44 protein-coding genes (1 of these 44 only partly in view) are annotated in these 50,233 nt (G+C 57.0%); 30 read left to right on the forward strand and 14 right to left on the reverse strand.

Annotated features, from left to right (window positions below; translation table 11 throughout):
- The 7 genes from vat to IEW66_RS08315 all read left to right on the forward strand — a co-directional run.
- A protein-coding gene (vat, locus tag IEW66_RS08285; protein WP_188681762.1) for a VCP-like ATPase crosses the window boundary here: on the forward strand, positions 1-1,748 show its 3' portion. It extends 496 nt beyond the left edge of the window; the window shows 1,748 of its 2,244 coding nt (coding positions 497-2,244); its start codon lies beyond the left edge, outside the window; the stop codon is at positions 1,746-1,748.
- Between the two features lie 85 nt (positions 1,749-1,833).
- Positions 1,834-2,106, forward strand: a complete 273-nt coding sequence (locus IEW66_RS08290) for a PRC-barrel domain-containing protein (protein WP_188681763.1) — start codon at positions 1,834-1,836, stop codon at positions 2,104-2,106.
- A gap of 392 nt (positions 2,107-2,498) precedes the next feature.
- A complete protein-coding gene (locus tag IEW66_RS08295) occupies positions 2,499-3,818 on the forward strand; it encodes an NAD(P)/FAD-dependent oxidoreductase (protein WP_188681764.1) in 1,320 nt (439 codons plus the stop codon).
- A 112-nt stretch (positions 3,819-3,930) separates the two neighbouring features.
- Positions 3,931-4,956: a zinc-binding dehydrogenase gene (locus IEW66_RS08300; RefSeq protein ID WP_188681765.1), complete on the forward strand. Its 1,026-nt coding sequence runs from the start codon at positions 3,931-3,933 to the stop codon at positions 4,954-4,956.
- A 153-nt stretch (positions 4,957-5,109) separates the two neighbouring features.
- Complete coding sequence (locus IEW66_RS08305) at positions 5,110-6,462, forward strand: MFS transporter (RefSeq protein ID WP_188681766.1); 1,353 nt, start codon at positions 5,110-5,112, stop codon at positions 6,460-6,462.
- Between the two features lie 161 nt (positions 6,463-6,623).
- Positions 6,624-6,803, forward strand: a complete 180-nt coding sequence (locus IEW66_RS08310) for a hypothetical protein (protein WP_188681812.1) — start codon at positions 6,624-6,626, stop codon at positions 6,801-6,803.
- A 46-nt stretch (positions 6,804-6,849) separates the two neighbouring features.
- A complete protein-coding gene (locus IEW66_RS08315; protein WP_188681767.1) occupies positions 6,850-7,767 on the forward strand; it encodes a hypothetical protein in 918 nt (305 codons plus the stop codon).
- Here IEW66_RS08315 and IEW66_RS08320 read toward each other — a convergent pair.
- From IEW66_RS08320 to IEW66_RS08330, 3 genes are read right to left on the reverse strand one after another with little or no spacing between them, the layout of a single operon-like run.
- On the reverse strand, positions 7,764-8,255 hold the full coding sequence (locus tag IEW66_RS08320) for a winged helix-turn-helix transcriptional regulator (RefSeq protein ID WP_188681768.1): 492 nt from the start codon (positions 8,253-8,255) through the stop codon (positions 7,764-7,766). The genes IEW66_RS08315 and IEW66_RS08320 overlap by 4 nt on opposite strands.
- A gap of 3 nt (positions 8,256-8,258) precedes the next feature.
- Positions 8,259-8,525, reverse strand: a complete 267-nt coding sequence (locus IEW66_RS08325) for a hypothetical protein (protein WP_162509727.1) — start codon at positions 8,523-8,525, stop codon at positions 8,259-8,261.
- Positions 8,526-8,562: 37 nt separating this feature from the next.
- The gene (locus IEW66_RS08330) at positions 8,563-13,689 is read right to left on the reverse strand and encodes an ATP-dependent helicase (protein ID WP_188681769.1); all 5,127 of its coding nucleotides are present in this window, start codon (positions 13,687-13,689) and stop codon (positions 8,563-8,565) included.
- A 158-nt stretch (positions 13,690-13,847) separates the two neighbouring features.
- Between IEW66_RS08330 and IEW66_RS08335 the strand changes: the two genes are divergently transcribed.
- From IEW66_RS08335 to IEW66_RS08360, 6 genes are all read left to right on the forward strand, one after another.
- On the forward strand, positions 13,848-14,141 hold the full coding sequence (locus IEW66_RS08335; protein ID WP_188681770.1) for an MTH1187 family thiamine-binding protein: 294 nt from the start codon (positions 13,848-13,850) through the stop codon (positions 14,139-14,141).
- A gap of 272 nt (positions 14,142-14,413) precedes the next feature.
- Entirely contained in the window at positions 14,414-15,880 is a 1,467-nt protein-coding gene (locus IEW66_RS08340; RefSeq protein WP_229657581.1) for an APC family permease, read from the forward strand.
- Positions 15,881-15,918: 38 nt separating this feature from the next.
- Positions 15,919-16,389 (forward strand): PadR family transcriptional regulator, encoded by a 471-nt coding sequence (locus IEW66_RS08345; protein ID WP_188681772.1) that lies wholly within the window; start codon positions 15,919-15,921, stop codon positions 16,387-16,389.
- A complete protein-coding gene (locus tag IEW66_RS08350; RefSeq protein WP_188681773.1) occupies positions 16,367-17,356 on the forward strand; it encodes an ATP-binding cassette domain-containing protein in 990 nt (329 codons plus the stop codon). The genes IEW66_RS08345 and IEW66_RS08350 overlap by 23 nt, the downstream gene beginning before the upstream one ends.
- Positions 17,353-18,165 carry an ABC transporter permease gene (locus IEW66_RS08355; protein ID WP_188681774.1) on the forward strand — a complete coding sequence of 271 codons (813 nt, stop codon included), beginning with the start codon at positions 17,353-17,355 and terminating at the stop codon, positions 18,163-18,165. Before IEW66_RS08350 ends, IEW66_RS08355 begins: the two co-directional genes overlap by 4 nt.
- A gap of 1 nt (position 18,166) precedes the next feature.
- Positions 18,167-19,318 (forward strand): radical SAM protein, encoded by a 1,152-nt coding sequence (locus IEW66_RS08360; protein WP_188681775.1) that lies wholly within the window; start codon positions 18,167-18,169, stop codon positions 19,316-19,318.
- Between the two features lie 3 nt (positions 19,319-19,321).
- Here IEW66_RS08360 and pyrH read toward each other — a convergent pair whose 3' ends face one another.
- Positions 19,322-19,996 carry a UMP kinase gene (gene pyrH / locus IEW66_RS08365; RefSeq protein ID WP_188681776.1) on the reverse strand — a complete coding sequence of 225 codons (675 nt, stop codon included), beginning with the start codon at positions 19,994-19,996 and terminating at the stop codon, positions 19,322-19,324.
- Positions 19,997-20,045: 49 nt separating this feature from the next.
- Here pyrH and prf1 point away from each other — a divergent pair, with 49 nt between their 5' ends.
- The 7 genes from prf1 to IEW66_RS08400 all read left to right on the forward strand — a co-directional run bounded on the left by prf1 (position 20,046) and on the right by IEW66_RS08400 (position 28,797).
- Positions 20,046-21,305, forward strand: a complete 1,260-nt coding sequence (prf1, locus tag IEW66_RS08370) for a peptide chain release factor aRF-1 (RefSeq protein WP_188681777.1) — start codon at positions 20,046-20,048, stop codon at positions 21,303-21,305.
- 36 nt (positions 21,306-21,341) lie between these two features.
- Positions 21,342-22,571: an MFS transporter gene (locus IEW66_RS08375; RefSeq protein WP_188681778.1), complete on the forward strand. Its 1,230-nt coding sequence runs from the start codon at positions 21,342-21,344 to the stop codon at positions 22,569-22,571.
- Positions 22,572-22,665: 94 nt separating this feature from the next.
- Positions 22,666-24,228, forward strand: a complete 1,563-nt coding sequence (locus IEW66_RS08380) for a tRNA uridine(34) 5-carboxymethylaminomethyl modification radical SAM/GNAT enzyme Elp3 (protein WP_188681779.1) — start codon at positions 22,666-22,668, stop codon at positions 24,226-24,228.
- Positions 24,229-24,305: 77 nt separating this feature from the next.
- On the forward strand, positions 24,306-24,395 hold the full coding sequence (locus IEW66_RS08385; RefSeq protein ID WP_075057480.1) for a potassium-transporting ATPase subunit F: 90 nt from the start codon (positions 24,306-24,308) through the stop codon (positions 24,393-24,395).
- Between the two features lie 12 nt (positions 24,396-24,407).
- Entirely contained in the window at positions 24,408-26,162 is a 1,755-nt protein-coding gene (locus tag IEW66_RS08390; protein ID WP_188681780.1) for a potassium-transporting ATPase subunit KdpA, read from the forward strand.
- Complete coding sequence (gene kdpB, locus IEW66_RS08395; protein WP_229657582.1) at positions 26,141-28,141, forward strand: potassium-transporting ATPase subunit KdpB; 2,001 nt, start codon at positions 26,141-26,143, stop codon at positions 28,139-28,141. The genes IEW66_RS08390 and kdpB overlap by 22 nt, the downstream gene beginning before the upstream one ends.
- Positions 28,138-28,797 (forward strand): potassium-transporting ATPase subunit C, encoded by a 660-nt coding sequence (locus IEW66_RS08400; protein WP_229657583.1) that lies wholly within the window; start codon positions 28,138-28,140, stop codon positions 28,795-28,797. Before kdpB ends, IEW66_RS08400 begins: the two co-directional genes overlap by 4 nt.
- Here IEW66_RS08400 and IEW66_RS08405 read toward each other — a convergent pair.
- Positions 28,787-29,605 carry a universal stress protein gene (locus tag IEW66_RS08405; RefSeq protein WP_188681782.1) on the reverse strand — a complete coding sequence of 273 codons (819 nt, stop codon included), beginning with the start codon at positions 29,603-29,605 and terminating at the stop codon, positions 28,787-28,789. The genes IEW66_RS08400 and IEW66_RS08405 overlap by 11 nt on opposite strands.
- A 224-nt stretch (positions 29,606-29,829) precedes the next feature.
- Here IEW66_RS08405 and IEW66_RS08410 point away from each other — a divergent pair, with 224 nt between their 5' ends.
- The 5 genes from IEW66_RS08410 to IEW66_RS08430 all read left to right on the forward strand — a co-directional run bounded on the left by IEW66_RS08410 (position 29,830) and on the right by IEW66_RS08430 (position 34,990).
- Entirely contained in the window at positions 29,830-30,318 is a 489-nt protein-coding gene (locus IEW66_RS08410; RefSeq protein WP_162509732.1) for a hypothetical protein, read from the forward strand.
- 61 nt (positions 30,319-30,379) lie between these two features.
- Positions 30,380-31,285 carry a dihydroorotate dehydrogenase gene (locus IEW66_RS08415; RefSeq protein ID WP_188681783.1) on the forward strand — a complete coding sequence of 302 codons (906 nt, stop codon included), beginning with the start codon at positions 30,380-30,382 and terminating at the stop codon, positions 31,283-31,285.
- Entirely contained in the window at positions 31,282-32,037 is a 756-nt protein-coding gene (locus IEW66_RS08420; RefSeq protein ID WP_188681784.1) for a dihydroorotate dehydrogenase electron transfer subunit, read from the forward strand. Before IEW66_RS08415 ends, IEW66_RS08420 begins: the two co-directional genes overlap by 4 nt.
- A gap of 188 nt (positions 32,038-32,225) precedes the next feature.
- A complete protein-coding gene (locus tag IEW66_RS08425) occupies positions 32,226-34,751 on the forward strand; it encodes a tetratricopeptide repeat protein (protein ID WP_188681785.1) in 2,526 nt (841 codons plus the stop codon).
- Complete coding sequence (locus IEW66_RS08430) at positions 34,751-34,990, forward strand: hypothetical protein (RefSeq protein WP_188681786.1); 240 nt, start codon at positions 34,751-34,753, stop codon at positions 34,988-34,990. Before IEW66_RS08425 ends, IEW66_RS08430 begins: the two co-directional genes overlap by 1 nt.
- On the opposite strand, the gene IEW66_RS08435 is transcribed toward IEW66_RS08430, so the two are convergent.
- On the reverse strand, positions 34,978-35,991 hold the full coding sequence (locus IEW66_RS08435; protein WP_188681787.1) for an ATP-binding protein: 1,014 nt from the start codon (positions 35,989-35,991) through the stop codon (positions 34,978-34,980). The two genes, IEW66_RS08430 and IEW66_RS08435, sit on opposite strands and share 13 nt — an antisense overlap.
- Before the next feature lie 107 nt (positions 35,992-36,098).
- Entirely contained in the window at positions 36,099-36,545 is a 447-nt protein-coding gene (locus IEW66_RS08440) for a hypothetical protein (protein WP_194446418.1), read from the reverse strand.
- A 487-nt stretch (positions 36,546-37,032) separates the two neighbouring features.
- Here IEW66_RS08440 and IEW66_RS08445 point away from each other — a divergent pair, with 487 nt between their 5' ends.
- Positions 37,033-37,650, forward strand: coding sequence for a Snf7 family protein (locus IEW66_RS08445; RefSeq protein ID WP_188681789.1), 618 nt, complete (start codon positions 37,033-37,035; stop codon positions 37,648-37,650).
- 121 nt (positions 37,651-37,771) lie between these two features.
- Here the strand turns inward: IEW66_RS08445 and IEW66_RS08450 are convergent, their stop codons facing one another.
- Entirely contained in the window at positions 37,772-38,080 is a 309-nt protein-coding gene (locus tag IEW66_RS08450) for a hypothetical protein (RefSeq protein WP_188681790.1), read from the reverse strand.
- 176 nt (positions 38,081-38,256) lie between these two features.
- Positions 38,257-39,138 (reverse strand): NAD-dependent epimerase/dehydratase family protein, encoded by an 882-nt coding sequence (locus IEW66_RS08455; RefSeq protein ID WP_188681791.1) that lies wholly within the window; start codon positions 39,136-39,138, stop codon positions 38,257-38,259.
- Positions 39,139-39,236: 98 nt separating this feature from the next.
- Here IEW66_RS08455 and IEW66_RS08460 point away from each other — a divergent pair, with 98 nt between their 5' ends.
- Positions 39,237-39,989 carry a glycosyltransferase gene (locus IEW66_RS08460; protein ID WP_188681792.1) on the forward strand — a complete coding sequence of 251 codons (753 nt, stop codon included), beginning with the start codon at positions 39,237-39,239 and terminating at the stop codon, positions 39,987-39,989.
- Positions 39,990-39,991: 2 nt separating this feature from the next.
- On the opposite strand, the gene IEW66_RS08465 is transcribed toward IEW66_RS08460, so the two are convergent.
- From IEW66_RS08465 to IEW66_RS08485, 5 genes are all read right to left on the reverse strand, one after another.
- Positions 39,992-40,969, reverse strand: a complete 978-nt coding sequence (locus tag IEW66_RS08465) for a GHMP family kinase ATP-binding protein (protein WP_188681810.1) — start codon at positions 40,967-40,969, stop codon at positions 39,992-39,994.
- Between the two features lie 8 nt (positions 40,970-40,977).
- Entirely contained in the window at positions 40,978-41,901 is a 924-nt protein-coding gene (locus IEW66_RS08470; RefSeq protein WP_229657585.1) for an NAD-dependent epimerase/dehydratase family protein, read from the reverse strand.
- A 32-nt stretch (positions 41,902-41,933) separates the two neighbouring features.
- Positions 41,934-42,494: a D-sedoheptulose-7-phosphate isomerase gene (locus IEW66_RS08475; protein ID WP_188681793.1), complete on the reverse strand. Its 561-nt coding sequence runs from the start codon at positions 42,492-42,494 to the stop codon at positions 41,934-41,936.
- A 31-nt stretch (positions 42,495-42,525) separates the two neighbouring features.
- Positions 42,526-43,581 (reverse strand): glycosyltransferase, encoded by a 1,056-nt coding sequence (locus IEW66_RS08480; RefSeq protein ID WP_188681794.1) that lies wholly within the window; start codon positions 43,579-43,581, stop codon positions 42,526-42,528.
- Between the two features lie 75 nt (positions 43,582-43,656).
- Positions 43,657-44,304 carry a zinc ribbon domain-containing protein gene (locus IEW66_RS08485; protein WP_188681795.1) on the reverse strand — a complete coding sequence of 216 codons (648 nt, stop codon included), beginning with the start codon at positions 44,302-44,304 and terminating at the stop codon, positions 43,657-43,659.
- A 106-nt stretch (positions 44,305-44,410) separates the two neighbouring features.
- On the opposite strand from IEW66_RS08485, the gene IEW66_RS08490 reads away from it, so the two are divergent.
- The 3 genes from IEW66_RS08490 to IEW66_RS08500 all read left to right on the forward strand — a co-directional run bounded on the left by IEW66_RS08490 (position 44,411) and on the right by IEW66_RS08500 (position 50,046).
- On the forward strand, positions 44,411-46,483 hold the full coding sequence (locus IEW66_RS08490; RefSeq protein WP_188681796.1) for a hypothetical protein: 2,073 nt from the start codon (positions 44,411-44,413) through the stop codon (positions 46,481-46,483).
- 75 nt (positions 46,484-46,558) lie between these two features.
- Positions 46,559-48,304: a DUF2079 domain-containing protein gene (locus tag IEW66_RS08495; RefSeq protein ID WP_188681797.1), complete on the forward strand. Its 1,746-nt coding sequence runs from the start codon at positions 46,559-46,561 to the stop codon at positions 48,302-48,304.
- A complete protein-coding gene (locus IEW66_RS08500) occupies positions 48,301-50,046 on the forward strand; it encodes a hypothetical protein (RefSeq protein ID WP_188681798.1) in 1,746 nt (581 codons plus the stop codon). The genes IEW66_RS08495 and IEW66_RS08500 overlap by 4 nt, the downstream gene beginning before the upstream one ends.
- Positions 50,047-50,233: the final 187 nt, after the last annotated feature.

Consider the following 50,233-nt stretch of genomic DNA (forward strand, 5'->3'; position numbering starts at 1 on the left):
AGGAGACAAAGATAGAGATAAGGGAGGAGCCGGCATCTGAGGTCCTGGACGACGTCTCCAGGGTCAGCTACGAGGACATAGGGGGCCTTTCGGAACAGCTGGGCAAGGTAAGGGAGATCATAGAGCTCCCGCTGAAGCACCCGGAGCTCTTCGAGAGGCTGGGTATCAAGCCACCCAAGGGTGTCCTCCTCTACGGCCCGCCTGGAACCGGCAAGACCCTCATAGCCAGGGCCGTGGCAAACGAGTCCGGTGCGAACTTCTTCTCCATAAACGGGCCGGAGATAATGAGCAAGTACTACGGCCAGAGCGAGCAGAAGCTCAGGGAAATATTCATGAAGGCTGAGGAGTCAGAGCCGTCCATCATATTCATCGATGAGATCGATTCCATAGCGCCCAAGAGGGAAGAGGTGCAGGGCGAGGTCGAGAGGAGGGTGGTTGCACAGCTCCTCACCCTGATGGACGGCCTGAAGGAGAGGGGCCACGTCATAGTGATAGGTGCCACGAACAGGATCGATGCTGTTGACCCCGCGCTGAGGAGGCCAGGCAGGTTTGACAGGGAGATAAACATAGGTGTCCCGGACAAGAGGGGCAGGAAGGAGATCCTGGCCATACACACTCGTGGCATGCCAATGGGCATGGACGATGAGAAGAAGAACGAGTTCCTGGACAAGATCGCAGACCTCACGTACGGCTTCGTTGGAGCAGACCTTGCGGCCCTCGCCAGGGAGAGCGCCATGAATGCACTGAGGCGCTACCTGCCCATGATCGACCTGGACAAGCCGATACCAACAGAGATACTGGAGAAGATGCAGGTGACCGAGGAGGACTTCATGGAGGCCCTGAAGACCATCGAGCCGAGCAGCCTGCGTGAGGTCACAGTGGAAGTCCCCAACGTCAGGTGGGACGACATAGGTGACCTGGAGAACGTCAAGCAGGAGCTGAGGGAAGCGGTGGAGCTGCCCCTGCTCAAGCCGGAGGTGTTCCAGAGGCTGGGCATAAGGGCGTCTAAGGGGTTCCTGCTGTACGGGCCGCCAGGCGTTGGAAAGACCCTCCTGGCCAAGGCTGTTGCCACAGAGAGCAACGCCAACTTCATATCGGTCAAGGGGCCAGAGGTGCTGAGCAAGTGGGTCGGCGAGAGCGAGAAGGCGGTAAGGGAGATATTCAAGAAGGCCAAGCAGGTCGCGCCCACCATAATATTCCTGGACGAGATCGACAGCATAGCGCCGAGGAGGGGCACGTACGGGGATTCTGGCGTAACGGAGAGGATCGTGAACCAGCTGCTGACATCTCTTGACGGAATAGAGGTGCTGCAGGGCGTTGTGGTGATAGCGGCGACCAACAGGCCAGACATAATAGACCCGGGCCTGCTGAGGGCCGGTAGGTTCGACAAGCTCATATACATACCGGCACCCAACGCCGAGAGCAGGCTCAAGATACTCCAGGTGCACACGAAGAAGATGCCACTGGCCAAGGACGTCGACCTCAAGTACATAGCGGAGAAGACCGAGGGCTATGTTGGCGCTGACCTCGAGAACCTGTGCCGCGAAGCGGGCATGATGGCCTACAGGCAGAACCCAGACGCCACGGAGATAACGCAGCAGAACTTCATAGACGCCATGAAGGTGATAAGGCCGTCGGTGGACCAGGAGATACTGAAGTTCTACGACCAGCTGTCGGAGAGCATAAACAAGAACGTGATGGATAAGAAGAAAAAGTCGCCTGTGGAGGAGCTGGGCCTGTACCAGTGAGCCCGACTTCACTTTTTCGATCCCTTTTCCCCGACAGAACAATATATCTCTGTGCCAATACTTACGGGAGTGAGGGGATAACGGCTTGAAGAAGTTTGTCTCAGACCTCCTGAAGAAGTCAGTGGCAACATCGGACGGAACGGTTGTGGGGTCGGTTGAGAACCTGAGGATCGACCAGTCAAGCGGTGAGCTGAAGAGCATTGTAGTGCAGCCCACCAGGGGGATGAAACTGCTGGACCCATCCACAGAAGGTGAGTTTGAGAGGGACCCGGATGGGCGTTACCTGATACCTATAGCGCTGATGCGCTCCTTCAGGGACATATGCGTGGTGGATGTCAAGATCCAGCAGAAGCAGTGAAGTGTCCGGCTGCAGCACCTGGGCGGTCTGGGGCAATGGGGAGACCCATTCTCCCTATGCCATTCGGGTGCAATTCATCCGTCATGGAAGGCTGCGGTCAAAGCAGTGTTCACAGGCCCAGGGGTTAATGGGATAAAGGGGCAGCAGGGCAAACAGGTACAATTGGCCGATCATGGGCCTGAAACCCCGGGCATGGGTACCAGAGGCGCCTGGCCTCAGTCAATGGCCAGGTGTGATATATGCCAGCCTGAAGGCCCTGGATCAGCCTGTCGGGTTCCGTGTAAGGCATGCGTACCGAGCGGGTTGGAGGTCTTCTTAGTGTTAAGGCAGCGTCTGCCGTGCAGGGATGGGTGTTGAGCAGCTTTAAAATCGGCACTTGATGTACCATGGCAATGGAGAGGGACTGCGACATCGCCATAATCGGTGCAGGCGTCCTCGGGACATGCCTAGCACACTGGATCTCCTCGCTCTACAGTGCCAGGGTATGCCTCATAGATGCCTCTGGCGATGTCGCATCGCACACAACCTCAAGGAACACGGGCGTCATCCACAGGCCCTTTTACCTGGACCCGGTGAAGAAGGGCACGTTCGCAAGGGCCGCATCACTCTCCTATCCAATGTGGATGAAGTTCGCCAGGGACTTCTCGCTCCCATGGGAACAGGTCGGTACGGTTGAGGTGGCCCTCAGCGACCGTGATCTGGATGTCATATCATCCTATTCGGAGTACGCTGAGTCGAACGGCATGTCCAGGGAGGAGTATGAGGTCCTCGACACCCATGGCCTCCAGGCCATTGAGGGGTCAGTAAAGGCTCTGGGCGCGTTCTTTTCGAAGACAGACACATCTGTTGACTACGGCCTCATGACCAGGGCCATATGCGGCACGCTCTCTGGCGTCTCAACGGTCCTGGGCAGGAGCGTCGTTAGGATCGTTGAGGGTGAAGGGTACAACCTTACCCTGTCTGACGGGAGCACGCTCAGGGCCAGGACAGTATTCAACTGCGCGGGTGCGAACTCCCTGAGGATAGCGCACTCCATGGGCCTAGCGAGGGATTTAAGTGTATTCTTCTTCAGGGGCGACTACTGGCGCCTGCGCCAGGATGCTCTGCCTTCCATAAGGCACAACATATACAGTGTCCCAAGGTTCCTGAAGTTCCCGTTCCTTGACCCGCACTTCATTGTCCGGTACAGTGGCGTCAGGGAACTGGGGCCAAACGCGGCCCTGGTGGCCGGGCCATATGTCTACTCCGGCTTCTCTGAATCTCCGCTGCAGGCATTGTCCTGGCTGTTCGAGAGGCCTGTCCTCACCAGGCTCTCGCTGCTCACGAACTTGGAGTTCCTTGGCATGGTCAGGAGCGAGTGGGAGAGCAGCACCTCCCCGGAGGGCATGGTCAGGCGCCTGTCCTCCTTCATACCGTCACTGAAGGCATCCATGATATCGGGCCCTGGAATTTCCGGGGTGAGGGGCTCTGTGGTGAGCAGGAGCGGTTTCGTGCCTGAGGCTGTAATGATAACAGATGGCTCATCGCTCCACGTCATAAATTACAACTCACCCGGTGCAACGGGTGCACCTGCGTTCTCCGCATACGTCCTGATCCGTGCAGTGTCCCAGGGCCTTCTCCGCGAGCCAGAACGCAACATGTCCAGGCTGGGCTGGGATCTGGACGCAGTGAGGGAGGCCATGCCAGACCGTGGCCAGGGTATGACAGCGTGAGGAACCTTTTAATTTGTTGGCCCCATTCTAATAATGGCACGAAGGGCCAGGGGCATCCTCTTGTCCAGCTTTCGTCCATGCCCTGGTGGCCCTGTGTGGGAGAGGTGAGTGAATGGCGTTCAGGGCCAGGGAGATAGTGCTGCCCGCAGTTGGCAGGGATCTGCAGGTTGCAGAATCGGAGGTTCCGGAGCCCGAGGGGGACCAGGTCGTCATCAGGCAGAGCGTGTCCGGGATATGCTTCAGGGACATACTGACCAGGGATGGCTTCATGCCCAGGGTCAGGACGCCTGGGGTCATAGGCCACGAGATAAGCGGCACAGTTGTGGCGGCTGGCCCCTGTGCGGAATACGTGAAGGAGGGGGATAGGGTTGCCAGCCTTATATACAGGCCGTGCGGGAGGTGCGAGTTCTGCCTGACGGGCAGGGAGAACCTGTGCCCCAACAAGGAGGTCTACGGGGAGACGCTCCGTGGTGGGTACTCCGACCTCGCAATCGTCAGCGAGAAGAGCCTGGTCAAGGTACCAGGCCACATCGGCGAGGACGAGGCCGCCATAGCTGCATGCGTAACTGGTATGGTCTACCACGCACTGAAGGTGGTGGGAAACGTCCAGGACGGTTCCAGGGTACTCATAACCGGTGCTGGAGGGGGTGTTGGCATTCACGCCGTGCAGGTGGCAAAGAGGCTCGGCGCAACCGTCATTGCGGAGACCACTTCGCAGTCAAAGGTCGAAGCGATACACAGGGCGGGTGCGGACCATGTGGTCGTGACCACCGGCAGGTTCGACGGGGAAGTGAAGAAGCTGACAGACGGTGGTGTTGACGTGGCGCTGGAAGCTGTGGGGATCGCTACTTTTGAGAGCTCACTCCGCTCGCTCAGGACCGGCGGCACGGTGGTAGTGGTGGGAAACGTCCAGCCAGAGCCCGTGGGCCTACCACTGGGCCTGATAATACTCAAGGGGAACAGGGTTGAGGGGAGCATCAGCTCCACCAGGAAGGACATGATGGATGTGTTCGAACTCTCCAGGGGAGGCAGGATAAGGGCTGTGGTGGACAGGCACATAGAGCCAGGCGAGATCAACAGGGCCTACGAGGACATCAGGGCCAGGAAGAACACTGGGAGGGTGCTGATAAAGTTCTGAAAAACACCTCCCCGCCTAAGTGCTGCCACGGCCAGCTGCCTAGTTACATGCGTGGCATGTTCAGCCGGCACCATGGCCCGACTGGAAAAGCCTGTGGCCCAGATCCATTTTATCGCAAAAGATATTTATTTCACGTGGGGTTTTAGTGAACTAATGGCGCAGGAAGAAGAGATAAAGATGATCATAGCGAGGGCAAACAGGATCCCTGTCTGGTCACTGCCCTACACCTACCTGGCCATAATAGGCATCGGGTACTTCTTCACCTTCTACGATATATCAGATATAGGCCTGGCAATGCCAGCAATCGACGCGCAGTTCCACATCGGGTCATCGCTGAGCCTCTTTCTGGCACTGTCTGTGGGCCTCATAGGCTATGCAATAGGCTCCTACGTGATAGGCACTGTGGCCGACATCTACGGCAGGTACAGGTCGATGATACTCACCATGGCGCTGACTGCCGTTGGCTCGTTGGGCGATGCCCTATCGTTCAACGTCCCGGAACTGGCTGTGTTCAGGTTCATAACGGGGCTGGGCCTGGGCGCGGACCTGAACCTGGTGTCGAGCTATGTCAGCGAGTTCGCCCCGCCGGGAGTGAGGGGCCGGATCACCGTGTACACGTTCATCGTTGGCATCCTGGGCCAGGCAATAACCCCGTTCATAGGCCTGGTGCTTGTGCCCGTGTACTATAATGGCTGGAGGTACCTCTTTGGCATCGGTGCGGTGATCGCCTTCATAGCCCTTCTCCTCAGGTTCGAGCTCCCAGAATCTCCAAGGTGGCTGGCCGCAAAGGCCAGGGACATCGCAGGTGCGAAGAAAGTACTGGAGATGATGGAATCCACCGCACTCAGGAGGGTCAAGAGCCTCCCGGAACCGAAGCCAGAGGAGGTGACGCTGGAAGAGCAGAAGTTCCCAACGCTGTACGTGTTCAGGAGACCGTACTCCGTCAGGCTTGCGATACTCGTCGTCATGTGGTTCTTCTGGTACATAGGCAACTACGCCTTCCTCGGGGACGCGGAGACGATCCTTGCCTCGGCCGGCTTCCCCGTGGCATCATCCATCCGCTACATCGCTGTGGGTGCGGTGGGCTACCCTGTGGGCGCGGCAATTATGGCATTCACTGCCGACAGGTATGAGAGGAAGTTCGTGATCTTCGCGGACACGGTTGTCTGGTTCATAGGCCTCTTCCTCTTCTCCATCAAGACGGGCCTCTTCATCTACCTTGGCTCATTCCTGGCAGCCCTGGCCCTTGGCATGTACCTGCAGGTGGCCTACACATACACAGCAGAGAGCTACCCGACAAGGGCAAGGACCTCCGGCTTCGCGCTCACGGACGGCATAGGACACGCTGGAGGGGCCTTTGGCGCCATATTCCTGCCCATCCTTGTGGCCTCGTTCTCCTTCGCCTTCGGCTTCAGGTTCATAGCGGTCACTGGCCTCATAGCTGGCATAATAGCACTGCTCGGCCCGCGCTCTTCCAGGAAGACGCTGGAGGCAGTATCGGCCTGACCCCCGGGTAGCCGGGCCCCTGTGCCACGCCCTTCCAGGCGCAGGGGGAGTGGAGGCTCAAGGCCCCGTTGGCAAATTGCTGCGCCAGGGGGTACTGGTTGTGCCTCCACTGCTGGCCTCTGCAGTGCAGCCCCACTGAAAGTTTTTTATTGTCGTAGGGATTGAGCGGCCTGAGGATCCTGATGGAGGAGCTTATCTGCGATATAGAGTTTGACCAGGACGGCGACATGTACTACGCACGCCTCAGGACTGAGATGGGGGGCCTCAGGGAGTACTCCGGCCGCACTTTCGAGGAGGTTCTAAACCAGGTAATGCTTGAGCTTGAGGAGGAGTTCTCCTGAAAGTTTGTACCAAAAGGCTATTTCATTCTAGATCGATTCAGGAGTGTTGAGGTACCGCTTCCTGGTGGCACTGGCCCTGTTCGCCCTCCTCCCATTCGGTGCCAGCCACCACTATGGCTCACCGCACAGCGGCCTCACCGTTGTCATTCCGACCACACCTGGAATAGAGCTGAACCTTGACCGTGAGTTCTTCAACCTTTCGGTGGCCCAGATAGCGTTCGTGAACCAGCAGTCACTCCTGGAGGCGAACATATTCAGTGAGAAATGGCACGTGGTGAGCCTGGGCCCCAACGAAACCGTTTACAGAAGCATGATCCGCCTGGTTCCAGTGAGCGCTCCGGGGCTGGGCAGGGAAAAGCCGTTCGGCATTTACCTCTCAGTGTACATAAACAGGACAACCGTGAAGACGCTCATCGAAAGCGCCGGAAACGGGACGCAGCGCTACTATGTGAACCAGACTTTCTCGATATCCATTGGCGCCACCAGTACCCGGGAAATCGATAGCGGGATGCTCTTCATCAGGCTTGCAATGTATGGCAGTGATGACGGTGCACCAATGAGGTATGCTGAGGCACACGGGTTCCAGAAGGACACCAACATGAGCCTGGATGGCCTCTCTTTCTCTCCCCCGAACTCCACGTCTGGCACGTTCCTATACATGTGGAACTCCACCTACTCTGTCAACGGTGTGAGCATGTACGCTAGGTCACAGATCGTCAGTTACGGTCAGGGCATAGAGCAGACGCTCTACTTCCGTGTGCCACAGGGTCACCTGGAGCTGCACTACGACCCCTTCCTGTCAGTGAGCGGGGTGAACATATTCAACAGCACCCTCCTGAACAACGCTGCGAGGCTTGTTATAGAATACATACTGGAGCACTCCGAGGCACTGGCAAGTGGCCTGGCAACGGGCACTGTCTTCGTTGGTGCCGCCTACGCCCTGTACAGGAGGTCAAGGCGCTAGTCGAAGAGCGAGAGGAAGTTGTCTGCCAGCGTGCCGATGAAGCTCTCCCTGTACCTGGTGATCACCCTGGACACCTCTTCCCTGCTGGACAGCCTGGCGGTGTCCCCGTCCAGAGTGACAACACCGTTTTCCCTGAGCCAGGCCAGTGCGCCCTCGAACCTCTTCCTCCTCAGGCCCGTGAAGGCCCTCAGCACCTCTGTGCTCATGTCCTGTCTGAACAGGGCCTGCACGATCTTCCTGGCGTCAGGGTTCCTGAGCGCGATCAGCACAGTCCTCTCCCTCTGCGTCCCCTCATCCCCAGGGAAGTACCGCCTGTACCTCCCGTCCTGCCTTGAGAATATCCTCCCCTCAACCTCAAGCCTGTAGAGGTGATATTCCAGCTGGCCGACAGCAAGGCCCAGCATGCGCTGTAGCTCCCTGAAGTGTATACCTGGGTTCTTCCTTATGGCCTCCGATATATCCTCTCGGACGCTGCTGTCGGTCCTCAAGCACTACCTCCTAAGGATCGAGAAGTAGAAGAGGAGAAGGATTACAAGTATGAGAGTGGACATTATGTCATCAGAATGGCCCTCCAGAGGGAGGAGCATGAAGGTGGAGAGGAGCAGTACCACTTCGACCACAGCGGTGAGGATGAACACAGCTGACACCAGGGCTGCGGCCCTCAGCCTGCTCCTCCTGTAAGCCCTCATGGAGACGGCTGAGAGGAACACGGAAAGGATGAGTATGAGGCCAGACGCATAGGTGCTGTAGAGGTCCATGATGGGTGTGGATACGCACACTTTAAATTAATATCTCTCACGAGAACGTTGCGGAAATACCGAAGGCGTTCATCTCCTTCCTGAAGACGTCCCTGTACTTCCTGTCCCCGATGACCTTCTCTATCGTGACGCTCTCGCCGCTCTTCTTGACCTTCACGGCCGCAACTGCCTGCCCGTCCATGAATATGAAGTAGAGGTTCAGGGAGCCGAACCTTGCCCTCAGGTACCTGGAGAAGTACCTGGTAATGAAGTCCTTCGGTCCCGATATGAATAGGCCCTCTGGCCTCTTCCTCCTCTCCGTTGATACATACATTACCATACCGAGGTCCCTGACGAACACCCTCCTGGCACTGCCCTCTTCGTGCAGGCGTGACACGGCCCAGACGAAATCGCTGTCGACCTCGTTCCCGGTTGCCTCAGAGTACCTCTGGGCATCGAAGAACCCGTAGTTCTTCAGGAGGTAGCGGAGGAAAATGAGCATGGCCTCCCTCCTCCTGTACTTCTCAGGCACCACGATGTAGCGCCTCTCGTAGTCCTTGGCCAGCACGTCCCTCTGGAACAGCGCCTTTATCCTCACCCTGGGCAGGTGCGGGTGGACAGAGGCACTGACTATCTCCGATTCAGTGGCGCCACTGCTCTCAAGCACGATCCTCACGATCTCCTTCTCGCCTTCGTCCATCTCCCTCTCCCTGAGGGCCCTGTAGAGGGCCACCACACCGAGCGTCCCCAGTGAGACTATGTCAAAGGGGCCGTTGAAGCTGAGCAGGAGGCTCGACTCCTGGTGACTCCTCACGTCTGTGGGCGAGATGCCGCTGTGCACAGCCTCCAGTGCGCTCCTGAAGCCCTCCAGGCGCCCGTTCATCACCGCGAAGGGTATCTCGCCGGAGCGCCTCATGGCCCTGGCCAGGGCCAGTGAGAGCAGGCTGCCCTCATCCATGTCCTCTATGTCCACCTCTCCGTACACCGCTGTGTCGCCCGATGCCCTCAGGCCCAGGCCCTCAGCGACCCCTGCCTCGCCACCGGAGATGCCGCGCACCACGCTGACCCGGAACGTGCCCCCGGAGACGAGGGAAACAAGTAGCCTGCAGAGATCCACGAAATCCTCACCGGGCATTTCCTCGAACTTCTCGATGACCACTGCGTCGGCACTCTCCCTCACCTCCACTTGGTAGGTGTTGCCGCTCGCCGCGATGAACCTGCCATTGCTGTCCCTGTCCGTGTAGAATTTCTCAAGGAAAATGGTCACGGGGTCGCCGGTGCTCACTATGGACCCTCTCCCGCTGTACTCACCTGTGCTGCCGTAGTATACCTCCCCGCCCTGGCTCACGGTCTCCTTTATGCTATTAACGAACCTTGATGCGTAGAACCAGAAGTGCCTCGAGAGCTCCTCCTGGGTGGCGGGCCCGAACATCCTCACGAGCAGTGACATGGCCTCGGACGGGTCACCGTAGCTGTCCAGGCCGTAAAGGGGCCTGAGGCCCCCGTCAGGGAGCCTGCACACCGCAAGGTAGTACTCCAGGTCCTTCACTGCCTCCCTCACCACCTTCTTGGGAAGGCCCGTGACCGCGGATACCTGGCTCTCGTTCCAGGCGCCGTTCTCTATGGCCCTGTACACGCTCCTCAGTTCATCCCCTGCCTCCTCGCGCCTGAGCGTGTGAAGTGCCTTGGCCAGTTCCGGGTGCATGTACACGTATTTGTTCTTCACGAAGCGGCCGTAGACAAGCGACCGGTCTCCGACCATCGACGCCAGCTGGCCGGTAGTCACAGTCACGCCCCTGGCCCTGAGGTCCCATGTTGAGGAGGCGTATCCGTACTTCATGAAGTAGTCGTTCACATCACTTGCCGGCTGGAGCATCTTGAAGACCCTGTCCTTCCTGATGTCCCTCTTCTGCATCCCGGTGAGCCTTTCAAGGTCTTCCCTGAGGATGAACTGGGGAGCGAAGACAGGAGTGACGAAGTCCCTAGTGATCTCGCCGGAGGAGACCATGGCATCCAGCGCCCTCTCTACCTCCTCCTGACCAACGGGTATCCGGATGAGCACCTCCTCGATAGTGAGGGGCCCGTAGGAGTGGAGGACCCTGCGTACGGCGGCCCTGAGGGCCTCTTCCCTATCCATATCCTGCGCCTCCAGGTCATTCCTGATGAAGACCTGCACGCCCCCACGGAGCTTCCTCCTCACCAGGTAGGCTGCCTCCAGCCTGTTCATGGATTCCCTTATGTCCTCCTCGCTGAGGCCCGTGTCCCTCTTCAGCTCTGAGAGCGTAGTGCCGTTGCAGTGTTCCAGCAGGGCCAGGTCCTCCTGCCTGACCCTGGACGCATCCCGGAACAGCGTTCTCAGAATGGGGTAATTGTCTATGTGGCACCACACTGGCATCCTGGCAAAGGCCGAGACTATCCTGTCCTTCTCTATCAGTTCCTCACCTATCGCCTTTGCGTCCGTGTCAGAGTAAGGGTAGGGGGAGTTCTGCCTGTTCCTGAACGGGTCTATGTGGAGGAAATGCCTTGCCATGGCCTCGTAGCTCTCCATGTCCCTGACCCTGGGCACCAGAGAGGCGAAGAATTCTCTCACGGGCCCATCGTCCCTGAAGATGTAACGTATTTCCCCTGGGCCGTAGATCTTGTCCAGTATCCTGTTCTGCAGCTCCCTGAGTACCCTTGACCTGTCCTCCATGAGCACCAGGTCCGATACGCCTGCAAGTATTATGCCATAGGAGAACGGGCTCGTCTCAGCGGTGTAGTCGAGGACCCTGTAATTCCCTCTCTCTATGACCTCACTTATGTACTGCCTGGCCCTGGGCACGTCCATCATGTCTTCCATTATCTCGTGGAACGTCTCCTTGACAACAGGGAAGCCCTCCATCTCTCCTATTGTCCTGAGGACCCTGTCGCTCCTGAGCTGCTGCCTGACCACGCTTATGTCCGTGCCTTTATACCTGCGCAGTACCATGAGAGCCCTCGAGGCACAGTGCCTGAACCTCTGCTTGAAGGTCTCTGTGTTCCTTATGGATGCACGCACTGTGTCATCGAAGCTGGATGAGGTCACCAGGTGGACGAATTCCCTGAGGTCAGGCTTCTCCGAGAGCGTCACCATGAAGCCGTCGTCAGTGACTGTGACCCTGGCGCTGCTCCCGTACCTGTTGGATGCTGCCTGAGCGTATGCCCTCGAGAGGGCATCGTTGACCCTCCTGCCCAGCGGGACATGGAAAATCACGCTGTACAGGTTGTCACGGTCAATGTAGCCCTCAACCAGGAGGTGCCTGTGGGTGGGCACCCCGTACTTCATCTGCCCCTTTATGTATGAGATGAGACTGTCTGCACCCCACTCATCAAGCCTGTAGTCTTCCATTAGCCACTTCCTGACGTCCTCCCCCCTCTGTATCTTTCTCACAGCCTCTTCCCTGAACCTGCCAACCAGGACGCCGAGGTCATAGCTCCTGGGCAGCATCTCCCCCGTCCACGTGGGTACAGTGGGCCTCATGCCCGTGGCGTCCTTCACATAGACCAGGTTCCTCGACGTCCTCAAAAACATGTATGTCCTGGCGCCCAGCACGAAGATGTCGCCCTGCTTCAGCCTCTCCACGAACTTGTCGCTCAGCTGCCCGAGGTGCCTGCCCCTCTCCCCCACGACCTGGTAGTCAGCGTCCTCCGGTATCGTTCCTACGTTCATGAAGAAGATCATCCTGGTGCTCTTCTTCTTCCCGAACGTGCCCTCGCCCTCGTCGAGCCATATCTTGGAGTATATGGTGCTGTCCTCTATCTGGCCCGCAAGGTACCTCAGGACTGACATGTAGTCGTCCCATTCCAGGGTGTGGAAGGAGTAAGAGTTCTTGAGCGTCCTGTATGCCTCCTCTATGCCCCACACCTTCTCCAGTGACATGCCGACAAGTACCTGTGAAAGCACGTCCAGCGGGTTCCTGGGTATGGTGACCCTGTCGATCTCCCTGTCGTACGCGGCCTTTGTGAGCACGGCACACTCCATTAGGTCGTCGAGGTCGAAGACCAGGAACCTGCCTTTGGAGAGCTCGTCTATGCCGTGCCCCGACCTGCCTATCCTCTGGAGCCCCTTGGATACTGACTTGGGGCTCCCGATCTGGACCACAAGGTCAATGTAGCCTATGTCTATGCCGAGCTCCAGGGATGTCGATGTTATCACGCACCTCAGTTCTCCCCTCTTGAGCCTATCCTCCACATCGAGCCTGGTCTCCTTGCCCAGGGAGGAGTGGTGGGCCTCCACGCTCTCTATGCCCCTTGCCTTGAGCTTTATGGCCACATGCTCCGTCCCGCTCCTGGTGTTGGTGAATATCAGCGTTGTCCTGTGCCTGTTTATGAGGTCCGTGAGTATGTCGTACATCCTCTCGTTGGCGACCTCAGAGGACACCTTGGTCAGGTCGTGGACCGGCACGATGGTGCGGAGGTCAAGGTATTTCTTAGTGTCCACGTCCACGATCTCGAAGGGCCTCGGCACTTCGCCGTCGAAGCCACACAGGTACTTCGCTATCTCATCCAGGGGTGCCTGTGTGGCGGACAGGCCTATCCTCACAAAGTCCTCATCGGTCACAGCCCTCAGCCTTTCCAGATTTGCGGAGAGCAGCGATCCCCTCTTCGTTGACGAGACCTCGTGGATCTCGTCCACGATCACGTACCTCACGGTCCTCAGCTTCTCCCTGAACTTGGGGGCCGTGAGGACAAGCGAGAAGGATTCCGGGGTGGTGATCAGGATGTGGGGAGGCTTCCTGAGCATCCTCTGCCTGTCGCTCTGCTTTGTATCCCCAGACCTCACGGAGACCCTGATCTGTGGCAGTTCCATGCCCTCCTCCTTCGATATCTCCATTATCTCCCTGAGGGGCTGGTTCAGGTTCCTGTCGATGTCGTTCGCCAGGGCCTTCAGTGGGCTAATGTATACACAGTACACCGTGTCCCTGAGCGTGCCCTCCCTGGCGAAGCGGAAGAGCTCGTTGATGATCGCCAGGAAACCAGTGAGCGTCTTTCCGGTGCCAGTTGGGCTTGATACCAGGACGTTCTTCCTCTCGTGGATGAGCGGGATTGCCCTCCTCTGCGGCTCGGTAAGCTTCGAGTACTTGCCGTTGAACCACCTGGCTATTATGGGGTCGAGGAATGGCATCTCTTCCTCTATCCTGAATCCATGTTCCCTGGAGTCCTGCATGCGTTTAATCTAGGTTTCAGGACAACACAATATATAACCTTATAGTAACCAGGGAGTGCAAGAACCTGCTTCCTGCCTTCATGGGGCACTGGGAGTCTATGGACTGCAGGCCCATCCATGCGGTGTAACCCGGATATACAAGAAAGCAATTCACACACATGATCGTTGCGGACGTTGCTTTCTACCCAATAGGCAAGGGAGTATCTGCATCGGAGGCAATCAAGAAGGCCATCGAGGCCCTCAGGGGCGCCGGTGTGAGGTGCTACCCGAACAGCATGGCCACCGTGATGGAGGCGGAGAGCCTGGAACAGATTTTCGCCGCTGTGGCCAGGGCGGAGAAGGCACTGGTCGACATGGGCTATCCGCGTGTTGAAACGATCCTGCGCGTCGATGACAGGAGGGATCTGGAGAACAGCGTTGAGAGGAAGCTGAGGGCCCTGGGAGAGGAGTAAACCGCACCAGTGTCAAACGGCCTGAGGGAGCCGAGAAAGTCTCCCATCATGGCCCATTCGAGCCAGAATGCCCGTGATGTCTCTGCGGATCAAGGCAGACACGGAGTGCGTGCCTTGCCGGGCCGCAAAAATGGGCCCACTGCATGCAGAGGTTCTGGTTGTAAACGAGATAATTGCAGACCCAGTTAAAAACATTTATTGGCTGGGGCGCTGAAAAACACCTTAAATACGCATCAGCGATTTCATTAAAAGTGGAAACTCAGCGGAGAGTTTTGAAGCACCTCAGAAGGGACCAGCTCACGCTCAGGCATGCGGTCTCGCAGGCCACTGCCCTGAACGCCCCGGGTGGCACGATCGTTCTATACGTCTCCGGTACCGCGGCCCTCCTCACCTCGACCTTCACTTCATATCCCTCGGGCTCTTACGCGATCCCCCTGATCCTCCTCATTTCCCTCGTGATCTATGGCCTTATGACCTTCTCCATGTATGAGTTCTCCAAGGAGCTGTCAAGCTCCGGTGGTTACTACACCTTCGTGTCCAGGGGGCTGGGCCAGAGGGCTGGGTTCATCACAGCACTGTCATATCTCTCTTACCAGATACTGAGCTTCACTGGCTTCGGTATCCTTGGCTTCATGGGGTTCGTCTATGACGTTTTCCCCTCCTTTGGTATCCAGATCCCCTTCCCCACCTTCCTCTGGATCCCGTTATCCTTGGTCTTCATAGGAGTTGTCTCCTGGCTCATATACAGCGGCATAAGGCCTTCGCTGCAGTTCGTGTCCTACACGATCATAGTGGAGGTGCTCTTCTTCATAGCCACTTCGTTAGCACTCATATATGAGTTCCACGCGAGGCTCAGCCTTGTGCCTTTCACCCCGAAGCCCGTGGGCAACGACACGCTGGCACTGGCGACCATGATGGTCTATGCCATAGGCACCTACGTTGGCATAGGGGGGTCGATACCTATCGCTGAGGAGACCAGGAACCCGAAGAGAAACGTCCCGCTGGCCATACTCATAACGATAGCGGTGCTCGGCATCACCATAATCCTCTCAGCCTACGCGCAGGTCATAAGCTGGGGGGCGCAGAACATGGCCTCCTTCGGGGGCAGCCAGTTCCCATACCCTGTGATATACATCTACCAGCATGACTTCGGCTACATCAGCACAGCCCTGGTTGCGGTCCTCATAATCCTGGTGCTGAACTCCTTCTTCACAGCAACGGTATCCCTGGGCACCAATGCCACCAGGGTCGTGTTCTCGCTCGCAAGGGAGCACGTGTTCCCTGAGAGGCTCTCGTCAATACACGCCGTCACAGGATCGCCCACAAAGGCCATTGTCCTGGTGGCGGTCCTCGCCTCAATCATAACGATAGGCACTGGCCTGGCCTTTGAGGCAACGTCTGGCACCGTGAACGGCCTCCTGAACGCGTCCGTCTTCCTCCTCATCCTTGAGAGCCCGATAACCTACCTCGTCCACATACTCACCAACACATCCCTCTACTCCTTCATGAGGAAGGAGGGAAAGAGGGTCAGCATACTCAGGCACATCGTGATCCCGTCCGTGAGCACCCTGACACTGGTATTTGCTGTCGTCGTTGCTGTGTACCTCGACCTCTCGCCACCGTACATATACGGCATATACGGTGCCATTGCGGTCATACTTGCAATACTCATAACCACACTGGTGGTCTCAACGAAGTCCAGGAGGAAGCTTGAACTGATAGGCGACTTCTCGCTGTAGGTGGTTACCTATTTATTTCATAGATATATCTATGTAACATGGCACTCCAGATGCCCAGGCGCATGACAGGCATCACAGACCTCCTGGTAATGGACCAACTGTCAGATGGGCCCAAGTACCCTTACCAGATAATAAAGGGTATCTTCGAGAAGTTCGGCTCCAGGTACAAGCCCAGCACCGGCGTCATATACCCGTGCCTCAGAAGGCTCCAGGAAAAGGGCTACGTGAGGAAGGACAAGAGGTACTATGCCCTCACGGAACAGGGGAAGAAGGTCATGGAGGAGAACAGGGATGTCCTTGACATGAGAATATCGGGTTACTTCGAGAGCAGGGAGTTCTACAGGGAGTTCAACAACCTGGCCCTGAGGGTTGTCAGGGATGTGTACAACCTGACGCCGGAACAGGTTGTGCGTGGCGGGAACGAGATCCTCGATCTGACCAGGAAGACGCTGGAGACCATACACAGGATAATGGGAAGGGGAAAGGATGGCAATAATCACCACCAGTGATCTGACAAAGGTCTACGGCCGTGACTTCGTGGCAGTGGACCACCTCAATATCGAGATAGAGAAGGGCGAGGTCTTCGGGCTCCTGGGGCCCAACGGTGCCGGCAAGACCACCACAATAAAGATGCTGACCACTGTCCTGAAGCCCAGCGGCGGCACAGCGGTCATTGACGGCCATGACATAATCAGGGACAGCCTCGCAGTGAGGAAGGTGATAGGGGTGGTGCCCCAGGACCTCACGACGGATGAGGACCTGAAGGGCATCGAGAACCTGATGATGGTCTCCAGGTTCTATAACGTGCCCGAGGAGAGGGCCAGGGAGACAATAAAGGAACTCGTCCGCCTCGTGGACCTTGAAGGTGCTATGCAGAGGTACGTGAGGCAGTACTCCGGAGGCATGAGGAAGCGGCTCGAACTGATAGCAGGCCTTGTCCACAGCCCCAAGGTGCTCTTCCTGGACGAGCCAACGCTTGGCCTCGATGTCCAGACGAGGAGCCAGATGTGGAAGCACATAGAGGAGGTGAGGGAGAACCTTGGCGTAACGATAATACTGACGAGCCACTACCTCGAGGAGGTCGACGCGCTCTCCGACAGGGTGGCCATAATAGACCACGGGAAGATAATAGCCTCCGGCACCCCCGCCGAGCTGAAGGCCTCACTGAGGGGGGATGTGATAACGATTACTGTTTCTTCCGAAAACGATGTGGAGAAAATGCTGGAGTACCGGGGAGCAACGGAGGTCAAGGACCTGGGCGGCAACAGGGTGAGGCTTAAGGTCCAGAGCGCGGACAGAGAGATGGCCAGCCTCATGAACTACATAGTCTCCAGCGGCATATCCGTCACGGGCATAAACGTGCAGAAGCCCTCACTTGACCAGGTCTTCCTGGAGTACACTGGGAGGGAGATGAAGGACGAGGAGCCAGGGGACTTCAGGTCCATGATGATGAGGATGCGGAGGCTGAGGAGATGAGCGGTCTTCTTCCACTGACAGGGAGGGAACTGAAGAAGTGGTACAGGAACCCAGTGGCCTTCATAGTGTCACTTGTGCAGCCCTTCTTCTGGATCGCCCTCTTCGGCAGTGCGTTTGACATCGCAAAGCTCTCGTTCCACGGGATCGATGTGGGCTCTGCACTGTTCCAGGGGGCGCCTGACTACATAACCTTCATACTGGGCGGCGTCCTGACCATAACGACGCTCTTCACCGCCATGTTCTCCGGAGTGAACATAATCTGGGACAGGAGGATGGGGCCTCTCTCCAGGTTCCTCTCCGCACCCATAAGGAGGAGCTCGATAGTCTTCTCCAAGATAATCTCGGGCACGGTCAGGGGCCTGGTACAGGTGGCAATCCTGATCATCGCTGCCCTCCTGATCCCGGACGGTCTCGTCCTCAGGCACGGTTTCACGGTGGTAGATGCGCTCATAATAGCGGCCGCTGTGGTTCTCGTTTCCTTCTCGTTCTCGTCCATATTCAGCATAATAGCCGTGAGGATGACCAGGATGGAGACAATATTCGGTATAGTGAACCTCGTTAACCTTCCCCTGATGTTCGCGTCCTACGCACTCTTCCCGCCGGGACTCATGGCAGGATGGCTGAGCAGGGTGGCCCAGTACAACCCGGTCTCATGGTCAGCACTTTCCATCAGGACAGTCCTGCTCAACGGGTCACTGACGGGTGCGCAGCTATCATCAGTGGCGCATTACCTCCTCTACCTCACCGTCCTGGCCATTGTGATGGTGCTGCTCACAATATTCGTATCGGAGAGAGGGATAAGGGAGTGACATGGCTATACTGAGGGCTAACAACGGCATGGTCATGATGTCTGACCAGAAGACTGGAAACGTCACCATAGACATGAGCGGGAGGATGCTCTACGCGACCCTGGGCAGCAGGTCTTTCAAGCGCTACCTTGATGGCTCTGTCGTGGAGATGAAATGGGACAACGATGTCAGGGTCGTCGCAAGGCTGTCAGAGGAAGAATCAGCAGGTCTCATGGAGAACTGCATATCTGTGGCAGAGGAGTGCCTGCCACAGTCCGAGGGCGCAACCAGCGAGGCCATCAGGAAGTTCATATCCAGCGGCAGGGCGTCCCTGAAATCAGACGCTGAGGCTGTCTCCAACCTGTATTCGGGCGAGATACCGGTGCTACCTCCGGAGAGGTCGTTCTCTCTCTATGTGCAGCTGTCCACAGGCTGCAGGTGGAACAGGTGCTCGCTGTGCCAGGCGTATTCAGCCTCGGAAGTCAGGTACAGGACACTGGACGAGTTCAGGGCACATGTGGAAAAGGTCAAGGGTTTCTTCGGTCCAGGTCTTTCTGCCAGGTCATCTGTGCTCCTCGGGGACCCCTCTGCGCTGAATGCTGAACAGAAGGTGCTGCTCTCCGCCCTCGACACTGTCAGGGAGACGTTCAACCTGCCCATATATTCTTTCATAGACCTGTTCACCATCCCGAAGAGCAAGAGCGTCATGCACTACCAGGACATGAAGAGGCATGGCCTCGAGAAGGTCTATTTCCTCCTGGAGACCGGCAGCAACAGGGTGGTGAAGGCTTTCAGGAACCTCACCAACGTAACCGATGCCATAAACATAGTGAACAACCTTAAGACCGCAGGCCTCAACGTCGGCCTCATAGTCCTGGCTGGCACGGGTGGAAAGACGCTCAGCAGGGAACACGTGGAGGCCACTGCAGGCATAGTTGGGCAGATGCAGCTTGGAGAAGGGGATAGCCTCTTCATATGCCCGGTGAGGGAGGACGAGGACAGTATCTACGCGGGTGAGATGGACAAGAGGGGCCTTGTGAAGATGAGCCTGGAGGAGAAGTACAGGGAGGCGGACGAGCTCCTGAAGAGGATAAGGGAGGAGTACGAGAGCACAAACGGCAGGCCGCTCTCAGTCAAGGCGGCAAAGTACGACCTGCTGGAGAGCGTATTCTAGTGCTCACCCTATGACTGTTCCACCGTGCTCTTCGCCACTGGATGCCTTCACGTATGCACCGAGGTCCCTGCCATCGATCACGTGCACCCTGATCGATGACCTCCTTGCAATCGTCAGTGCAGTTATGTCCATAAAAACGTGCTGCCCTGCCCCGGAGGCCTCGCGCATGGCCAGTTCGATGGCCTCTTCATATGTGAGGCTCCTGAGCTTCCTTGCACCCCTGTCCTTCCTGGGGTCGGCAGTGTAGACCCCATCAACTGATGTCGCGTTTATCATCACCCTGGAGCCGATCCTCTCCGCCAGCAGGGCGGAAACTGTGTCCGTGGTGTGGCCCGGTTCCGTGCCGCCCATGACCACGTACCTCTCCTGCCTGAGCAGCTTCGCGGCATCGTTGATGTTCTCCGGTATTTCCGTTGGTGCTCCGTCCAGGAGGGACGCTATTGCAAGCGCGTTCATCCTGGTGGCGTGGATACCTATCTCATCAAGGACGTTCTCGTTCACACCGGCAGGCCTTAGGGCGCCTATGTACTCTCTAGCCAGTGCACCTCCGCCCACCACAATGCCCACCCTGTCCACAGGCAGGTCACGGAGCACGGAGGAGAGGTCCCTGATGAACTGCACGTCGAGGGAAGGCCTGGAAACAATTGAGCCGCCAAGCGATATGACGACGCACTTCATGCAACCTGTGGATCAAGGTTAAATACGATTATAAACTTTCTTTGAAGTAATGGCTTCAGACGACGTTCAGCTGCGAAGGTACGAGTTCAAGAAGGCCCTGCAGGAGCTGTCCGAACTGCGAGGCCGTGGGACCGAACTGATATCCCTCTACATCCCCCCGGACAAGCAGATATCGGATGTTGTCCAGTACCTGAGGGAAGAATACTCAACATCATCTAACATAAAGTCAAAGTCCACCAGGAAGAACGTGCTCTCAGCCATCGAATCGATAATGTCAAGGCTGAAATACTTCAAGCAGCCACCCGAGACCGGCCTGGTGTTCTTTGTTGGGCATGTGGCAACCAGGGGCGACCAGACGGAGATGTACACGAAGATAATAGAGCCGCCCGAGCCCATACAGACTTTCATCTACAAGTGCGATTCCCAGTTCCACCTGGAGCCCCTGATGTCCCAGCTGGAGGCCAAGGAGATGTACGGCCTCATAGTCATAGACAGGAAGGAGGCCACGGTGGGTTTCCTCAAGGGGACAAACATCGTTGTGGTCTCCAACGAGCAGTCCCTTGTCCCCAGCAAGCACCACCAGGGCGGCCAGTCATCGCGACGTTACGAGAGGCTCATCGAGATAGCGGCGCATGAGTTCTTCAAGAAGGTGGGGGACATAGCGAACAACGCCTTCATGCCTGTGATAAAGGACCTGAAGGCCGTCTTCATAGGCGGCCCGGGCGCCACAAAGGAGTACTTCTTCGAGAGGGACTACCTGAGGAACGAGATAAAGCAGAAGGTCAAGGACCTCTTCGACATAGGCTACACAGACGAGACCGGGCTCAGGGAACTGGTGGCCAAGGCCTCGGAATCGATCAAGGACATGCAGATCTCCAGGGAGAGGGACCTCGTGAACAGGTTCCTGCAGGAGATAAAGAAGCCTGACGGCGGCCTGGCAGTCTACGGCGAGGCGGCGGTGAGGCAGGCACTGGAGGCCAAGGCGCTGGACACTGTCCTGCTCTCCGAGGGACTTAACAAGAGGAAGTACGTCTACAAGTGCCCCGCTTGCGGTTCAGAGAAGGAGTTCGTGAAGAGGCCGGACGAGGTGCCGACATGTGCCGCTGACGGTTCTGTGATGTCGCTGGAGAGGGAGGACGACCTGGTGGAGATCATATACAACCTTGCGGATGCGTCCGGTGCCAGGGTGGAGATGATATCCGCAGACAGTGAGGAGGGCACCCTCCTCCTCAGGGCATTCGGCGGGATCGCCGGTATACTCCGCTACATACCAAAGGAGAGCCAGATGCAGTCCGTGCAGGGCCAGTGAGCGGCACAGATTTATGGAGATATTCAATACGAAGGTATGTCTGACCCTGGAAGGCGGGCACTTGCATATACGTCACTAGCGCACTTCGTTAACGACGGGAACTTCTTCCTCTTCCCCGTGCTCATAGCCTATTACGAGTCGATACCCGGGACAAAGGTTGTGGCCCTTGGCTCCGTGGCAATCATATACAACGTCCTCTCAGGCTTCCTGAGCACGCCCCTCGGCAGGTACGCGGACAGGCACGACAGGGATTCGCTCCTCATATTCACCGGCCTCCTTCTTAACGCCGTTTCTGTCCTCATATTCATGCTTCCATTCGTCTACCACTCGCTGCTCTTCCCACTCATCATAACTGGCTCTGTGGTGCTCGGTGTGGCCCAGTCTTTCTACCACCCGCTCGGTGCCTCTGTCCTCTCACATGTGTATGATAAGCCACGGGCTTCAAAGGCCATGGGCACAAACCAGGCCTTCGGGAGCCTTGGCAGGGCTGTCACGCCATACCTGATCTCCTCTCTGATCCTGATAGGCGGCGAGGTGCTGGGCCTGGGCATCTTCGCGGTCTACATGTTCGCCGCATCCTTCGTGACGCTTGCTGGTCTGCACTTCTTCAGCAGGTCAAGGTTCGCCGTAGCCCAGGGTAAGCCGGGTGTGGAGCAGCAGCCCACCGTTGAACCGTTCAGCAGGTACTCTGGTTTCGTGTATTTCCTCACGGCGGTGGTGTTCATACGCTCCATGTTCATGCTTGCGGTGAACACCTACGTGCCCACTTACATGAGCGATATCTACCACAGCAAGTACCTGATGAGCTCCGTGCTGAGCGCGGGCCTCATAGTCTCTGTGGCGGGCGGCCCCATCTTCGGCCGCGTGACCGCCAGCAGGGGAGGCAGAACAACCATACTCGTGACTTCAGGCATTTCGGCCCTGGCGTTCCTCGCATTCATGCTCACCAGGGACATATACATCACAGGCGTTGCATACGCGGTGTTCGCCATGACCGCCTTCACCGGGTTCCCTGTGCTCATGGGCTATGTGAACGAGGTCGTGCCCAGGAGGTTCTCCACCACATCAAACGGCCTCGTGTGGGGCCTGGGGAACACCGTGGGCGGTGCGGCCGGCATAGGCGTCATGTCGCTCCTCCTCCTCTACCTGCCACTGGGCAGGGTGCTCTACATAATGATAGCCTTCGCTGCAGTATCCTTCGCCCTCACGCCTCTCCTACCGTCCAAAAAGAAGGTCTCCGCGGCCTCCGCCTCTGGTGCCAGGTGATACCGGCACCTGGCATTCCGTGAGAAGGGGCGCCGGTAATCGAAGGCGAGGAGACCACAAGGCATATCTCCAGGGCGGCACTGCGGTATATGCCATGCTCGGCGGTGGTGAGGCCGACTTCTTCCAGGAAATCCTCGCAATGATAAGATCCGGCTCCATAAGGGACAAGGAGGCGCTACACAGGGCCAAGGTGCAGCTTGCAAGGAAGTACGGGCTAGGCTATATACCCGGGGACGTGGAGATACTGCACTCCTCTGACCTGGGTGAGGGGGAGCGCGAACTCCTGAGGATAAAGAGGACCAGGACGATATCTGGCGTCTCAGTTGTTGCTGTCATGACATCACCGGAACGCTGCCCCCATGGCCGCTGCATATACTGCCCGGGCGGGGTCGAGAACAACTCACCGCAGGCATACACGGGCTATGAGCCCGCGGCCCTGAGGGGCCGCACCTACGCCTACGACCCTTACGAGCAGACGTTCAACAGGCTAAGGCAGCTTGAGACCATAGGCCACGACACCAGCAAGGTGGACCTTATAGTGATGGGGGGGACGTTCACGGCCAGGCCTGAGGCTTACCAGAGGGAGTTCGTGAGGGGCTGCCTCGACGCCATGAACAGGCAGCCCTCCTCTGGCCTGGAGGAGAGCATGCTGGTTAACGAGGACTCGGACAGGAGGTGCATTGGCCTCACGGTTGAAACGAAGCCTGACTGGTTCTTCGAGAGGGAGATAGACCTCTCCCTCTCATACGGCACAACGAAGGTAGAACTGGGTGTGCAGATCATAAACGAGAGGGTGCTCAGGCTTAACGGGAGGGGCCACGGCGTCGGTGAGATTGTCAGGGCCACGCAGCTTGCCAGGGACGCTGGCCTTAAGATCGTATACCACGTGATGCCCGGCATGTACGGTGCCACCGAGGAAGACGACATGGAGAGCTTCAGGCTCATGATGGAGGACCCAAGGTTCATGCCTGACATGCTGAAGATCTACCCGACACTCGTGGTCAGGGGTACCCCGCTCTACGGCCTGTGGAGGAGCGGGAGGTACACTCCACCGGACACAGAGAGGGCCGTGAGGTTCCTCCAGTTTGTCCTCACGAACATAAAGCCCTGGGTCAGGATACAGAGGATCCAGAGGGACATACCCGTCAAGTTCATCTCCGCTGGGGTGAAGAGGAGTGACATAAGGAACCTGGCGGAGAGGATGCTGGCGGAGAACGGGATGTCAACAATGGAGATCAGGTCGAGGGAAGTGGGTAAGAGGGGAACGGACCTGGAGGACTGCAGGCTCGTCAGGAGGGATTACATGGCCGCAGGTGGGAGGGAGGTCTTCCTCTCATACGAGACGGGAAGCGGGGACATCGTAGGGTTCCTCCGCCTGAGGCTGCCTTCCGATATGGCCCACAGGAAGGAGGTAATAGGCTCATCAATCGTCAGGGAGATAAAGGTCTTCGGTGAAGTGGTGCCGGTTGGCTCACGTCCGGAGGCAGAATGGCAGCACAGGGGCTTCGGCAAGGCTCTCATGGCGGAGGCTGAGAGGGTCAGTAGGGAGGAGTTCGGTGTCGGGAGGATCCTGGTAATCAGCGGCATAGGCGTGAGGAACTATTTCAGAAACATGGGCTACGAGAGGCTGGGCCCGTACATGGCCAAGTCGCTGTGAGGCAAGCAAGGGAAACTATTATACTTTAGGGCCAATGAAAAACGTTTAAATACCGAGCGCCAATAAACATCGCGCACATGTTTGCAGCCTTCGCGGTGCTTGCTGCGGTTGTCCTGGGCATGGCCGTTTACCTGATATACACCATAGTGAGGGCAGAACGCTTCTGAAGGGGATCTCTGATGTCTTTCTGGACACAGCTCTTTCTCGAGAACAGGTTGTTGTCGGGCTCCCTTATTATCCTCATATATTTATTAATCGTATCGGTTTCAGCCTACCTGTTCTCCGGCCACATAGCCAAGGTCTACAGGGAGGAGAGGACAGTACTCCATGGGTATTCCAGCAGGGCCATAGCGCTGTTTGAGAGGATGCTGGGCCCAGTGGTCAGGAGGGAGATGAGGCTGAGGGAGTACCTGGAGGCAGTCCTGCTTGTCTCTGCATTTGCAGGCACTGTGTGTTTCCTCCTGCTGGTCTTCCAGCGGGACCTGCCATTTTCCTATGCGAACAACCACATGACCGTCTCACTGGCCTTCAACACGGTCACCAGCTTCCTGACAAACACGGACCTTCAGCACTACTCCAACCCATTTGACCTGACCTATTTCAGCACGACGTTCGTGATAATTGGCCTCATGTTCTTCTCGCCCACGCTGGGCTTCGCTGTCTCAATGGCATTCATCAGGGGCATACTGACGGACAAGGGGCACCTGGGGAACTTCTACCACGACTTCCTCGTGGCCTTCTTCGAGGTGGTGCTGCCGGCCACACTTGTTGTGACTGCGCTTCTCATAGCGCTGGGCGTGCCAGAGACGGTGCACACTTACCTCCTTGTGACACCGTTCTTCTCAAAGGGCGCTGTGAAGGTGCCCCTGGGCCCTGTTGCCTCGCTGGAGGCCATAAAGAACATAGGCACGAACGGCGGTGGCTTCTACGGAGCGAATGCCGGGTACCCGTTCGAGGACCCCGACTGGGCCACGAACATAGTGGAATACGTGTCATTTAACCTGATACCTATGGCCTCTATCCTCTCACTTGGGAGGGTGTTCGAGAGCAGGAAGTTCGGCCTCATCCTCTACTCCGTCATAATGGCCTTCTACCTCTTCAGCGCTTACCTCTCCTTCTTCGGCGAGTACTTCGGGGTGCCACAGATAACCTCGCTGGGGACGCTCTTCACAGGCAACATGCTGGGCAAGGAGACCGCAATAGGGCTGTCGCAGAGCACGATCTTCCAGGTGGGTGCCACCATGACATCCACAGGCGCGGCGAACGGCTCGATAATATCATACACGCCCGCCGGGGTGCTGGGCATCCTGATACCTCTGCTCCTCAACGACCCCCTTGGCGGCGTCGGGACGTCCGTCCTAAATATATTCACTTACGTGATCTTCACCATGTTCATATCATCCCTGATGGTGGGCAAGCTCCCGGAACTCCTCACACTCAAGATAGGCTCCAAGGAGATCCGATATTCAACGCTCTCCCTCGTCACACACCCGCTCCTGGTCATAGTGCCTTTCGGTATCACCCTCATGCTGCCTGGCGTAATGTCGACGTTCGTGAACTCCAGGCCTGACCAGATCACGCAGCTGCTCTACGAGTTCGCCACATCGGCTGCGAACAATGGCTCCGAGATGGGCGGCTTCGCAACGAACAGCCCTTACTTCAACTACCTGGATGGGGTGATAATGCTCCTTGGCCGCTACCTCCTGATAGGCTTCCAGCTGGTCATAGCATACTCGTTCTCAACGCAGAAGGCCAAGGTGCAGGGGGAGAGGGCCATAGACCCGGGCACGAAGCTCTTCGGCTTCCTCCTCTTCTCGGTGATGCTACTAATCGGCCTGCTATCCTTCTTCCCAATGCTGGTCCTTGGCCCGATACTCTCATGGGCTAAACTCTTCAATTTCGAGGTGCTGAAGTGGTCTCTCTTAAGGATATGAAGGATGTTGCCCTGATAACGCTCAGGGACTTCGACCCCAGGTATGAGGTCAGGAACCCAGTGATGTTCCTAACGGAGGCCTCCTTCGTTGTTGCGCTTGTCGCAACTCTGAGGCCAGCAATCTTCGACCTGCCCGTTACAGGCGCGTATCCCCACTTCTACGTTGCCGTGACCGTGCTGCTCTTCCTGACACTCCTGTTCAGCAATATAAGCGAGGCCATGTCAGAGGGCAAGAGCAGGAAGATAGCGGAATCACTGAGGCGCCTGAAGAAGGAGGTCACGGCACACAAGGTCAGCGGTGACGTCACGGTCGATGTGAAGTCAACTGAACTGAGGAAGGACGATGTGGTGGTGGTGAACAAGGACGAGGTGATACCAACAGACGGAGAGATCGTGAAGGGCTCCGGCTACGTGAACGAGGCAAACATAACTGGCGAGTCCAGGCCTGTCCTGAAGGTACTCGGTGACACAGTGACTGGCTCGACAGTACTCGTCACGGACAAAATATGGGTGCGCGTGACCGCCAACCCTGGAGAGACCTTCCTAGACAGGATGATCGAGCTGGTGAGCAGTGCAACGAGGGAGAAGACGCCTAACGAGATAGCCCTCTCCTCAATCCTGTCCGGCCTCACACTGGTCTTCCTGGTGGTCGTGAGCGCAATATTTGCCGAGGCCAGGTTCGTGGGCATAGAGAGCAACATCATGATCCTGATCGTCCTCCTCATCGCCCTGATACCGACAACGATAGGGGCCCTGCTGCCGGCCATAGGCATAGCGGCCATCAACAAGGTATCGGAGTACAACATAATCGCGAAGAGCGGCAGGGCGGTGGAGAACGCGGGCGACATCGATACGATAATACTGGACAAGACGGGCACAGTGACAATAGGCGAGAGGGAGGCGGTGAGGTTCTTCCCGAACAACGGCGTTGACTACAGTGAGTTCGTGAGGGCCTGCCTCATGTGTTCCCTGCAGGACCAGACGAAGGAGGGCATGTCCATAGTCAGGCTGGCGCGGAGGGAGGGTGTGGACGTTAGGCCAGAGGAACTCCAGGGATACGAGTTCCAGCCCTTCTCAGCGGAGACGAGGTTCAGCGGCATTTCCAGGGACGGCGACTACATCGTGAAGGGTGCGCTGAAGACACTGAAGAAGAACTATGGCCTGGAGGACACGTTCATAGAGGCGCTCTGCAAGGAGATATCCATGAGGGGAGGCACGGCGCTGCCCGTGGTGAGGAACGGCAGGTTCCTGGGCGTCATCGAACTTAACGACGTGCTCAAGCCAGGCATAAAGGAGAGGCTGGACAGCCTGAAGAGGATGAACATAAAGACGATAATGTGCACGGGCGACGACGAGATAACAGCGCAGTACATCGCAAGGGAGAGCGGCATAGACGAGTATGTGGCCAACAGCACCCCCATGGACAAGTACCAGGTGGTGCTGTCTGAGAAGTCAAAGGAGCGCATGGTGGCCATGGTCGGGGACGGCACGAACGATGCCCCTGCCCTGGCCAAGGCAGACGTGGGGCTGGCCATGAACAACGGCACGCAGGCGGCCAAGGACGCGGCGAACATGATAGACCTGGACAACGACCCCACTAAGCTGATGGACGTCATATTCCTAGGGAAGCAGATCCTCATAACAAGGGGCTCGCTGACAACGTTCAGCATCGCAAACGATGTCTCGAAGTACTTCGTGATCATACCCGCCATGTTCTACATGTTCCCGCAGCTGGGCTTCATCAACATACTGGGCCTCACAGACCCGCTGGTGGCAATTACCGCGGCTCTCATATTCAACACAGTGATCATCGTGGCCCTGATCCCACTGGCGCTCAGGGGAGTCAGGTTCCGGCCGTCATCGCTGAACGAGCTGCTGAGGAGGAACACACTGATCTATGGCATAGGTGGCGTGATAACGCCCTTCGTAGCGATAAAGATCATATACGTGCTCATGGTGCTGGGGGGTGTCCACTGGTGAAGCCCTCTGAGTACGCAAGGGTGTTCGCCTTTGTGGTGGCCTTCCTCTTCATCTTCGGCTTTGTTGTGCCTACTGCCATATCCCTCCTCACACAGCAGGTCGAGCCCTTCCAGGCAGAGGGGTACCCGGTGGAGATAGACGGGCACGTGTACGGCAGTTACCTTCTGGCGGAGGCCTTTAACTCCTCTATCTTCTTCCATCCCAGGCCTTCTGCCATAGGCTACAACCTATCACAGTCTGGCAGTTACCCGTACTCTCCCGGGAACCCGGAGCTGACGAACCTGACCATAAAGTATATAGAGGAGTTCCTTGAGGAGAACCCGGGCGTGAACGTGTCGCAGATACCGTACGCCATGGTATCCTATTCGGCCTCTGGCCTTGACCCGGATATACCGGTGCAGGGTGCGTACCTCCAGATCCCCAGGGTCTCCACCAACCTATCCCTCCTCCTATCCAACACATCGCTGCACATGTCGAGGCGGGAGGCCTCTGCATACCTGTACGGCCTTGTCAACTCCTCAGTGCAGCAGAACTTCCCCCTCTTCGGGACATACTATGTCAACGTGGTCTGGCTGAACGTGCAGATAATAAAGCTGCTGATGGACGCAGGCATTGTGGGCCCTGCGTCCCTGTCCTCCGGTAGATTCACCTCTTGATCAGTATGGTGTCAACCTGGCTCTCCTTGACAACAGACTTAAGCTCGGCCTTGACCCTTATCCTGCCGTACCTGTCCGGCCTGACACCGAGGACAACACAGTCTGAGCCTGTGTCCTCGATCATCCTGTGCACCTCGTTCCTCAGGTTCGTCTCCAGGCCGCCCCTTGTCACCGACACTTCGGGCCCGAACCTCTCGTACACCTGCTCCATATGCTCGAACAGTGACTGGAAGCCGTGTGTCCTCTTCTTGTCAAACCTCCTCATGTCCGCCAGGAGTATGCTTGAACCTGATACTAGCTTGAGGTAGAGGCCAAAGAGCACGCTGACCCTTGTGTTGAGGCCCTCCGATACCGGGACAAGGATGCGCTTGTAAGGGTAGTTGTTCCCGTGGGTGCTCACTGCTGCAGTTATGGTGTTCGAATTCTTTATCACGTAGTCGCTTATGCTGCCGAATAGTGCGGTGGAGAGAGGGGAGCGCTTCTGCGATGCTATCAGGACAAGGTCGTATGAGTGCGAGTTTATCTCCTCCACTATACCCTCCTTGGCGCTCCCGGAGGTCCTAACCCTCGGCACCACCTTGATCCCCCTCTCCTTGCCTTCCTGGAATGCCCTGGTGACCATCTTCACCTTGTCGCTCCAGGTTATCTCCCTGCTCTCCTCCTTCACTGTGAAGGCGGTCACCTCCGAGCCAAACCTCTGGGCAAGGTCAAAGGCTATCCTGAGCGCCACAGGAGACCTGTCCCCCTGTGCCATCGGGACAGCGATCTTATCAAGTTTGAGCGTGAGTGATTTGGTGACTTCCATCATAACGTAACAAATACATGTACATATATAATAATTCCCAATGGCATGGTGCGAAAGGACCCCCCACATCTCTTGCACGAGCAGGATCAAGGAAAATGTGGATATCTTTGCACTGCGTGTGACATGCAGGCCATGCAGTTACGGAGCGAAATGACAGTTATTATCATGCTCGCCCCTCCACCTGCGCCTGGAAAAACTTATCATAGTAAATGGCACTAACCCTCTGGTTGTTCGTAAAGTGCGTAACAGTGAGCCGGAACCGCCTCATGGGCATCGGTAAGCCAGAGGACCTCCTCTACATGGACATAGACGAGGTATTCCTCGTGGACATGGACGCCCTCACCAGGTACAAGCTCTCCTTCCACTTCTACAGGGAAATATCCAGGTTCTGTGAGGTCACTGTGCTCAACATGCCAGCGAGGGTGCAGGACCTCATAGACACCCTGGTCTCTGGCGCTTCCAGGGTTGTGGTTGGCAGGGATGTTGACAGCAGGCTACTCTCCGGCTTCATGCAGGTTTCGGATTCCGTGGTCCTGAGCCTTGTTTCGCGTAACCTGGTGGACGAGTTCATACGCCTTGGAGGCGGTGACTTCTTCAGCCTGGGCCAGACCGACATCGCCTTCCGCACGCTCTACAACGCAGGACCACCGGTCATCAGGGAGGGCGTGAAGAACATTGAGGACTTTCCGGAGGGTGCAGTGCCCTACCTGCAGTGAAATTATTGCGGGTAATCGGATCCCACCTAACTGTTAATATGGCCCTGAAAATGACCAATAAATGTTCGCCGATCTTAGCACAGAGGTAGCCGGCCTGAGGCTGGAGAACCCGCTCATGCTTGCCTCCGGCATACTCGACGAGAACGGTTACTCAATGCTCCGTGTCCTCCGTTCGGGGGCGTCCGCGGCGGTTACAAAGTCCATTGGGGAGGAGGAGAGGAACGGCTACAGGCCACCTGTCGTACATCCCCTCCAGTCAGGCATGCTGAACGCCATCGGACTGGCAAACCCTGGCATTGAGGAGTATGGGCACGAGATAGAGATTGCGAGGAGGGCCGGGAAGCCGATAATCGGGAGCATATTCGCTCCTGATGAGGCAGGCTTCTCCAGGCTTGCGGAGAGAATGCAGTCCTTCGGTGTGAGCGCCATAGAGCTGAACCTCTCCTGCCCACACGTGAAGGGTGTCGGCTCTGAGGTGGGGAGCGACCCGGTCCTTGTGAAGAGGGTTGTGCAGGCTGTGAAGTCCGTCTCGTCCGTACCGGTGTTTGCAAAGCTGTCGCCCAACGTGACCGACCTGGTGGAGATCGCCAGGGCAGCCTCCGACGCGGACGGGCTTGTGCTGATCAACACCGTCAGGGCCATGGCCGTGGACATACGTGCCAGGAGGCCTGTCCTTTCGAATGGTTTTGGCGGCCTCTCCGGGCCCTCCATTAAGCCCGTGGGGATAAGGTGCGTGTACGAGGTGAGGAAGGCCATGGACATACCCATCGTGGGGGTGGGTGGGATATCAGGGTTCGAGGACGTGGTGGAGTACATAATGGTAGGTTCCGACGCGGTGCAGATAGGGACTGCACTGTGGAGGAACGGACCCGGCATCTTCTCTTCCATACTCTGTGAACTGGAGAAGTTCATGGAGGAGGAGGGTTACAGGGGCATAGGCGAAATGAAGGGGGTGGCCCTCCAGTGAGCTACGAATACGCAACCGTTTCGGGAGTGAAGGAGGAGGGCAGGGGAGTGAGGACCCTCTGGTTCCAGTGGGAGAGGAAGGTGGAGCCTGGGCAGTTTGTCATGGTCTGGGTGCCCGGGCTGGGCGAGATCCCACTCTCCCTCTCCAGCACAGACCACACCAAGTCGATCACGATAAAGAGCTTCGGCCCAGTCTCGGAGGCCATAACGAGGATGTCTCCGGGAGACAGGATCTACCTGAGGGGACCATACGGCAGGCCTTTCACCAGGCCCACAGGACAGTATCTGCTGATAGGGGGTGGATCGGGGATGGCCTCGCTCAGGCCCATGGTTGGGCCCAGGGCCCACGCGATCATATCCGCAAGGTCAAAGGATGACCTGATCTTCAGGGACGCGTTCCAGCCAGGCAGGGTGCACGTCACAACCGATGACGGCAGCGAGGGCTTCAAAGGGAACACCGTTGACTTCCTGAGGACCTTTGACCTGTCAGGGTTCACGGAGATATACGTGTGCGGGCCAGAGAGGATGATGTTCTCTGTATACAGAGAGCTCAGGTCCAGGCAGGTGAACGCAAGGGTCGAGTTCTCCCTGGAGAGGCTCATGAAGTGCGGCATAGGCCTCTGCGATTCCTGCTCCATAGGTGGCTACCAGCTCTGCAGGGACGGTCCCGTGTTCAGCATCGATGAGCTCGACAGGATGGAGGAGTTCGGGCGGAGCAGGCTGGTGGAGAGCGGAAGGAGGATAACGCTCTGATACTGCACTGCATGTCCCCTGGGCCCTCCTCCACCCTTTCGCTGCACCCCTGTGGGCGGGAAGATAGAATTTCGTTTGACCTTCTGGCGGACTAGGATTCTCCAGCCTGCCCTGGAAGGGATCGAAGGCCTGCATGCGACACGTGTGTGAAAAAAATATATCTATCACGCCACTTAAGACAATAGCACATGGAACTTAGGCTGGCAGTGAAGCAGGCTTACAACTTCCTGCTACAGGACCTCAAGAAGGGCGGGGGCCAGGGTAACACGTACATAGTTTTCGGTGGAAGGGGCTGCGGCCTTGATCTGATGCTGGAGGTCCTGGAGAACTCACTCAGGGGCCAGGGCACGAAGGTCATAGTGTCCAGGCACAGGCAGGGCCTTGACAGGCTCTCCCTCTATAACTCAATCCTGGATGCCTGGTTTGAAAGGCACGCGGAAAGGGACCTGGACAGGGTTTACAGGGAATTTGCCGAGATGGCAGGTTCCGGGAAGGAGTGCGTCATCCTGGTCGACGGCCTGGGTGAGATGGACGCAGCTGGCCTGGACACGTTCCTGCACGTCACATCAATGCTGGACAGGAGCCAGGTCTTCACAGTTGCCTTCTTTTCCCTGGTGCCCGGGCAGTGGCAGGACATGTCCGCAGTGCTGCAGGTGTTCCGAGGGGCCAACATTATAGCGCTCAGGCAGGCGGAGTTCGAGGACATGGTGGCCATGGCAGGCGCCATGGGCCTCAGGCTCCCACTCTACTTCTTCAACGAGCTCTGGAAGGTCATCAACCACGACCTGAGCTGGATGGGGTACGCAATAAGCTACTACAGGAGCCTCGGAATAATAGATGAGGAAGGTCACCTGGAGGAGGCAAAGTTCAGGTATCTCCCCGTGCCCCCGAGGCTGGAGATATACTACCACAACGTCTACTCCTCCCTGAACGATGTGGACAGGAGGGTGGCTGAGATCCTCTCCTTCATCGAGATGCCCGTGGACATCGAAACGCTCTCCCTCCTCTCCGGCATGGACAGGGCCCAGCTGGCATCTGCCATAGATTCACTGGTCTCAAAGGGCCTGGTGAGGGAGGTCGGCACCTCTTACGAGGTCGTGTCCAGGCAGGTGGCCTCCATATTCCTGGAAAGGATGACCGCTGCAGTGAAGAGGACACTTGCGGAGAGGGCCCTGGCCTCAGGCATCATGGACAGGCTTCCGATAAGGCTCCAGGTCAGGATCCTCGCCGGCTCCGACCAGAGGAAGCAGTGCGAGGACTTTGTGAGGAAAAACTACAGGCTCTTCGTGGGCAAACTGGATGACATATCTGAGGCGCCAGCACTCATAGAGAGACTCAGGAAGCACGTCGACGATCCTGGCGTCAGGAGGCTCCTCGACTTCATGGAGTGTGACTGCCTCTATGAGACAGGCAGGTACGAAGATGCCATAGCATGCATAGAATCGAAGAGGCTTGAGGAGGTGGACATGGAGGCATCGGTGTCCCGCTACGCGCTGTCCCTTATATCGCTGGGCAGGTTCTCCGACGCCATAAAGTTCATAGAGGGCATGACGCCTGGCGCAAGGAGCCAGAGGGTGGTGGAGATCCTGGGTGAGGCCTACTTCAGGAGCAAAAAGTACGACATAGCCCTGTCGCTCGCCAGGGAGGCTGCGGAAATGGCTGAGAGGGCAGGCGACAGGGAGACGCTGGGGCACGCCCTGAACCTGTGTGGATCGGTGTTTGCGGAACAGCTTCAGTACGAGAAGGCGAGGCCATATTTCGAGAAGGCGCTCGAGATTAAGAGGGAGCTGGGCGACTGGATGTCGGTACTTCGCACGCTCAACAACATAGCCATAGTGGACAGCTTCTCCGGGAACTTTGTGGAAGCCATTGGCAAGCTCACAGAGATCATAAACGACTCCTTCCGGGCCGGAGACCTTGTCTCCAGGCTCTACGCCTCATACAACATCAGTGAACTCTACCACATGCTGGGCAGGGACAACGAGAGCCTCTCATACATGAAGGACGCGGAAAGGCTGCTCCACATGGCGGAGGACAAGACGGTGGGCTACCTGTTCAACCGCTTCGCTGCGCACTTCCACATAGACCACGGGAGGTATGAGGAGGCCCTGAAGCACTCCTCCATATCGCGCACCCTTGCGGACAACCTGGGCAACAGGGACTGGGCCGAAATAGCCATGGCCATGGAGGATCTGTCCAGGGCACTCCTCCTCTCAGTGCCACTGCAGAGGCCGCAGAGGTTCAAGGCCAGGTACGGGATAACGGACGAGTTCCTCCCGACTTTCTATGCGCTCGGGGCATGCTATTTCACCAGGCGTGGCATGGTACAGGATGCCATGGAGGTGGCGTCCCTGGCTGTGCAGGCAGCCTCCTCGACCTCAGATTACTATGGCCAGAAGGTCGGAGAGGCCATGCAGGCCCTGGCATCACTGCTGAACGGGGGCGTGCCAGACAGGATCCCGGGGGAGGAGTGCATGGAAAGGGTACCCACGCTGGCGATGTTCGGCCTCCTGGCGCAGTACTACAGTGCGAGCCTAAGGAACAACGGTGAAATGGTGCAGCAAACGTTGAATATGATATCCTCATTACTCTCCAGGCGTGATGTGGAATACATGAACTTCATGAACGTAACACTCGTTGAGTTCATGGAAAGGTCCATAGGCCCCTCCATCGGGCCTCTCCAGGACCTCCTATTCAGCAGGGTTGATGGGTGATGGACGGGACCATTGTCAGGAGCTGCATATACCACAGGGACGGTGAGTGCCTGCTCCTGATGTCATACCCTACGAGGTGCAGGCTCTGCTTCAACTTCCGCTCCTTCACAAGGCCAGAAGGTATCACAAGGACAAAGGCATACTACACAGTCTTCGACCTCGTTGAGGCCGGCCTCCTCACACCGTCCATATTCCCCTCAGGCGATGCTGTGCAGGGCACACTCGATCAGGTCGAGTAGGCTTTGTATCTCTCGAGCAGCCTGGAATCTATTGAGGGCTTTATTGACCTCATGACATCGAGGAGGTCCTGGGTCTCAACGGGCTTAGGGCTCCCGTTCTTTACTGCCCTGAGGAAGGCCTCCTGGGCCGCCTTCTTGCATATGAACTCTATGTCCGCGCCGCTGTAACCCTCCGAGGCCGCTGAGAGGAGGTCGTAGTCCACCGGGCCAAGGTGCTTCACCTTGGATAGGTTCAGTTGGAAGATCTTCTTCCTCGCCTCCCTGTCGGGTGGTGGGACGAAGATCTTTATGTCGAACCTCCCGGGCCTCAGCATTGCCTCATCGATCTCCCAGGGGTTGTTGGTGGCGGCCAGTATGAAGATGTCCCTGTTCTTCTGCGAACCTATGCCACCTACCTCGTTCAGCAGCTGCGCAACCCCTCTCCTGGCCGCATCAGATCCGGACTTCTCCCTCTTGGGCACGATGGCATCGATCTCGTCGAAGAATATTATGGATGGCGCCAGGAGCTGTGCTGCCCTGAACAGCTTCGTTATGTTCTTCTCGAACATGCCGAACCACTGGCTGTAGAGGGCGGAGGGGTTCACGCTTATGAACCTGGCGTTGGCCTCGTTAGCAATGGCCTTTGCGATGAACGTCTTTCCCGTGCCGGGTGGCCCGTAGAGGAGCATGCCACCCCCGAACTGGACGTTGTACTCCCTGGAGAGCTCCCTGAAACGCATGGGGTAGATCAGCTTCGCCAGGATCTCCCTCTTGACGTCCTCGAGGCCAGCGACGTCTTCGAAGGTTACCCTGGGTATCTGCGGCTTCTCCAGCCCTATCTCCTCCAGGATCTCCTCGCCCTCCTTTACACTTTCCTCCTTTCCCTCGTGCCTTTCCTGGGCCCCTCCCATGGCCGGCACCCTCGAGCCACCGGCCCTCCTGTAGGCTTTCAGTATGGCCTCGCACTGCTCTATCTTCCTCTCCCTCTCCCCGGGAGGGGCCTGGCTGGCAGCCTCCAGCATCAGGGTGTAGGCTGCCAGGTAGAGGTCCCTGGCCCTTTCAAGGTGACCCAGGCTTTCCTCCCTCCTGGCACTCTCCAGGACACTGAGTATCTTTCCAGAATCCGCTGTCAGACAGGCTCCCCTCCCCTCATTACCGCGTTGTCTATCACGGTTCCCTTGGTGTAGACCTTCAGCTTCTTCATCTTGAACGACACAACCTCCACCTCGATCTTCATCTCGTACTCCTCAGGGAAAATCGCGTACTCCCTGAGCGTTGAGGCCAGCTTTGGTGTGAAGAGCAGGTAGTCCCTCTGCCCTGATCCAGATGAAAGGAAGAAGCCCTCAAACTTTGACCCGTTGAGCCTCTCCCTCCCCGCTACCAAGGCCTCCGTCACCCTCTCTGTGTCAGGGGACACCGATATTTCCTGTATCCTTCCAGAGACCATGGCGTAGTTGGGTATGTTGTACGCCTGGCCCAGGAGCTTCTTGGCCACTGTGACGCACAGCCTGGAGACCTTGTTTTCGTTGATCTCTCCGTCAAAGTAACGGAGCGTGTCCAGTATCAGGAGACTCATCAGCACTACCCTGTATAGGTAACATGGCTCAAATTAAAAAGTTGCCCCAAAGTGGAGTAAAAGGATCGGCAAGCCATGCCCGCAGCGGGGGTGCAACCCCAGGCAACAGGGCCTGTGGCACACCATACTGTTAGGGCATCATACTCTCCAAAATAGCTCTGCGTGCGCCTGATATGGTCGGAGGTGCAAATTGGAACCATGATGCTGTGTGCCTCCATGGTGGGGAACAGTGTGTGGCCCCGAGGTGACTCAATGCATTAAACCCATGGGGAATCATATATAGGTGGTGAATCGCCGACCGCTGTGACACTGGACAACCTGCATACCAGGAGGGTTGATGGCTGCCCGACGGTGCACTCCCGTGTACCTGAATCGCATGACCGTGCAGCGGCCAGGGTCAGGGGTGCGAAAGGATCGCTGAATTCTGCCTCACTAAAGATTTATAATGTAGTATCGTTTATTATCACAGGGCCAGGGGCAGGTTCTAATGTCTATAATCAAGATAGGTAAAAGCGAAGAAGAGAAGATGATGGAGAGGAGGACAAGGATAAGCCAGTGGAAGGCAGAGATAGACAGGGCCATAAGGCAGCTTGAGAAGAACAAGGAGCAGAACATCCAGAGTGCCAAGCTGGCCCTCAAGACCGGCAACATGGAGAAGGCCAAGGTCTTTGCGGGCAACATCATCATGGTGGAGAGCACCATAAGGGGGCTGAACGACTACAAGCTGATGCTCGAGAACATAAACCTCACACTGCAGTATGCGGAGATCAACCAGAAGGTATGGGCATCCCTAAGGAAGGGTCAGGAGGACCTGGTGAAGAGCCAGCTCTCTGAGAAGCAGGTCCTGCAGATGCAGCAGGACATGGAGAGGATCGTGAACACCTCGCAGAGGATACAGGAGACGCTTTCCAGCCAGCTGGACATGATCAGCAATGCAGTCTACGAGAACTCCTCAGGCAACGAGGAGAGGATCAGCAAGCTGCTCTCATCAATTTCGGGTGGGCAGGTCAAGGCCACAGAAAGCAGTGCCGAGGACCAGGAACTCGACAAGCTAATAAAGGCCCTGAGCGAGGGCGCCACAGGAGAGCCCCAGGGCCAAGAGTGATTGACTGGCACGCACCCATCTATTTTATCCACTAGGATGGGTAAAGAACAGAGAAAGCAGAGTTTTATTCAGGGAACGTTCTCCAGAGGTAAAGTTTGACCCCTTACATGGTTATGTGGTATCATCCTTTCCAGAGGCCTATCCCGAGGCCTATCAGGAAGAGCACCACGGTGAGGGAGAGCGATCCCCCAAAGCCCAGGCTCAGGGATTTGGTTACCTCTCCCACGTACTGCTTGACGTAGGGCATGACGCTTGAGGCCAGCGAGCTTATGGAGACATGGGGCACAAAGGCAAACCCCACGTAGGCCGCTATGAACATCGCTATTATTAGGAGGACGAATGAGAGTATGCCCTTCTTGATCGCGAGGCCAAAAAGCAGGCCGTCAACGAGGGCTACGATCAACAGGAGGAAACCTGAAATCTCCACCATAACACCTATTTGAAAAGAACAAAATATATAAATATTGCGTGAACAGGAGTCCAAATATACGGCCCCAGGGGTTTGGCTCCTCCACCTCAATCCCTGGATTTTCCACTTTCCCCGCAGGTTCAGTTCTTACACCTAAAGAGAGGACGCTGCACCACAGGCCCATCCCCTCCGGAAACTCATGCTCCCTGGCCCGGACGCCTGGAGAGCGCCGCCCCTATGTACTCGAAGGGATCGGTGAGCCCAGAGAGGTCCGAGACGGACCGGAGCCTGGTGACATCAGCCCTCGTGAGCATCTGGTAGCTACGCAGGGGGTTCGGGACGAACCTGATTCTCTCCCTGTCTATTGCCCTCGCAATATCAATGTACCTGTGGCTCCTCCCTGTCCCGACGTTGTATACGCTCTCCTCTCCCCTCTCCAGGATGTCCATTATGATCCTAGAGGCATCGTCCACGTGAATGAAGTCTCTGGCCTGGGTACCGTCACCATATACTATAAGGTCCTTCCCCTCCTCGTGATCCCTGAGGAACCTGGATATAATGCTGGCATAGTCGCCCTTCTGGTTCTCGTCTGGCCCGAACACGTTGAAGAGCCTGAGGCCCACGCACCTGAGGCCGTATATGTCACTGTAAGAGGCCGCATGCATCTCGTTCATCAGCTTGCTCTTTGCATAGTGGTTCCTCTGCCTGTTGTGGTCTATCACAACATTCTCGGAGAAGCTGTCAAGGTAAACGGCTGCGCTGGAGGCATAGACGACCTTCCTGACCGAGTTCCTCCTGCTGGCCTCCAGCACGTTCAGGAAACCGTTCACGTTCACAGAATAGCACCTGTAGGGGTCGCGCTCGAACTCTACATTCGACGTCACCGCGGCCAGGTTGATGACATATTCGCACCCCCTCACCCTTTCCTCAAGTGCTCTGAAGTCCGTTATATCCACCACGTCCGTGCCCCTCGCCGGTACCACGTCTATGCCGGCTACCTCGTATCCCCTCCTCTGAGCCTCACGCACAACGTGCCTGCCTATGAACCCGGCGGAGCCAGTGACCAGAACTCTCGGCATGCATCCCTGATGGCTAAAGCCGATATATTAAGTTGCATTTCGCACTGGAGATCAAAAACAGGGTAAGAAATTTTAATACCCATTATTATCACGTTGAAGTGTCAGAAAGGGACGTCACTGTTATCATACCCGCCTACAACGAGGAGGACAGGATCGGCAAGACACTGCGCGACCTGATCGATAACATGGATACGCTGGCAAGGGTAATAGTTGTTGTTGACGGAAACGACAGAACTGAGGAGATCGCAAGGTCCTTCGGCCCCATGGTCCAGGTCTACAGGGACGCGAAGAGGCTGGGCAAGGGCGGGGCAGTGCTCAAGGGCCTGGAGCTGGCGGAGACGGAAAAGATATGCTTCACAGACGCAGATGGCTCCACTCCGTGGTACGAGGTCAAGAGGCTCACCGATATGCTTGGAAGAGGCATGGAGATGATCGTTGGCTCCAGGTGGATGAGGGATTCCAGGGTGAAGAAAAAGGAGCCACTGCTGAACATAATAGCGGGCAGAATGTTCCACTACCTGAACTTCCTGATCCTGGGAATAAGGGTCAAGGACACCCAGTGTGGCATGAAGTGCATGACGAGGGACCTTGCAAAGGAGCTCGTCAAGAGGGTGGCAGTCAGGGATAGGACCTTTGACGTCTCCCTGATCTACAACGCCATGCTGCTCGGCGCTACGGTGAGGGAGGTCGGCATAGAGTGGACGCACGACGAGAACACGAGGATGCCAATCCTCCACGCAGTGCCATTCATGCTTGCGGCCATAGTTGCCATGAGGCTCTCGCACGGCAGGCGTTCGGAGAGGATTGGCCCGCTCCTCATGAGGGTCTACAGGAACTTCAGGTTCTACTGACCTCAGTCACCGACGAATATTATCTGGCTCCCCTGGTAGTCAAAGGCGAACGGCTCCTCCCTGAGTTCCGGGAACTTAGAAACGAAATTCCTTCTATCAACATCCGGGGCATGGAATAGCAGGAATCCTCCCCCTCCGGCTCCTATTAGCTTGCCTCCCCTGGCCCCGTTTGACATGGCCCTCTCGTAGAGCTCGTCGATCCAACCGGAGCTGATTGACCCTGCCAGTGTCTTCTTCAGCATCCAGTTCCTGTGGAGGCTCTCACCGAGGCTGTCCACTTCTCCTCTGCTGAGCCTCTTATAGAGTTCCTCGGTTATGCGTACCATCTCCCTGTAGGAATCGACGTTCTCGGACACCTTTGATGACTGCTCCCTGTGTATGTCCTGTGAGCGCCTCTCTATGCCTGTGTACATGAGGAAGAGTGACCTCCACAGCCTCTCCCTGGCCTCCTCAGGGATGATAACGGGCCTCACCACGACGTTCTCGTCTGGCAGGAACTTCAGGAACTGGATGCCGCCGTAGGCGGCCATGTACTGGTCCTGCTTACCACCCGGCTCCCGCAGTATCTCCCTCTCGATCTTCACGGCCTCCTCTGCCAGTTCCCTCTGCGATACGTACTCGCCACTGTAGGCGTGGAGGGCATGGAGGAGGCCCACGAGGAAGGTGCTGCTGGAACCGAGGCCAGTGCCTGTGGAAGGTATGTCGCTTATGCTCACGATCTCTATCCCGCCGTCGATGTTGAGGAGCCTCAGGGCCTCCCTCACGGTGGGGTGCCTTATCTGGTCAACCCTGTCCACTATCTCGGTGACAGAGTAGGACACCCTTATCCTGTCATCGAACTTCTTGTTCACCACTATGTAGATATACTTGTTAATGGACGCTGATATGACCGCCCCTTCCCCGAAGTTCCTGTAGTATTCAGGCAGGTCTGTGCCGCCACCGGTGAACGTTATCCTGAGTGGCGTCTTGGATATGATCATCCTCCTCTTCATACTCTGCCATAGAAGTCGTTTATTATCCTGAGGCCCTCGTCCAGGCCCACCCTCGCCCTGAAGCCTATCTCACTCTCCGCCCTGCTGGTGTCCGCAAGTGTTTCCATCACGTAGTTCTTAATGGGCATCGGCACGTACTTCGGCTCTATCTCTGTGCCGAGGAGGCTGTTCAGCTTCGCCACCAGTTCGTTGAGGGAATAGTTTTTTCCATAGCCCACGTTGTAGACCCTGAAGCCCTTCACCTTTGTAGCCCTGACAAGGGCCTCCACAACATCCCCTGCATACACAAAGTCCCTCCTCTGCTTCCCGTTTCCGTAGATGACCGGCTGCCTCCCGGCCTTCATGTCCCAGAGGAACTGGGTCGCAAGGTTCGCATACCCGTTCTTGGCCCTCTCGTACTTTCCGTAGACCGAGAAGAAGCGCATCGCAGCAACGTTAAGGTCGTAGAGCTGGTTGTACAGCTGTGATATGCGCTCCGCTGCGATCCTCGCCTCTGTATAGAAGTCGGTGACCAGCGGCTGCGCGTCTTCCCTGTGTGGCGGCTTAATTCCGTTGTATATTGAGGACGTGGAGGAGAAGACAACCGGGCACTGCACCCTCCTGGCCAGCTCCAGGATGCCGATCATGCCGTTCACCACCTCGCCCACGAGCATCGGGTTGTTCCTGTACATCGGCGAGGCGGAATAGAAGCCAAGGTGGAATATGAGATCAAAGCCATGCTTAAGCCCAGGGGCGTCCTTGGCATCTCCCCTGATGAACTCCACCCTGTCCCTGACCTCTTTCAGGTTCTCCTCGGAGCCCGTGTGGAGGTTGTCTATGACAGTGACCCTGTTTTCCCCTGCAAGCGACAGCACCAGGTTGGTACCTATGAACCCAGCACCACCTGTCACGAGGATATTCATCCCTGATAGGCTCTCCATCGTCTTGTGATTGTGGAAATCATTAAAACCTTTCACCTAAGCTCGTCCTCTACGATCTTTGACCATATGTGCCCAATCGCTATGTGCACCTCCTGTATTATCGATGTCCTGTCCGAGGGAACCCTGATGCAGGCGTCCACAAGCGAGAGAAGCTTCCCTCCGCCAGAACCCGTTAGGCCTATGGTCCTGCAGCCCATCTCCTTAGCCGCCTGGATCCCGGCTATCACGTTCCTGGAGTTGCCGCTGGTGCTGATACCCACGACCACATCGCCCCTTCGGGCAAAGGCACGCACCTGCCTGCTGAACACCTCTTCATACGAGTAGTCGTTGCCTATTGCCGTCAGCGATGATGTGTTCGTGGTCAGGGCCATGGCCGGCAGAGGCCTACCCTCCTTTTCGAACCTGCCAACCAGCTCGGCCGCAATGTGCTGCGAGTCCGCAGCGCTGCCACCGTTTCCGAAGAGGATGAGCTTGCCGCCGTCCCTTATGGCATCAGCGATCATCTTTCCAGTTTCGAGAACCACTGATGCATCAAGGCTCTTCCTCACATCTGCCCCGGTCTCCAGGTAGCTTTTCACTTCCCTTAGTTCCATCGAGCAAAAAAGCCAGGTGAGTATTAAATTGTTAGTGGCCGCTCCATATGAACTGCGCGGACACAACGTACCTGAATGCGAAGGCGGCGTTGATCCCCACAAAGTTGGACAGCAGTATGTTTATGCCCACAAGCGCCAGGAGCATGAAGACCGCGAAGTTGATGGCGCTGGCGAGCAGTGATGCCCCGTTGTGCTGGAAGAACCTGAGCACAACGTTCTTCACAGTCCTCTTAAGCCTCCTGTTGCTGAAGGTCCACCTGTCGTTGAGTATGAAGTTGCTCACTATGGACACCTCTATGGCCAGGACCTCAGCTGCTATGTAGTTTATGTGCAGCGAGAGCGCATACAGGACAAGCTCGCTCACAACCACGCCTGAAGCACCGACAACAAGGTACTTCCAGAGGTTTCCATGCGTTATGGCGAAGATGTAGAAGGAGATTATGTCCCTCAGCCTTAACTTGCTCTGGCCCTCCCTCCTCGCATAGAACATTATAGGGTACTCGGCTATGCTCATGCCTGCACTGTAGACCTTGTCAACGATCTCGACCTGGCCCGTGTAGGAGCCGTGCCTGGGCCTGTTGGCGATGAGGTACTCACATGCAGCCCTGGAGTATATCCTGTAGCCTGTGGTCGCGTCCTTTACGCGGGGGCCGAAGCTCATGCTGAAGAGGAGGTTAGCCCCCCTGGAGATAATCCGCCTTATCAGTGGTAGCCCGACTATGCCTGCCCTCCTGTCCTTTATGTACCTCGAGCCGAGCACGAGGTCGTGGTGGTTCTGCTCAGCAAACGTGAACATTTCCTCAAGGTATGCCGGGTCATGCTGTCCGTCCGCGTCCATCACGGCCACGTAGTCTGCACCCCTGCGGACAGCCTCCTGCATGCCAACTATGACGGCAGAAACAAGGCCCTGCTTCCTTGGCCTTGATATGAGGGTCACATTCCCGAACTTGGACACCACCTCCATGGTCTGCTCATCCGTCTCGTCGTCTACAACGATCACCTGGAAGGGTGCCAGTCGAATGAGGAGGCTCGAGAGACTCTGTGCCTCCCTGTATGTAGGAAGTACAACGAACCTCTTCATCGTCATTTGATGGGGGATCAAATTACTTTTATTAAAATATTAGTCGGTAAAATACGAAGTCATACAATAGTGAATACCCGCCTAGAGCTCCTGCCCGCAGTTTGGGCAGAACTTCGCACCTGCCGGCAGGTCGGAGCCGCACCTTGGGCACTTTTGGGGCAGCCTCTTCTCCTCGCCCAGCCTCTTGGGCTCCTCTATGTCCCTGACCTCCGCATCATACACGTTTGCATCCTGCGGCTTCTGTTCCTGGCCCTGGGCCGGGCCCTTCCCGAAGTACGCCATGCCTATATTGGCCCTGGGGGCCCTGGCCTTGGCCAGCTCAACCTCCCTCCTGTGCCTTTCCTCCTCCTCCCTCTTCATCTCCTCCTCTTTCTTGATCTTGGCATCATTGATCCACTTCCTTATTTCAGTGTCCCACCTCTGCGGGTCGCTGAGCCTGAACACGATCTTGTTCTTCTGGCCGTCCTTCCTGTACTCGATCTCCATCTCCTTCCTCGTGAATAGCTTCAGCCTGGGGACTGCAATGCTCACGTTGGAAATGTCGTACAGGTAAACGTCTAGGATTATCTTCGGGGGGACCGCCCTTATGAGACCCCTCCTGCCCCTCCTCTCGTATATTATCCTCCTGTCTGTGAGGTAGAGTGTCCCCTGCGCCACAACGGTTTCCCCGTCCACGACCTCCGCCTCTTCCCTGAGTATCTCGTGCTCCCCAACTTCGTAAATCGGCATTCTCATGATTTATCAGTATTTATTATAAAGCCTTTTATCGGAACGACGGGCCTTCGGGGTGAAACGGAGGGTAAGTTTGAAATTTGTCCAAGGCAATACTGACCAGATGGCTTCGGTGGAGGGCGCGGTCAGCAGGAGGCTTCTTCCCCTGGGCACAGGCCTCTTCTCGATGAACCTGGCTTGGGTCTCCTGGGCCATCTTTGGCTACCTTGACACTGCGTCGCTTGCCCTTGTATGGTCCCTCTTCTCACTGGGCATAGCACTCATAGTGCTCTCCGCCTCAGAAAGTTATGGTTCGAGGCTGACCACCTGGCTCTCCTACCTGTCACTGGCACTTGCAATTGCCGCTGCGCTGAGCATAGTTGGGTACTTCCACCCGGTGAGGATAACGGATGAGGTCATAATCGACAGGTATGCTGCCATCGCGCTACTCCACCGTGAAGACCCATACAGGCCGGGAGTGATAGGGTCTTACCTGCAATCATCCAGCTACCCGACCTTCTGGTTCACGCCTACCCTGGACGGGGGTTTCGTCACGGCCTTCATATACCCTGGCCTAGTCCCCCTCTATTTCTTGCTGGAGGTGGCCCTGCACCTGAACCCCCTCGTTCTATACGAGGTGCCTGTGGCTGTCAGCTTTACAGCATACTATCTCTACATGCGCAAGAACGGGATAGCCCTGGAGGAGAGGTATGACCTCATGCTTTTCTCCATCGCGCTATTCGCCGAGCTGGCGGGCTTTGCCTTCTACTTCTCTTCGGCTACCATATGGATAATGTTCGTCATACTCTCCCTCTCGTCCTCGGAGAGGCCCTCAATCTCCGGCATCTTCAGCGGGCTTGCGGCCTCGTTCAACCAGATACCGGCCCTCCTTGTCCCGTTCCTCGCTGTGTTCCATTTCAGGGAGAATGGCAGGAAGGGCCTCATCAGGTACCTTGCCCTCTCCATAGTATCTTTCTCGGTGATAAACGGGCCGTTCCTGGCCATGTCACCAGGGTCCTTCATACACGCAATGGAGCACTCACTGAGCCAGGGGGCCATAGGGGTGGGCTTCGGGGTGTCCGAGCTCTCATTCCTTGCCCTGGCAAGCATCGCCCCCCGTGTGTTCACCATAGCGCTGTTCGCATCCTACTCGATGCTCCTTACCGCTTATGCCCTCTGGTACGAGAGACTGCGCCTCTCTTTCGTCGTATTCCCTGCAATAGTCATGTTCCTGAACTACAGGGTGCTCCCAGAATATGTGCTTGTGTGGTCCGTACCAGCGGCAATGCTTGCACTGGGCAGGAAACCGTTGCGGGCGCACAGGGTTGCGGGCACGCTAAGGAAGAAGGCGCTTGCCGCATCCATAGCCGTTCTGATCCTTGTTGTTGCGGTGCCACTTGGCCTCCACTCCCAGGAGGCATACGAGAAATCCCAGGACCTGAAGGTGATATCCATAAGGTCTTACTCTGACCCCTACAACGTGACAGGGTACATAACAGAGATGGATGTGTCCGTGCTGTATACGGGCACGCAGGACACGTACGTGGGCTTCAGGATAATACCATACGGCGAGACCATGAACGCAAACGGCCTGATATGGACACCGGACCCCATGAAGGGTGCCGCGGATACTAGGGGAGCCCTCCTCAGGCCTGGTTATAACAACGTGACGATTTTCCCGCAGAGCTATGTGGACCTACTCCCGGACGGAAGACCGTTCAGGCTGTTCGTGACCGACAACACCTCCATTTCCTTCCTGAACTCAGGCGGCCTCTCTGTCAGCGGTGTTACGCCGGTCAGTGACCCTGAGCTGGCTTACCCAACGTACAACAGCAAAGACCCGTACCCTGGCTGGCTCGCCCACTCCAACGGCACATGGGTCTTCCATTATCATCCGGGTTACCTTGAGGCTGTGTCGGAGGGGCCAGGGAACCTCGACCTCCAGACCCGTGTGAATGGCACGGAAGCCTCATGGACTCTGTCTTTCATTATCTCCGTGAACTCAACGGCGCCAGTGAGCGTGGAGCTCATAGATTCACAGGGTTCCTACGTGAACGCAAGCCAGGGGCAGGTGGAGGACTCATCCATGCAGCTCAGCGTTGAGGTCACGCCAGGCCTTGGGGGAAACGTGTCACTCCGGGTGAGTGCGGTGTCCGGCTGTTCCCTGGACATAAGGCCCGCAGCGTACGGTGGCTGATAGGCAGGTAGACACTTTTGTATTTCAGCATACTTTATCAAAAACTCATATATTGATAAATTCAGATGCAGTGCCGTGGCCCGGAGGCTGGGATACCAAGAGTGGATCCTCATCGCCGAGATAGCGGTATACTCCGCGGTCTGGTCTTACATCTCGCTCATGAGGTACCTGCACTTCGGGGCCGCGGTATTCGACCTTGGCGTTGCATCGGCGACCATATACAAGGCATTCCATGGCGGCATAATAGGTACCGCAGCGGATCCCAGGCCAATACAGGTGCAGAAGCTCATCTACCTCGTCCTTGCACCGTTCTACGACATAGACCCAAGGCCTGAATTCCTCCTCGTTTTCCAGTCCATCTGGATCCCACTGGGGGCCGTGCCCCTGTTCCTGGCCTCCAGGAAACTGGGAATGGAGAAGACGGAGGCCCTGCTCATTGCCTCCTCCTATCTGCTTTACTTCCCACTGGCGGGCGTGAACTGGTTCGACTTCCACTTCATGGCGCTCTTCCCCACCTTCTTCCTGCTGTGCCTCTACGCCTACGTTTCAGACAGGAAGGCGCTATTCGGCGTCACTGCTGTTCTGGCAACCATAACCGACCTCATGGTGCCACTGATCATGTTCGCCTTCGCAGTCTACGCAGTAATAGAGGGGCGGTACAGGGGCAAGAGGTGCATCCCGTACACGGTCCTGCCGGCCTCAGCAGGTGCACTTGTATTCCTTGCAGTATCGCTTTACTTCGGGCCGGGGTACCTGCTGAACTGGCTCCACCTCGGTGGGCATGGCTCCATACTCTCTATGGTCTCCGACCCTGGGGGCCCCCTACTGACCAGGAAGGTAATGTGGTTTATCCTCATGTCCATACCTCCCCTGTTCATGTACCTCCTGTCGCCCAGATCGGCGATAATGTTCATACCATACGTCCTGTTCGTTGCAGCCTACTCGTACACGCCGTACTTCACCGTGACGCTCTACCAGTACCCTGCCCTATACTCACCGGTCATCATATATTCAGCGGCAAAGGGTTACGCTTTCCTCCGCTCTAAGATCGGGAGTGGCAGGGCGAAGTATGCACTGTTCGCGGTGCTTGCGGTATCGCTCATAACCTACTCCCTCTTCAGCCCCGTGGGAGAGGCCTTCACCTACCAGTACACCTATGGCCACGACCCTAACCTGTCAAATGTAATACCACCATACACACTGTCACAGATGGAACCCAAGCAGTACGACACCTACATGTGGGCCATGGTGCGCATGGTGCCTCCAGGCACGACAGTACTATTGCAGAACGATGAGCCGCAGCTCGCCACGGTCAACAACGTTGTCATGCCCTGGAGCCCGGTGCCGGAGCTGGACTTCAACTACTCCCTGGCAAACCCTTACAGCAAGTGGTTCTATCCCGGGGCAGTGATATCCCCTGGCGCAGTCACCTACTTCCAGACGTGGTTCAACTACGCCCTTCTCAGCGGTGAATACAGCATAGTCTCTGAGGAGGACGGCCTCACACTGATATCCCTGGGCCAGCACTCAGGGCCTGTGGCGTTCTCCCCGGTGAATGTGCAGCTGGAACCAGTATCTTCCGGCACGGGGTACTGTAACTACACCACAGGGTTCCTCCCCCCTGGCACATACGTCGTTGTCAATGGTTCCATTAACGATACCCTCAGGGGAAGTGATGGGATATCTGACCTGGTGCTGAGGCCCCACCTGGGCAGCCAGGGGCAGGTGGAGTTCGTGGTGCCTGTGTACCTGGCAGATGTTACTCTGAGCGCCCCGTACAGTGGCCACGTGGACGTTGTGCTAAGGGAGGTCTCCCCATGATGCAGAGGAGCGCAGTAGCCAGGCCACTCCTCATGGTCGGCCTCGGTTCAGCCCTGCTGTACGCCTCCTACCTTGTCTGGGTCTCATTCGGTTACCTGAACATGGCCTCGGATGCAGTGAGCTGGGCACTCGTCCTCATGTCATTCTTCATATTCCTCAGGGCCTCGAGGCCTGCACCTGACACTGGACAGGACAGCGTGCTGAGGTACTCCACGGTCATAGCGCCGGCCTCGGTGGCGTTCACCGTTTTCCTGGTAACACTGCCCTCCGCATACTCGGGCACATATGCCGTCACAGCGGTGTCGGTGGCAGCCTCTGCCGCAGTCATCGCGGCATGGACAGCAAAGAAGCAACAGGCGGGATTTGCTTCCCTGATGGCCCTGGTCGTACTCTTCTCCTGGCTGCACCTCTCGCAGACGGGCCAGTTCCAGACGGACGAGATCTTCCTGGACTACTACGCTTCACACCTGGCACTCAGGGGCATTGACCCTTACACTGCAAACATAGCGCAGTCCCTGGTCGTGCAGCACGTGCCACTGGCGGACCTCACTCCCCTCCTCTCCGGCGGGTTCTTCAGCGGCATGGACTACCCGGCACTCTCGTTTCTGGTGATGCTCCCCTTCGACATCGTGCACGCAGATGCCGGCGTGGTGCCCCTTACCTTCTTTCTGGTTTCCCTGGTGCTCGTATATATGGTGGCATGGAAGAGGGAGGGGGCATGGGCCGGTGCGCTCGCCGTGGCCATGATCCTTATGGACTTCGGACTGGTCTCACTGGCCTCCAACGGGGACATGGACACCGTCTGGGTGTTCTTCCTCCTGCTCTCAGAAATATTGATGGCGAGGAGCACACTCGCCTCAGGCGTATCCTATGGCCTTTCCGTTGCGGCCAAGCAGATACCGTTGCTTGTGGCGCCCTTCATGCTGGTCTACCTGGTCAGGCAGCGTGGGTGGAGGTCGGCGGCCATCTTCGCCCTCTCCTCGGTGCTCTCCTTCATGGCCATAGACCTGCCCTACATCGCCGCCTCTCCAGCCTCATTCCTCAGCGAGGTAGCCAGGCCGGAGACTGGGGCACTCATTTGGATCGGCCAGGGGCCTAGCCTGATCTCCTTCACCGGCATCTACCTGCTCTCAAAGGGCTACTTCACCATGCTGATGGCCGTCTTGGAGGCCCTCCTCGCCATACTGTATGCGGTGGACTTCAGGCGTCTCGCCCTCTCTTTCCCTGTCTTCCCGATCCTGGTGATGTTCTTCAACTACAGGCTTCTCTTCAACTACCTCGCCTTCTGGCCCATGCTCCTCGTGCCCGTGATATTCCTCTGGGAGAGGCCAGGAGGGGCCTCGAAGGGGACGCGCCAGCGCGTACTCAGGGTGGCCAGGTACGCCGCCGTGGCGGTAGCGGTGGCCGCGGTCTGCACATTCCCTGCGTTCCATGTCCATGATTCAGGAGCAAGGATCGTGTCTGTCGAACTGCTCCACGGCCCTGGTGGGAACGTCTCTGAGATGGTCGTCACGGTGGAAGGCCCGGGTTCCCAGGGCCTGCACTTCAGGTCCTTCGGGCCCGGTTTCATCTCCTACCCCAACGGCATCCTCTGGAGGGACGCCTACGAGAGGAACACTACCAGTGGGTCGGTGTATGTCCTGGAGCCCTGGCCAGGCCAGGGGGGGATTGCTGCGTCCAGCGTGAGGGTTGTGAACGGTTACAGCACCAGTGAGAGCATCTTCGCCAGGGTGGGAAACTGAGGGGCCTGCATTTCAGGTAGCCCGTTGTGCTGATTTAAGAAGGCTGGATATGGAATTCCACCAGGACGGCGCGGTAGCGGGAAGTGAACTACCCCGCCCTCACGGACTGGGCATCTCCACCTCACGGTGGAGATTTCCTGCTTCTTCCAGGAAACTTACCATACACTCCCTCGGAAAAGGGAATGTA

It is taken from the genome of Thermogymnomonas acidicola, assembly GCF_014646795.1.
Classification (GTDB): Archaea; Thermoplasmatota; Thermoplasmata; order Thermoplasmatales; family Thermoplasmataceae; genus Thermogymnomonas; species Thermogymnomonas acidicola.

What these genes read in the sequence shown, in the direction of transcription:
- IEW66_RS08295 (WP_188681764.1), top strand. Translation starts at nt 2,499, where the DNA reads ATGGAGAGGGACTGCGACATCGCCATAATCGGTGCAGGCGTCCTCGGG.
- IEW66_RS08300 (WP_188681765.1), top strand. Translation starts at nt 3,931, where the DNA reads ATGGCGTTCAGGGCCAGGGAGATAGTGCTGCCCGCAGTTGGCAGGGAT.
- IEW66_RS08305 (WP_188681766.1), top strand. Translation starts at nt 5,110, where the DNA reads ATGGCGCAGGAAGAAGAGATAAAGATGATCATAGCGAGGGCAAACAGG.
- IEW66_RS08325 (WP_162509727.1), bottom strand. Translation starts at nt 8,525, where the DNA reads ATGGACCTCTACAGCACCTATGCGTCTGGCCTCATACTCATCCTTTCC.
- IEW66_RS08330 (WP_188681769.1), bottom strand. Translation starts at nt 13,689, where the DNA reads ATGCAGGACTCCAGGGAACATGGATTCAGGATAGAGGAAGAGATGCCA.
- IEW66_RS08335 (WP_188681770.1), top strand. Translation starts at nt 13,848, where the DNA reads ATGATCGTTGCGGACGTTGCTTTCTACCCAATAGGCAAGGGAGTATCT.
- IEW66_RS08345 (WP_188681772.1), top strand. Translation starts at nt 15,919, where the DNA reads ATGGCACTCCAGATGCCCAGGCGCATGACAGGCATCACAGACCTCCTG.
- IEW66_RS08350 (WP_188681773.1), top strand. Translation starts at nt 16,367, where the DNA reads ATGGCAATAATCACCACCAGTGATCTGACAAAGGTCTACGGCCGTGAC.
- IEW66_RS08355 (WP_188681774.1), top strand. Translation starts at nt 17,353, where the DNA reads ATGAGCGGTCTTCTTCCACTGACAGGGAGGGAACTGAAGAAGTGGTAC.
- IEW66_RS08360 (WP_188681775.1), top strand. Translation starts at nt 18,167, where the DNA reads ATGGCTATACTGAGGGCTAACAACGGCATGGTCATGATGTCTGACCAG.
- pyrH (WP_188681776.1), bottom strand. Translation starts at nt 19,996, where the DNA reads ATGAAGTGCGTCGTCATATCGCTTGGCGGCTCAATTGTTTCCAGGCCT.
- prf1 (WP_188681777.1), top strand. Translation starts at nt 20,046, where the DNA reads ATGGCTTCAGACGACGTTCAGCTGCGAAGGTACGAGTTCAAGAAGGCC.
- IEW66_RS08375 (WP_188681778.1), top strand. Translation starts at nt 21,342, where the DNA reads ATGTCTGACCCTGGAAGGCGGGCACTTGCATATACGTCACTAGCGCAC.
- IEW66_RS08380 (WP_188681779.1), top strand. Translation starts at nt 22,666, where the DNA reads ATGCTCGGCGGTGGTGAGGCCGACTTCTTCCAGGAAATCCTCGCAATG.
- IEW66_RS08385 (WP_075057480.1), top strand. Translation starts at nt 24,306, where the DNA reads ATGTTTGCAGCCTTCGCGGTGCTTGCTGCGGTTGTCCTGGGCATGGCC.
- IEW66_RS08390 (WP_188681780.1), top strand. Translation starts at nt 24,408, where the DNA reads ATGTCTTTCTGGACACAGCTCTTTCTCGAGAACAGGTTGTTGTCGGGC.
- IEW66_RS08405 (WP_188681782.1), bottom strand. Translation starts at nt 29,605, where the DNA reads ATGATGGAAGTCACCAAATCACTCACGCTCAAACTTGATAAGATCGCT.
- IEW66_RS08415 (WP_188681783.1), top strand. Translation starts at nt 30,380, where the DNA reads ATGTTCGCCGATCTTAGCACAGAGGTAGCCGGCCTGAGGCTGGAGAAC.
- IEW66_RS08425 (WP_188681785.1), top strand. Translation starts at nt 32,226, where the DNA reads ATGGAACTTAGGCTGGCAGTGAAGCAGGCTTACAACTTCCTGCTACAG.
- IEW66_RS08430 (WP_188681786.1), top strand. Translation starts at nt 34,751, where the DNA reads ATGGACGGGACCATTGTCAGGAGCTGCATATACCACAGGGACGGTGAG.
- IEW66_RS08435 (WP_188681787.1), bottom strand. Translation starts at nt 35,991, where the DNA reads ATGCTGGAGGCTGCCAGCCAGGCCCCTCCCGGGGAGAGGGAGAGGAAG.
- IEW66_RS08440 (WP_194446418.1), bottom strand. Translation starts at nt 36,545, where the DNA reads ATGAGTCTCCTGATACTGGACACGCTCCGTTACTTTGACGGAGAGATC.
- IEW66_RS08445 (WP_188681789.1), top strand. Translation starts at nt 37,033, where the DNA reads ATGTCTATAATCAAGATAGGTAAAAGCGAAGAAGAGAAGATGATGGAG.
- IEW66_RS08450 (WP_188681790.1), bottom strand. Translation starts at nt 38,080, where the DNA reads ATGGTGGAGATTTCAGGTTTCCTCCTGTTGATCGTAGCCCTCGTTGAC.
- IEW66_RS08455 (WP_188681791.1), bottom strand. Translation starts at nt 39,138, where the DNA reads ATGCCGAGAGTTCTGGTCACTGGCTCCGCCGGGTTCATAGGCAGGCAC.
- IEW66_RS08465 (WP_188681810.1), bottom strand. Translation starts at nt 40,969, where the DNA reads ATGATCATATCCAAGACGCCACTCAGGATAACGTTCACCGGTGGCGGC.
- IEW66_RS08470 (WP_229657585.1), bottom strand. Translation starts at nt 41,901, where the DNA reads ATGGAGAGCCTATCAGGGATGAATATCCTCGTGACAGGTGGTGCTGGG.
- IEW66_RS08475 (WP_188681793.1), bottom strand. Translation starts at nt 42,494, where the DNA reads ATGGAACTAAGGGAAGTGAAAAGCTACCTGGAGACCGGGGCAGATGTG.
- IEW66_RS08480 (WP_188681794.1), bottom strand. Translation starts at nt 43,581, where the DNA reads ATGACGATGAAGAGGTTCGTTGTACTTCCTACATACAGGGAGGCACAG.
- IEW66_RS08485 (WP_188681795.1), bottom strand. Translation starts at nt 44,304, where the DNA reads ATGCCGATTTACGAAGTTGGGGAGCACGAGATACTCAGGGAAGAGGCG.
- IEW66_RS08490 (WP_188681796.1), top strand. Translation starts at nt 44,411, where the DNA reads ATGGCTTCGGTGGAGGGCGCGGTCAGCAGGAGGCTTCTTCCCCTGGGC.
- IEW66_RS08500 (WP_188681798.1), top strand. Translation starts at nt 48,301, where the DNA reads ATGATGCAGAGGAGCGCAGTAGCCAGGCCACTCCTCATGGTCGGCCTC.